At 67.8% G+C, this 55,751-nt stretch carries 58 protein-coding genes and 1 pseudogene (1 of these 59 running past the window's edge); 46 read left to right on the top strand and 13 right to left on the bottom strand.

Going from position 1 to position 55,751, the window contains the following annotated elements:
• The 5 genes in view from ACFWPK_RS11925 to ACFWPK_RS11905 are tightly spaced (at most 8 nt apart) and all read left to right on the top strand, a layout consistent with a single transcriptional unit that may run on beyond the window.
• Window positions 1-670 carry the 3' portion of a class I SAM-dependent methyltransferase gene (locus ACFWPK_RS11925; RefSeq protein WP_378914612.1) on the top strand. 221 nt of this gene lie to the left of the window's left edge, so 670 of the gene's 891 nt are visible here — the last part of the coding sequence; the start codon falls outside the window, past its left edge; its stop codon occupies window positions 668-670.
• The gene (locus ACFWPK_RS11920; RefSeq protein ID WP_378914610.1) at window positions 667-1,926 is read left to right on the top strand and encodes a cytochrome P450; all 1,260 of its coding nucleotides are present in this window, start codon (window positions 667-669) and stop codon (window positions 1,924-1,926) included. The genes ACFWPK_RS11925 and ACFWPK_RS11920 overlap by 4 nt, the downstream gene beginning before the upstream one ends.
• Complete coding sequence (locus ACFWPK_RS11915; protein ID WP_378914608.1) at window positions 1,923-2,660, top strand: thioesterase II family protein; 738 nt, start codon at window positions 1,923-1,925, stop codon at window positions 2,658-2,660. The genes ACFWPK_RS11920 and ACFWPK_RS11915 overlap by 4 nt, the downstream gene beginning before the upstream one ends.
• Before the next feature lie 8 nt (window positions 2,661-2,668).
• Window positions 2,669-4,327 (top strand): fatty acyl-AMP ligase, encoded by a 1,659-nt coding sequence (locus tag ACFWPK_RS11910; protein ID WP_378914606.1) that lies wholly within the window; start codon window positions 2,669-2,671, stop codon window positions 4,325-4,327.
• Window positions 4,324-5,532 (top strand): cytochrome P450, encoded by a 1,209-nt coding sequence (locus ACFWPK_RS11905; protein WP_378914605.1) that lies wholly within the window; start codon window positions 4,324-4,326, stop codon window positions 5,530-5,532. Before ACFWPK_RS11910 ends, ACFWPK_RS11905 begins: the two co-directional genes overlap by 4 nt.
• A 3-nt stretch (window positions 5,533-5,535) precedes the next feature.
• On the opposite strand, the gene ACFWPK_RS11900 is transcribed toward ACFWPK_RS11905, so the two are convergent.
• Complete coding sequence (locus ACFWPK_RS11900; protein WP_378914604.1) at window positions 5,536-6,330, bottom strand: MBL fold metallo-hydrolase; 795 nt, start codon at window positions 6,328-6,330, stop codon at window positions 5,536-5,538.
• 238 nt (window positions 6,331-6,568) lie between these two features.
• Between ACFWPK_RS11900 and ACFWPK_RS11895 the strand changes: the two genes are divergently transcribed.
• The 13 genes from ACFWPK_RS11895 (at window position 6,569) to pdxS (ending at window position 22,555) form a co-directional block, all read left to right on the top strand.
• Window positions 6,569-7,354 (top strand): tyrosine-protein phosphatase, encoded by a 786-nt coding sequence (locus ACFWPK_RS11895; protein ID WP_378914603.1) that lies wholly within the window; start codon window positions 6,569-6,571, stop codon window positions 7,352-7,354.
• Between the two features lie 208 nt (window positions 7,355-7,562).
• Window positions 7,563-9,785, top strand: coding sequence for a SulP family inorganic anion transporter (locus ACFWPK_RS11890; RefSeq protein WP_378914602.1), 2,223 nt, complete (start codon window positions 7,563-7,565; stop codon window positions 9,783-9,785).
• 219 nt (window positions 9,786-10,004) lie between these two features.
• Complete coding sequence (locus tag ACFWPK_RS11885; protein ID WP_378914601.1) at window positions 10,005-12,230, top strand: SulP family inorganic anion transporter; 2,226 nt, start codon at window positions 10,005-10,007, stop codon at window positions 12,228-12,230.
• A gap of 91 nt (window positions 12,231-12,321) precedes the next feature.
• Window positions 12,322-12,813, top strand: coding sequence for a TIGR02611 family protein (locus tag ACFWPK_RS11880; RefSeq protein ID WP_378914600.1), 492 nt, complete (start codon window positions 12,322-12,324; stop codon window positions 12,811-12,813).
• Window positions 12,810-13,481 (top strand): (2Fe-2S)-binding protein, encoded by a 672-nt coding sequence (locus ACFWPK_RS11875; protein WP_378914599.1) that lies wholly within the window; start codon window positions 12,810-12,812, stop codon window positions 13,479-13,481. The genes ACFWPK_RS11880 and ACFWPK_RS11875 overlap by 4 nt, the downstream gene beginning before the upstream one ends.
• Window positions 13,482-13,652: 171 nt before the next feature.
• Window positions 13,653-15,716 carry a threonine--tRNA ligase gene (gene thrS, locus ACFWPK_RS11870; RefSeq protein WP_378914598.1) on the top strand — a complete coding sequence of 688 codons (2,064 nt, stop codon included), beginning with the start codon at window positions 13,653-13,655 and terminating at the stop codon, window positions 15,714-15,716.
• Window positions 15,713-16,267 carry an HIT family protein gene (locus ACFWPK_RS11865; protein ID WP_378914597.1) on the top strand — a complete coding sequence of 185 codons (555 nt, stop codon included), beginning with the start codon at window positions 15,713-15,715 and terminating at the stop codon, window positions 16,265-16,267. The genes thrS and ACFWPK_RS11865 overlap by 4 nt, the downstream gene beginning before the upstream one ends.
• Window positions 16,268-16,271: 4 nt before the next feature.
• On the top strand, window positions 16,272-16,949 hold the full coding sequence (gene pgsA / locus ACFWPK_RS11860) for a phosphatidylinositol phosphate synthase (protein ID WP_378914596.1): 678 nt from the start codon (window positions 16,272-16,274) through the stop codon (window positions 16,947-16,949).
• Window positions 16,946-17,863, top strand: a complete 918-nt coding sequence (locus ACFWPK_RS11855; protein ID WP_378914595.1) for a phosphatidylinositol mannoside acyltransferase — start codon at window positions 16,946-16,948, stop codon at window positions 17,861-17,863. Before pgsA ends, ACFWPK_RS11855 begins: the two co-directional genes overlap by 4 nt.
• Window positions 17,860-18,984, top strand: a complete 1,125-nt coding sequence (locus ACFWPK_RS11850) for a glycosyltransferase family 4 protein (RefSeq protein ID WP_378914594.1) — start codon at window positions 17,860-17,862, stop codon at window positions 18,982-18,984. The genes ACFWPK_RS11855 and ACFWPK_RS11850 overlap by 4 nt, the downstream gene beginning before the upstream one ends.
• On the top strand, window positions 18,984-20,030 hold the full coding sequence (locus ACFWPK_RS11845; protein WP_378914894.1) for an NUDIX domain-containing protein: 1,047 nt from the start codon (window positions 18,984-18,986) through the stop codon (window positions 20,028-20,030). The genes ACFWPK_RS11850 and ACFWPK_RS11845 overlap by 1 nt, the downstream gene beginning before the upstream one ends.
• Before the next feature lie 277 nt (window positions 20,031-20,307).
• Entirely contained in the window at window positions 20,308-21,516 is a 1,209-nt protein-coding gene (locus tag ACFWPK_RS11840; RefSeq protein ID WP_378914593.1) for a Cmx/CmrA family chloramphenicol efflux MFS transporter, read from the top strand.
• A 118-nt stretch (window positions 21,517-21,634) separates the two neighbouring features.
• A complete protein-coding gene (gene pdxS / locus ACFWPK_RS11835; RefSeq protein ID WP_378914592.1) occupies window positions 21,635-22,555 on the top strand; it encodes a pyridoxal 5'-phosphate synthase lyase subunit PdxS in 921 nt (306 codons plus the stop codon).
• A 90-nt stretch (window positions 22,556-22,645) separates the two neighbouring features.
• On the opposite strand, the gene ACFWPK_RS11830 is transcribed toward pdxS, so the two are convergent.
• Window positions 22,646-23,473, bottom strand: coding sequence for an SDR family NAD(P)-dependent oxidoreductase (locus ACFWPK_RS11830; protein WP_378914591.1), 828 nt, complete (start codon window positions 23,471-23,473; stop codon window positions 22,646-22,648).
• A gap of 107 nt (window positions 23,474-23,580) precedes the next feature.
• Here ACFWPK_RS11830 and ACFWPK_RS11825 point away from each other — a divergent pair, with 107 nt between their 5' ends.
• On the top strand, window positions 23,581-24,153 hold the full coding sequence (locus ACFWPK_RS11825) for a TetR family transcriptional regulator (RefSeq protein WP_378914590.1): 573 nt from the start codon (window positions 23,581-23,583) through the stop codon (window positions 24,151-24,153).
• Window positions 24,154-24,287: 134 nt separating this feature from the next.
• Window positions 24,288-24,713, top strand: a complete 426-nt coding sequence (locus ACFWPK_RS11820; RefSeq protein ID WP_378914589.1) for a DUF5360 family protein — start codon at window positions 24,288-24,290, stop codon at window positions 24,711-24,713.
• A 17-nt stretch (window positions 24,714-24,730) separates the two neighbouring features.
• Here the strand turns inward: ACFWPK_RS11820 and ACFWPK_RS11815 are convergent, their stop codons facing one another.
• On the bottom strand, window positions 24,731-25,531 hold the full coding sequence (locus ACFWPK_RS11815; RefSeq protein WP_378914588.1) for a hypothetical protein: 801 nt from the start codon (window positions 25,529-25,531) through the stop codon (window positions 24,731-24,733).
• 155 nt (window positions 25,532-25,686) lie between these two features.
• Here ACFWPK_RS11815 and ACFWPK_RS11810 point away from each other — a divergent pair, with 155 nt between their 5' ends.
• The 3 genes from ACFWPK_RS11810 (at window position 25,687) to ACFWPK_RS11800 (ending at window position 27,960) form a co-directional block, all read left to right on the top strand.
• On the top strand, window positions 25,687-26,421 hold the full coding sequence (locus ACFWPK_RS11810; protein WP_378914587.1) for a sulfite exporter TauE/SafE family protein: 735 nt from the start codon (window positions 25,687-25,689) through the stop codon (window positions 26,419-26,421).
• An 11-nt stretch (window positions 26,422-26,432) separates the two neighbouring features.
• Window positions 26,433-27,284, top strand: a complete 852-nt coding sequence (locus tag ACFWPK_RS11805) for an inositol monophosphatase family protein (protein WP_378914586.1) — start codon at window positions 26,433-26,435, stop codon at window positions 27,282-27,284.
• 175 nt (window positions 27,285-27,459) lie between these two features.
• Window positions 27,460-27,960, top strand: a complete 501-nt coding sequence (locus tag ACFWPK_RS11800; protein ID WP_378914585.1) for a hypothetical protein — start codon at window positions 27,460-27,462, stop codon at window positions 27,958-27,960.
• 74 nt (window positions 27,961-28,034) lie between these two features.
• Here the strand turns inward: ACFWPK_RS11800 and ACFWPK_RS11795 are convergent, their stop codons facing one another.
• Complete coding sequence (locus tag ACFWPK_RS11795) at window positions 28,035-28,643, bottom strand: hypothetical protein (RefSeq protein WP_378914584.1); 609 nt, start codon at window positions 28,641-28,643, stop codon at window positions 28,035-28,037.
• Between the two features lie 79 nt (window positions 28,644-28,722).
• Here ACFWPK_RS11795 and ACFWPK_RS11790 point away from each other — a divergent pair, with 79 nt between their 5' ends.
• Window positions 28,723-29,544: an acyl-CoA thioesterase gene (locus tag ACFWPK_RS11790; protein ID WP_378914583.1), complete on the top strand. Its 822-nt coding sequence runs from the start codon at window positions 28,723-28,725 to the stop codon at window positions 29,542-29,544.
• Between the two features lie 48 nt (window positions 29,545-29,592).
• Here the strand turns inward: ACFWPK_RS11790 and ACFWPK_RS11785 are convergent, their stop codons facing one another.
• Window positions 29,593-31,389 (bottom strand): APC family permease, encoded by a 1,797-nt coding sequence (locus ACFWPK_RS11785; RefSeq protein ID WP_378914582.1) that lies wholly within the window; start codon window positions 31,387-31,389, stop codon window positions 29,593-29,595.
• Window positions 31,390-31,496: 107 nt separating this feature from the next.
• Between ACFWPK_RS11785 and pdxT the strand changes: the two genes are divergently transcribed.
• Window positions 31,497-32,117 (top strand): pyridoxal 5'-phosphate synthase glutaminase subunit PdxT, encoded by a 621-nt coding sequence (gene pdxT / locus ACFWPK_RS11780; RefSeq protein ID WP_378914581.1) that lies wholly within the window; start codon window positions 31,497-31,499, stop codon window positions 32,115-32,117.
• A gap of 93 nt (window positions 32,118-32,210) precedes the next feature.
• A complete protein-coding gene (locus ACFWPK_RS11775) occupies window positions 32,211-32,966 on the top strand; it encodes a YebC/PmpR family DNA-binding transcriptional regulator (protein ID WP_378914580.1) in 756 nt (251 codons plus the stop codon).
• A 59-nt stretch (window positions 32,967-33,025) separates the two neighbouring features.
• Here the strand turns inward: ACFWPK_RS11775 and ACFWPK_RS11770 are convergent, their stop codons facing one another.
• Window positions 33,026-33,526, bottom strand: a complete 501-nt coding sequence (locus ACFWPK_RS11770; protein WP_378914579.1) for an SRPBCC domain-containing protein — start codon at window positions 33,524-33,526, stop codon at window positions 33,026-33,028.
• A gap of 92 nt (window positions 33,527-33,618) precedes the next feature.
• Between ACFWPK_RS11770 and ACFWPK_RS11765 the strand changes: the two genes are divergently transcribed.
• The 6 genes from ACFWPK_RS11765 to ACFWPK_RS11740 all read left to right on the top strand — a co-directional run bounded on the left by ACFWPK_RS11765 (window position 33,619) and on the right by ACFWPK_RS11740 (window position 37,447).
• Window positions 33,619-34,128 carry an O-acetyl-ADP-ribose deacetylase gene (locus ACFWPK_RS11765; RefSeq protein ID WP_378914578.1) on the top strand — a complete coding sequence of 170 codons (510 nt, stop codon included), beginning with the start codon at window positions 33,619-33,621 and terminating at the stop codon, window positions 34,126-34,128.
• 174 nt (window positions 34,129-34,302) lie between these two features.
• Complete coding sequence (locus ACFWPK_RS11760; RefSeq protein WP_378914577.1) at window positions 34,303-34,539, top strand: hypothetical protein; 237 nt, start codon at window positions 34,303-34,305, stop codon at window positions 34,537-34,539.
• An 80-nt stretch (window positions 34,540-34,619) separates the two neighbouring features.
• Window positions 34,620-35,189, top strand: a complete 570-nt coding sequence (ruvC, locus tag ACFWPK_RS11755; protein ID WP_194825156.1) for a crossover junction endodeoxyribonuclease RuvC — start codon at window positions 34,620-34,622, stop codon at window positions 35,187-35,189.
• Window positions 35,186-35,785 carry a Holliday junction branch migration protein RuvA gene (ruvA, locus tag ACFWPK_RS11750; RefSeq protein WP_378914576.1) on the top strand — a complete coding sequence of 200 codons (600 nt, stop codon included), beginning with the start codon at window positions 35,186-35,188 and terminating at the stop codon, window positions 35,783-35,785. The genes ruvC and ruvA overlap by 4 nt, the downstream gene beginning before the upstream one ends.
• A gap of 3 nt (window positions 35,786-35,788) precedes the next feature.
• A complete protein-coding gene (gene ruvB, locus ACFWPK_RS11745; protein ID WP_378914575.1) occupies window positions 35,789-36,880 on the top strand; it encodes a Holliday junction branch migration DNA helicase RuvB in 1,092 nt (363 codons plus the stop codon).
• A 54-nt stretch (window positions 36,881-36,934) separates the two neighbouring features.
• Window positions 36,935-37,447 carry a GtrA family protein gene (locus ACFWPK_RS11740; protein ID WP_378914574.1) on the top strand — a complete coding sequence of 171 codons (513 nt, stop codon included), beginning with the start codon at window positions 36,935-36,937 and terminating at the stop codon, window positions 37,445-37,447.
• A gap of 167 nt (window positions 37,448-37,614) precedes the next feature.
• On the opposite strand, the gene ACFWPK_RS11735 is transcribed toward ACFWPK_RS11740, so the two are convergent.
• Both ACFWPK_RS11735 and ACFWPK_RS11730 read right to left on the bottom strand, forming a co-directional pair.
• Entirely contained in the window at window positions 37,615-38,193 is a 579-nt protein-coding gene (locus ACFWPK_RS11735) for a DivIVA domain-containing protein (RefSeq protein ID WP_378914573.1), read from the bottom strand.
• A 36-nt stretch (window positions 38,194-38,229) separates the two neighbouring features.
• Window positions 38,230-38,859, bottom strand: a complete 630-nt coding sequence (locus ACFWPK_RS11730) for a TetR/AcrR family transcriptional regulator (RefSeq protein ID WP_378914572.1) — start codon at window positions 38,857-38,859, stop codon at window positions 38,230-38,232.
• Between the two features lie 85 nt (window positions 38,860-38,944).
• On the opposite strand from ACFWPK_RS11730, the gene ACFWPK_RS11725 reads away from it, so the two are divergent.
• From ACFWPK_RS11725 to ACFWPK_RS11700, 6 genes are all read left to right on the top strand, one after another.
• Entirely contained in the window at window positions 38,945-40,435 is a 1,491-nt protein-coding gene (locus tag ACFWPK_RS11725) for a flavin-containing monooxygenase (RefSeq protein ID WP_378914571.1), read from the top strand.
• A 142-nt stretch (window positions 40,436-40,577) separates the two neighbouring features.
• Window positions 40,578-40,919 carry a preprotein translocase subunit YajC gene (yajC, locus tag ACFWPK_RS11720; protein WP_378914570.1) on the top strand — a complete coding sequence of 114 codons (342 nt, stop codon included), beginning with the start codon at window positions 40,578-40,580 and terminating at the stop codon, window positions 40,917-40,919.
• A 98-nt stretch (window positions 40,920-41,017) separates the two neighbouring features.
• Window positions 41,018-42,724, top strand: a complete 1,707-nt coding sequence (gene secD / locus ACFWPK_RS11715; protein ID WP_378914569.1) for a protein translocase subunit SecD — start codon at window positions 41,018-41,020, stop codon at window positions 42,722-42,724.
• The gene (gene secF / locus ACFWPK_RS11710) at window positions 42,721-43,899 is read left to right on the top strand and encodes a protein translocase subunit SecF (protein ID WP_378914568.1); all 1,179 of its coding nucleotides are present in this window, start codon (window positions 42,721-42,723) and stop codon (window positions 43,897-43,899) included. The genes secD and secF overlap by 4 nt, the downstream gene beginning before the upstream one ends.
• 25 nt (window positions 43,900-43,924) lie before the next feature.
• On the top strand, window positions 43,925-45,637 hold the full coding sequence (locus tag ACFWPK_RS11705; protein ID WP_378914567.1) for an ABC transporter substrate-binding protein: 1,713 nt from the start codon (window positions 43,925-43,927) through the stop codon (window positions 45,635-45,637).
• Window positions 45,638-45,663: 26 nt separating this feature from the next.
• Window positions 45,664-46,236: an adenine phosphoribosyltransferase gene (locus ACFWPK_RS11700; RefSeq protein WP_378914566.1), complete on the top strand. Its 573-nt coding sequence runs from the start codon at window positions 45,664-45,666 to the stop codon at window positions 46,234-46,236.
• A gap of 7 nt (window positions 46,237-46,243) precedes the next feature.
• Here ACFWPK_RS11700 and ACFWPK_RS11695 read toward each other — a convergent pair whose 3' ends face one another.
• The gene (locus tag ACFWPK_RS11695; RefSeq protein WP_378914565.1) at window positions 46,244-46,855 is read right to left on the bottom strand and encodes a GNAT family N-acetyltransferase; all 612 of its coding nucleotides are present in this window, start codon (window positions 46,853-46,855) and stop codon (window positions 46,244-46,246) included.
• Between the two features lie 234 nt (window positions 46,856-47,089).
• On the opposite strand from ACFWPK_RS11695, the gene ACFWPK_RS11690 reads away from it, so the two are divergent.
• A complete protein-coding gene (locus tag ACFWPK_RS11690) occupies window positions 47,090-48,760 on the top strand; it encodes an ABC-F family ATP-binding cassette domain-containing protein (RefSeq protein ID WP_378914564.1) in 1,671 nt (556 codons plus the stop codon).
• On the opposite strand, the gene ACFWPK_RS11685 is transcribed toward ACFWPK_RS11690, so the two are convergent.
• Window positions 48,678-49,127 carry a nuclear transport factor 2 family protein gene (locus ACFWPK_RS11685; protein ID WP_378914563.1) on the bottom strand — a complete coding sequence of 150 codons (450 nt, stop codon included), beginning with the start codon at window positions 49,125-49,127 and terminating at the stop codon, window positions 48,678-48,680. The genes ACFWPK_RS11690 and ACFWPK_RS11685 overlap by 83 nt on opposite strands.
• 86 nt (window positions 49,128-49,213) lie before the next feature.
• Between ACFWPK_RS11685 and ACFWPK_RS11680 the strand changes: the two genes are divergently transcribed.
• From ACFWPK_RS11680 to ACFWPK_RS11670, 3 genes and pseudogenes are all read left to right on the top strand, one after another.
• The gene (locus ACFWPK_RS11680; RefSeq protein WP_378914562.1) at window positions 49,214-49,735 is read left to right on the top strand and encodes a winged helix-turn-helix transcriptional regulator; all 522 of its coding nucleotides are present in this window, start codon (window positions 49,214-49,216) and stop codon (window positions 49,733-49,735) included.
• 87 nt (window positions 49,736-49,822) lie between these two features.
• Window positions 49,823-50,506 (top strand): annotated as a pseudogene (locus tag ACFWPK_RS11675) (hypothetical protein); the annotation flags it as partial.
• A gap of 43 nt (window positions 50,507-50,549) precedes the next feature.
• Window positions 50,550-51,905: a recombinase family protein gene (locus tag ACFWPK_RS11670; protein WP_378914561.1), complete on the top strand. Its 1,356-nt coding sequence runs from the start codon at window positions 50,550-50,552 to the stop codon at window positions 51,903-51,905.
• Between the two features lie 4 nt (window positions 51,906-51,909).
• Here the strand turns inward: ACFWPK_RS11670 and ACFWPK_RS11665 are convergent, their stop codons facing one another.
• From ACFWPK_RS11665 to ACFWPK_RS11655, 3 genes are all read right to left on the bottom strand, one after another.
• On the bottom strand, window positions 51,910-52,653 hold the full coding sequence (locus ACFWPK_RS11665; protein ID WP_378914560.1) for a hypothetical protein: 744 nt from the start codon (window positions 52,651-52,653) through the stop codon (window positions 51,910-51,912).
• Window positions 52,654-52,700: 47 nt separating this feature from the next.
• Window positions 52,701-53,024: a helix-turn-helix domain-containing protein gene (locus ACFWPK_RS11660; protein WP_378914559.1), complete on the bottom strand. Its 324-nt coding sequence runs from the start codon at window positions 53,022-53,024 to the stop codon at window positions 52,701-52,703.
• 462 nt (window positions 53,025-53,486) lie between these two features.
• Entirely contained in the window at window positions 53,487-54,104 is a 618-nt protein-coding gene (locus ACFWPK_RS11655; RefSeq protein WP_378914558.1) for a multiprotein-bridging factor 1 family protein, read from the bottom strand.
• A 269-nt stretch (window positions 54,105-54,373) separates the two neighbouring features.
• Between ACFWPK_RS11655 and ACFWPK_RS11650 the strand changes: the two genes are divergently transcribed.
• From ACFWPK_RS11650 to ACFWPK_RS11635, 4 genes are all read left to right on the top strand, one after another.
• Window positions 54,374-54,589 carry a helix-turn-helix transcriptional regulator gene (locus ACFWPK_RS11650; protein ID WP_378914557.1) on the top strand — a complete coding sequence of 72 codons (216 nt, stop codon included), beginning with the start codon at window positions 54,374-54,376 and terminating at the stop codon, window positions 54,587-54,589.
• Window positions 54,586-54,744 carry a hypothetical protein gene (locus ACFWPK_RS11645; protein WP_378914556.1) on the top strand — a complete coding sequence of 53 codons (159 nt, stop codon included), beginning with the start codon at window positions 54,586-54,588 and terminating at the stop codon, window positions 54,742-54,744. The genes ACFWPK_RS11650 and ACFWPK_RS11645 overlap by 4 nt, the downstream gene beginning before the upstream one ends.
• On the top strand, window positions 54,741-55,475 hold the full coding sequence (locus tag ACFWPK_RS11640; RefSeq protein WP_378914555.1) for a phage antirepressor: 735 nt from the start codon (window positions 54,741-54,743) through the stop codon (window positions 55,473-55,475). The genes ACFWPK_RS11645 and ACFWPK_RS11640 overlap by 4 nt, the downstream gene beginning before the upstream one ends.
• On the top strand, window positions 55,472-55,751 hold a 280-nt coding region (locus ACFWPK_RS11635; RefSeq protein WP_378914554.1), incomplete at its 3' end, for a hypothetical protein. The genes ACFWPK_RS11640 and ACFWPK_RS11635, both read left to right, overlap by 4 nt.

Below are 55,751 nucleotides of genomic sequence, written 5' to 3'. Positions count from 1 at the left end.
CGGTTGTGGCTGGGGCGCGATCCTCGAGCGGCTGGCACACGCCGGGGTCGCCAGGTCCGTCGGGCTGACGCTGAGCCCCGAGCAGGCCGAGTTCGTGCGATCGCGCGCCTACCCCGGCGTCGAAGTGCGGACCGAGAACTGGCTGCACTACGAGCCGGACACCCGATTCGACGGCATCATCTCGATCGGCGCCTTCGAACACTTCGCTACTCCTGACGATTCGCCGGACGAGAAGATCGGTGTGTACCGGGAGTTCTTCACGCGGTGCCGCGATTGGCTCGAGCCCGACGGCACGCTGTCGCTGCAGACCATCGCCTACGCGAACATGTCGCGCGAACAGGCCAGTGCCTTCATGCAGCAGGAGATCTTCCCCGACGCCGACCTGCCGACCCTGGCCGAGATCACCGCCGCGGCCGAGGGACTGTTCGAGGTGCGCTCGATCAGCAACGGGCGCCTCGACTACGCCTGGACCTGTGAACAGTGGGCGCGCAGGCTGCGGGCCCACCGCGCAGAGGCCACCGAGATCGTCGGCGGCGATGTGGTGGCCCGCTACGAGCGCTACCTCAAGCTGTCGGCGCTCGGTTTCCGGATGGGCAAGATCGGCCTGCTTCGGCTCGTGCTGGTGCCCTACCGCACCGGATTCTTCACCGACCGCGTGCGGTCGGCATGACCACGCATTCGCCCGAACCCGTCGCGGCGACCAGGACACGGGTCCGGTTCAATCCGTTCAGTGCCGAGTTCCGGCACGACCCGTATCCGCTCTACCAGCAGTTGCGCGAGGCCGAACCGGTGCACCGGACGCTGGGCATGTGGGTGCTCACCCGGCATGCCGAAGTCCGTGGGGTGCTGCACGATCGCTCGTTCGGCGCCGGTCTGATTCCCAGTCTGGTGAGCAGACAGGCCGAGCGGCTCGGGCCCTGCAGCGTCGCGCAGATCGAACGGCTCGGGCGGAAGTCGTTGGTGTTCACCGACAATCCCGATCACGCGCGGTTGCGCGGACTGGTGAACCGGGTGTTCACCGCCCGGTCGGTGGAGTCGCTGCGCCCGCTGGTGACCCGGGTCGCCGGCGACCTGATGGAACGGGCCTGGCGCGACGGCGGCATGGACGTGATCGCGGACCTGGCCGCGCCGCTGCCGGTGGCCGTGCTGTGTGAGTGGATGGACCTGCCCGAGCCGTTGCGCGCGCAGGTCGGGCCGTGGACCCACGACATCCGATTCCTGCTCGAACCCGGCATGATGAAAGCCGGGGACTTCGAGCGGGTCTGCGCGGTGGTCGAGGAGTTCGCCGCGGCCATCGATGCCGTGTTGCCCGAGCGGCGAGCCCGGCCCGGCACCGATCTGATCAGCCAGTTGCTCGCCGCGCGGACCGCGGGCGGGGACGTGCTGACCGACGAGGAACTGGTGTTCGTCTGCATCATGTGTTTCGTCGCAGGCAACGAGACCACCAAATCGCTGATCGGCAACGGGACGCTCGCCCTGCTGCGGCACCCCGAGCAGGCCGCGCTGCTGCGCCGCGGGCCGGAATCGGTCGAGGCGGCGGTCACCGAGGCCCTGCGCTACGACCCTCCGCTGCAGTTGACCAAGCGCCTGGCCACCCGTGATATCCAGCTCGACGGTGCGTCGATCTCGGCGGGCGAGCAGATCCTGGTGTGTCTGGGCGCGGCCAACCGCGACCCCGCCGTCTTCGCCAGGCCCGACGAGTTCGACCTGACTCGCACCGGCGGTGGGCATCTCGGATTCGGCCACGGCATGCACGGCTGCCTGGGCGGGCTGCTCGCCGAACTGCAGGCACAGGTCGCCTTCGAGTACCTGTTCGTCCGTTCGGACGACCTGGCACCCCGGTCGGCCGACCTCGAGTGGCAGGACCACAGTTTCATCGTGCGCGGCCTGAAAAGCCTTCCCGTCGATGTGCGGCGGGCACGATGACGGGCACCGGACTGGTCAAATCGTGGTTGCGCAGCGACGCCGCGCCCGCCGAGGTGCGGCTGGTGTGTATCCCGCACGCGGGCGCCGGGGCGTCGTCGTTCAACCGCTGGCCGGAGCTGTTCGGACCCGAGATCGGGGTGGTCCGGGTCCAGCTGCCCGGCCGCGAGGACGTCGCGCAACATCCGCCGCTGCACCGGGTCGGCGAGGCGGTCGGCGAATTGGTCGGCCAGATAACCGAATCGGGCGAAGAGCCGGTAGCGATCTACGGCCACAGCATGGGCGCGCTGATCGCCTATGAACTGGCTCGCGCGCTGACCGTCGCGGGCAGGCCACCGGTCCACCTGTTCGTGTCCGGTCGCCGAGCACCACACCTGGCGGCGAGTCGCGCGGTCCTGCATCGCCTGCCCGACAACGACTTCGCCGACGCGATGGCCGCGATGGGAGCGTGGGGCGCGGCGGGCCGCAGCGCGAGTTTCCTGCGGTACGCGCTGCCGCTGACCCGGGCGGACCTGGAGTTGTCCGAGGAGTACAGCCACCAGCCGCGGCCCCGGCTCGGCTGCCCGATCGCGACGTTCTACGGCACCGAGGACCCGATCGCCGATCCGGACGAGGTGTGGGCGTGGGGCTCGCTCACCGACGGCCCGTTCGCCACACACGAGTTCACCGGTGATCACCTGTTCCACCATCGACATCGCGCGGCTATCGCGGCGATCATGACCGCCGCCCTGACCTGAGGACCGACGTGCTGCTACTTCCCGACATCCTCGCGCGTCGCGCCGTCGACGAGCCGGACCGCATCGCCTACATCTTCCTCGACGACAACGGCGCCGAGCACACCACGACGACCTATCGCGAACTCCACGAACAAGCGATGGCGGTGGCGGGACTGCTGCGCTCGCGGTGCGAACCGGGCGAGCGCGCCCTGCTGGTTTTCCCGCAGTGCGTCGAATTCATCACCGCCTACTTCGGCTGCCTCTACGCGAATATCGTTGCCGTGCCGGTGAATCCGCCGCGTCGCGGCAAGGTCCAGGACGCGACTCGCTCCATCGTCGCCGACTGCGCGCCCACGGCCGTGCTGACGATCGGCGGGCTGGTCGAGACACTGCGACCGGTACTCGAGCCGCTCTGCACCGCACGGCAGTGGCTGGTCGTCGACGAGTTGTCCACGGCGGAAACCTCTTTCACCCCGGTGACCGCCGATCCCGATTCCGTGGCATTTTTGCAGTACACCTCCGGGTCGACCTCCGCGCCCAAGGGTGTCATGGTGACGCATCGGAACCTGGTGGCCAACGAGGAGATGATCCGGCACAGTTTCGGCCACGACCGGGACTCGACCGTGGTCGGCTGGGCGCCCTTCTTCCACGATCAGGGCCTGATCGGCAATGTGCTGCAACCGGTGTACGTCGGCGCGACGACGGTCATGATGTCGCCCACCACCTTCATCCGGCGGCCACTGCGGTGGCTCGAGGCCATCTCGCACTATCGCGCGCACACAAGCGGCGGCCCGAACTTCGCCTTCGACGCGTGTGTCGCGCGCGCCGCGGCCGGGGAACTGCCCGACCTGGACCTGAGCAGCTGGAAGGTCGCCTTCAACGGCGCCGAGCCGATCCGGGCGCAGACCCTGGACCGGTTCGCGAAAACGTTCGCGCCACTGGGGTTCGGCGCCCAGGCGGTGTTCCCGTGCTACGGCCTCGCGGAGGCCACCCTGCTGGTGTCGGCGAGCGGGAAGGGCCGGGGTCCGCGGTTGCTGGATGCCGATATCGACGCGCTCGCCGATCGACGTTATGTCGCGGCCGGGGTGGATCGGGGCCGCACGCTCGTCGGCTCGGGGGTGGTGCTGCCCGGTGAGGACCTGCGCATCGTCGACCCGGCGACGGGCGAGCTGTGCCAGGAAGGTCGGGCCGGCGAGATCTGGGTGGCGGGTGACCATGTCGCCCAGGGCTATTGGGGCCTGCCGGAAGCGACCACCGAGACCTTCCACGCCCGCCGCGCCGACGATCCCGAGCGCACCTACCTGCGCACGGGCGACCTCGGCATGGTCGTCGACGGTGAGCTGTATGTGGTGGGCCGCCTCAAGGACATCATCATCCTGCGTGGCCGCAACTACTACCCGCACGACATCGAGCACACCGTGCAGCGCGCGCACCCGGCGCTGCGACCCGGCAGTGGCGCGGCGTTCGCGGTGCCGGGGCGTGATGGCGAGAAACTGGTCGTCGTCCAGGAGATCAAGCGCGACGCCGACGCGGGCGCCGACGACATCGCGGGCGTCATCAGGGCGGCGGTGATGCAGGAACACGAAATCGCCGTCGCGGACGTGGTGCTGGCCGCGCCGGACACGGTGCAGAAGACGAGCAGCGGAAAGATCATGCGAGCAGCGGCAAGAAAGCGATACCTGGAATGAGCACCGAGACCTTCGTCTTCGACCCCACCGCACCGGGATTCGCCGACGACCCCTATCCGCACTACGCCCAGCTCCGCGCCGCGGGACCCGCGCAAGAACATCCGCTCGGATTCTGGATCATCTCCCGGCACGCCGACGTGGCCGCCCTGCAACGTTCGGCGCACTCCGTCGACGAGCAGCACCTGCGGCATCTGCCCGCGTGGAAGAGCGGCAGCACCGAGGTCCGCAAGGAGAGCCGCGTGATGGGTGGGCTGTCGATGCTGGATCAGGACCCGCCCGACCACACCCGGCTCCGGCGCCTGGTGTCGAAGGCCTTCACGCCCCGGTCCATCGAATCGCTGCAGCCGCGGGTCGAGGAACTGGTCGAGGAGGCGCTGGCCCGCATCGCCGCGGCGGGCACGGCCGATGTCATTGCCGAACTGGCCTTTCCGCTGCCCTTCACCATCATCTCGGAGATGCTCGGCATCCCGGTGGGCGAGCACACCCGGCTGCGCGAGCTCACCGAGATCGTCGTGCTGGTGTTCGAGCCCTTCGCGAGCCCGCAGACCCAGGAACGGATCAGGGCGGCCAACCAGGAACTGTTCGGGATGGTCCGTGAACTGATCCGCTGGAAACGCGCCACCCCCGGCGACGATCTGCTCACCGCGCTGATCAGTGCCGAGGACAACGGCGACATGCTCAACGAGGACGAGCTGATCTCGCAGGTGATGTTCCTCTACATCGCGGGCCACGAGACCACGGTGACCCACCTCGGCAGCGGAATCCTGTCGCTGCTGCGGCATCCCGACCAGGCGCGGCGGCTGCGAACCGAGCCCGACCTCGCGGCCGACGCCGTCGACGAACTGATGCGTTTCGACACCCCGGTGCACCTGATGCGCCGGATCACCCTCGCGCCGTTGCACATCGGTGGCCACGAGATCCCCGCGGGCAGCTGGGTGATCGGCGCCCTGGCCGCCGCCAACCGGGACCCGGAATTCTGGGGCGCGGACGCCGACCGGCTACGCCTGGATCGGCCGAACGCGCACCAGAACGTCTCGCTCGGCGCGGGCATCCACCACTGCCTCGGTGCCGCCCTGGTGCGGATGGAGGCCCGGATCGTGTTCCCGCGCTTCGTGACCCGCTTTCCCGAGGCCGCGGTGGTCGATCAGACGTGGAACGGTCGGATCAACCTGCGCGGCCTCGCGACACTGACCGTCGCGGTGTAGCGCTCAGCGCGGCTGTTCGGCGGGCAGCGAGAACCGCATGCCGGGTGCGCTGAGGTGGACGGGTCCGTCGAATTCGGCGGACACGTCGTCGCGTCGAGCCTGCTGCCACTCCTGCTGTGCCGAACCGAAATGGGTCAGCACCACCGAGCGCGCACCCGCGGCAGCGGCGGCCCGCCCGACCTCGGTGGCCGAAAGGTGGCCGTGCGGTGTGCGATCCGGCTCGACGAGAGTGGACTCGGCCAGAAAGATGTCGACATCGGCGGCGAGCGCGACCAGGTTGTCGTTCCAGCCGGTATCACCGGTGAACGCGATACTGCCCGTGGGGCTTTCGATCCGGACGCCGCAGTCGGGTTCGGTGTGCACCATGGGCACCAGCTCGATGGTGCAGTCGGCGAGTGCGTGGGTCTCGCCGCGCTCGTACTCGATGACCTCGTAGGCCAGGTCGAACGCCCGGTTCAGATCAGGGAAGGTCTTGACCGGGAACAGTGCGGCGAGCTGATCCAGTTTCGCGCGAGCGCCTTTCGGCACGAACAGCTTGATCCGGCGGTCCGGGGCATCGGCCGCTCTGCGCATCGCCTGTTTGCCGATGGGCAGCACGTCGTAGCAGTGATCCAGGTGCAGGTGGCTGATGACCACCGCGTCGAGCAGGCTCGCGTGCAGGTAGTTGCCGAGCATCACCGCGATTCCGGGGCCACAGTCGAGCAGAATTCTCGACTGGCCGGTTTCGACCAGATAGCCCGAACTGGCGGCGCCGTCGGCGGGCATACCCGCTCGATTTCCGACGATTGTCAGGTGCATTCGACGTACCTTTCGACACGGAAAGTTTCCGTGCCCGACGGTATCGATGGGAACTGACCCCCGCCGTTTCGTATCGAACATTCCGATCCGTCCATCGCATTTCCCGATCGAATAAGCGCCGTCGACGCCCTGACCAGGGCAATTGCGCGGAAGGTCGTTGCGGGAGAGTGGATTTCGGAATTCGCGGTGTTCGGCACCGAATACTGTTGATCAACGTTTGCGACCAGGTGCTGTGAAAATGAGAACGGGGTTTGTGATGACCAACGGTGTGAGTTCTTCGATGGGCCGGGAATTGCCGCTGCGCGGTGCGGTGAACGCGCGGGACCTGGGTGGCTTGCGAACGACGGACGGGCGGCAGGTGCGCCGCTTGCGGGTACTGCGGTCGGACCGGCTGACCGAGCTGGACGCAGGCGATGTGTCGTTCCTGCTGACCGAATGCGGACTGCGCACGATCGTCGACCTGCGTGCGCCGGGCGAGATCGTCACGGACGGAACAGGTGCCGTGGTCGACGCCGTGGCCGACTACCGCAACCTGCACGTCTACGGCGCGGACCGGGTGCGCCTCGACCTGACCGAGGTCTCGCCCGACGGGAGCATGTTCGACCGGTACTGCGAATACCTCGAGCACAGCAGCGAGAACATCGCCGCCGTGCTGCGCCTGCTCGCGGCCCCGGGTCAGTTGCCCGCGCTGGTCCACTGCGCCGCGGGCAAGGATCGCACCGGGGTGGTGATCGCGCTGCTGCTGGCCGTCGCCGGGGTGCGCGCGGACGACATCATCGCCGACTACGCCGCCACCACCGCGAACATCGCGGCGCTGCGGGCCCGCAGCGGACGGGAGGTTCGACCGGCCGACGACGCGGCAGATCGGCTCCCCGCCTGGGTCTTCGCCGCCGACGCGAGCACCATGCGCCAGTTCCTGATCCACCTGGACACCGAGCACGGTGGCGCCACCGCGTGGGCGACCCGCGCCGGACTCGACCAGGCGACGCAGCGGCAGTTGGCCGACAGCCTGCTCTGTGACTGAGGTCACAGATCGACGGCGATTTCGTCCCATTCTTCCCAGAACATTTTCTAATGCTTGGGAAGTTCTTTACTATTGACGCGACTCTGTGTCTGGAGTCCGCTCTCTTTCGAGTAGTGCTGCAGATCCGCCGTTCGCTCGCAGCTCAGCATCAATTGCCAGTGCATGTTCGACCGATGAACCGGGAGCCCATCCGCCCCGGCGAAGGAGAATGATGACCGACAATGATCCGGGCACCACCACAGCGACAGCGCGCACGCTGTCACATGCGTCACTGAAATCGGTTCTCCAGCAAGATCTTCCAGCGTCACTCGTGGTGTTTCTCGTCGCGCTGCCGCTGTCGCTCGGGGTCGCCCTTGCCTCCGGCGCGCCTGTCGTCGCCGGGCTCATCGCGGCCGCCGTCGGCGGGGTGGTCGCGGGATTACTCGGCGGCTCGAAGGTTCAGGTCAGTGGGCCGACCGCGAGTCTCGCCGTCGTGGTGGCGGGAGCGGTCCAGCAATTCGGCTGGGCCGCCATGTGTTTCATCACCGTCGGGGCGGGTGTACTGCAGATCCTGTTCGGGCTCAGCCGCGTCGCGCGAGCCGTGCTGGGTATCGCGCCGGTGGTGGTGCACGCGATGCTCGCCGGCATCGGGGTGATCATCGCCCTGCAACAGGTGCACGTGCTGCTGGGCGGAACGACGGTCAGTTCGCCGTGGGCCAGCATCGCAGAGCTGCCGCGTCAGGTGATGTCGGTGCAGAAGGGTGACTTGTTCGTCGGATTGCTGGTGATCGCCGTGCTGATCGGATGGCAGTATCTGCCGCGCCGGGTACGGGTGGTGCCCGGCCCGCTGGTCGCGGTAGTGGCGGCGACGGTGGTCTCACTGGTGCTGCCGATGACAGTGGAACGGGTGCGCCTCGACGGCTCGCTGCTCGACGGGATCGGGTTGCCCGCGTTGCCGCACGGCGGATGGCTGCCGATTGTGCTCACCATGCTCACCGTCGCTCTCATCGCCAGTGTGGAGACGCTGCTCTCGGCCGTCGCGGTCGACAAATTGCGCCCCGACCAGCGCACCGACTTCGACCGTGAACTCCGCGGTCAGGGCGCGGCGAACATGGTCTCGGGCGTGCTGGGTGGTCTGCCGATCGCGGCGGTCATCGTGCGCAGCATCACCAACGCCAACGCGGGCGCCCACAGCAGGGCGGCCACTGTGCTGCACGGTGGCTGGATCCTGGTGTTCGCGGTCGCGCTGGTCGGCCTGGTCCGCCAGATCCCGACGGCGGCGCTGGCCGGGCTGCTGGTGCTGATCGGGGTGCAGTTGGTGAAGCTGGCGCATATCAAACGGGCCCGCCGCACCGGCGACATCTACGTCTACCTGGTCACCGTGATCGCGGTCGTCGCACTGAACCTGTTGCAGGGCATGGTGATCGGGCTCCTCGCCTCGTTCGCCCTGCTGCTGTGGCGGGTCGTGCGGTTCACCATCGCCGCGGCGCCGCGCACCGACGGGACCTGGCTGGTGCGCATCGCGGGCACCTGCACCTTCCTGGCCGCGCCCCGGCTCACGACCGAACTGGCGAAGGTGCCCGCGGGTGTGGACGTGACGGTCGAAATGAGTGTGGACTTTCTCGACCACGCGGCGTGCGAGTTGCTCTCGGACTGGGCCGACGCCCGTGAATCCGGAGGCGGCACAGTCGACTTCGTGGAACTCGGCACCGCGAGGATGGCCCGCACCCACGACGGGCCGCCGGAACACGGGCACGCGCGCAAGGCGGTCGACGAGGCGATTCGGCCGTGGCGGCGCAGCGGCGGCGTCGACCCGATCGCCGCAGGCATAGCGGCCTATCACCGCAAGCACGCGCACCTGATGCGGCCGCACCTGGCCGGGTTGCGACACCGGCCCGATGCCGACACCTTCTTCCTGGCGTGCGCCGACGCCCGCATCGTGCCCAATGTCATCACCAACAGCGGCCCCGGCGACCTGTTCACCGTCCGCAATGTCGGCAATCTGGTGCCGGTCGGTGGCAGCGACGTCTCGGTCGAGGCCGCCCTGATCTACGCGCTGGACAAGCTCGACGTGCGCTCGGTGGTGGTGTGCGGGCACAGCGCCTGCGGTGCGATGGAGGCGTTGTACCGCCAGGTTCAGGCCGGGCCGGGCCTGGACGACTGGCTCGCGCACGCCCAGCCGACCCTGGCCGCGTTCCACGGCGGTCATCCGGTCGCGACGGCGGCCGAGCTCGCGGGCTTCGGCCCGGTCGACCAGCTCGGCATGGTCAATGTCGCCCGGCAGGTGCAGACCCTCATCGACTATCCGGCGATCCGCAGCGCGATGGCCGAACGCGGTGTCGCGGTGACCGGGTTGTTCTTCGACCTGGCGACCGCGCGGGTGATCGAGATCCACGCCGACGGGATCTCGGGGTTCGACGAGGCCCGCAGGATCGCCGCCGAGCCCGTGTAAAGGGGGGTAGGTGTGGGTCACACCACAGACTGCCTGCGGTTATGGCGAGACCCACTGTTTGTGCGGCACACTGGCTTTGCCAATTCTTTACCAATAGGTTGGTTCCACCAGTTCCCGGTTCGCCGATGCACCGGAATCTTCGCTCCACCCCCTTTGCTTCACCACCGCCCTTGTGATGATCGGCCTCGGCCCAGCGCCGGGAGCCGGCGAAGGAGAGTCATGTCTGTCGAGAACGACCATGCCCCGCCCCGTGCGGACAGCCCGTCGAACGAGTCATCCCGCCCCACGTGGCAACAGACGCTGCTGCGTCACGATCTACCCGCTTCCATAGTCGTTTTCCTTGTCGCGCTGCCGCTCTCGCTCGGCATCGCGGTCGCCTCCGGTGCGCCCATCGCCGCCGGCCTCGCCGCCGCCGTGATCGGTGGTGTGGTCGCGGGCCTGCTCGGCGGCTCGGTCCTGCAGGTCAGCGGCCCCGCCGCCGGTCTGACCGTGGTCGTCGCCGAATCCATCGCGCAATTCGGTTGGCGCGTAACCTGTTTCATCGTGGTCGCCGCGGGCGTGCTGCAAATCCTGTTCGGACTCAGCCGGATCGCGCGCGCCGCGCTCGCCGTCGCCCCGGTGGTGGTCCACGCCATGCTCGCCGGTATCGGCATCACCATCGCCCTGCAGCAGGTCCATGTGCTGCTCGGCGGTTCCTCGCACAGCACCGCGCTGCGCAATGTGATCGAACTCCCCGGTCAGCTGCTGTCGCTGCACGGAGGTGACGCGCTCGTCGGCGCCGTGGTGATCGCGGTGATGCTCGGCTGGAAGTACGTCCCACCGAAGCTGCGCGCGGTGCCGGGTCCGCTGGTGGCGGTGCTCGTGGGCACCGTGCTCTCGCTCGGACTGCCCGAGGTCGAGCGGATCGCGCTGAGCGGGTCGGTCTTCGACGCGCTCGGCCTGCCGGAACTGCCGTCGGGCAACTGGTCGGCCGTCGCCATGATGGTGCTCACCATCGCGTTGATCGCCAGCGTGGAGAGCCTGCTCTCGGCCGTCGCGGTCGACAAGATGCACACCGGTCCGCGCACCGGATTCGATCGGGAACTGATCGGCCAGGGCACGGCGAACGTCCTCTCGGGCCTGGCCGGTGGTCTGCCGATCACCGGCGTGATCGTGCGCAGCGCCACCAATGTGCAGGCAGGCGCGCGGACCAGGGCTTCCACTGTGCTGCACGGACTCTGGATCCTGCTGTTCTCGGTCGCGCTGGTCGGCCTGGTGGAACAGATTCCCAAGGCCGCGCTGGCGGGCCTGCTCATCGTCATCGGCATCCAGCTGGTGAAACTGGCCCACATCCGGTTGGCCCGGCGCACCGGTGACCTGCTGGTCTATGTGGTGACCGTGCTCGGCGTGGTGTTCACCAACCTGCTCGAAGGCGTCGTCATCGGGCTCGCGTTGGCGTTCGGATTGCTGCTGTGGCGGGTCGTGCGTGTGCAGGTGACGGCTGCCCCGCTGCCCGATGGGCGCTGGCAGGTCCACATCGACGGTACGTGCACCTTCCTCGCGCTGCCGAAGCTGGCGGGCGAACTGACGAAGGTGCCCGCGGGCGCCGATGTGACGGTCGAGATGACCGTCGACTTCCTCGACCACGCCGCGTTCGAGGCGATCGAGGACTGGCAGCGACAGCAGGAAAGCGGCGGCGGCCGTGTCGATTTCGTCGAAATCGGCAGTGCGCGGATGGCCGACACCCCGGCCGCGCCACCGATCCGCGGATTCGGTCGCGCCGCCATCGACGACATGCTCCGTCCGTGGCGGCACCAGAAGTCCGGCGGCGACGCGGTGACCGCCGGTGTCGCGGCCTTCCATCGCGGCCACGCCCACGTGGTGCGTCCGCACCTGGACGGGCTGCACCACAGTCAGGACCCGGACTCGTTCTTCCTGACCTGCTCGGATTCGCGGATCGTGCCCAATGTGATCACCAACAGCGGGCCCGGCGATCTGTTCACCGTGCGCAATGTGGGCAATCTCGTGCCGGTCAGCGGTGACGATTCCGTCGAAGCGGCACTGAGTTTCGCGCTGGACAGTCTCGCGGTGCGATCGGTGGTGGTGTGCGGGCACTCCTCGTGCGGCGCGATGAAGGCGGTCCACTCCGCGGCCGACACCGCGGGTGGCCTGAGCTCGTGGTTGCGTCACGCCGAGCCGACCTTGCAGCGGTTCCTCGCGGGCCATCCCGTGGCCGCCGCGGCCAGGGCAGCAGGGTACGACGAGGTGGATCAGCTGAGCATGGTCAATGTCGCCGTGCAGCTCGAGACGCTGGGACGCAATCCCGCGGTGCGACGCGCTGTTGCCGAGCGCGGATTGGCGGTGTCGGGGCTGTTCTTCGACATCGCGACATCGCGGGTGCTCGAGGTGACTCTCGACGGAGTCAGCGCGATCGACGATCACGCCGCACTCACCGTCACCGGTTGATGCTCACCTCCGTCGTGCGCGAGGGCGGAGGCAAGCTGCGCGAAGACGCGCGACGCGACTCGGCGGCGGTCGGACTCGTAGGCTGGAATTCATGACCAGCGATCCGACCGCCGCCGAGCGCGTCACCGACGGCCCCGACTCCGCAGACGACGAGTCCGTCACAGACCGGGGCCGGTGGGACGCCTTCAAGGACCGCTGGCGCGCCTTCCGGGAACACGTCGCGCAGCGCCCTACCCTCAACGTCGGCTACCGCATCGCCGTCGGCGTGGTCGGTGGGTTGGTGCTGATCATCGGGATCATCACGATCCCGTACCCCGGACCCGGCTGGGCGCTGGTGTTCGCGGGCTTCGGCATCCTGGCCACCGAGTTCGTCTGGGCCCACCACACGTTGCACTGGGTGCGCGGCAAATACCGGATCGTCATGGACTGGTACACCTCGCGCGGCTGGTTCATCAAGGTGCTCGGCGCGGTGGGCACCTTCGCCCTCGTCATGGTGACGTTGTGGCTGCTCGGTACATATTCGATGGTCGCAGGGTGGATCGGAGTCGATTGGCCATGGTTACGCAGTCCCCTGATGTCGTGAGCACCGTTCCCGGCCACCTACTCACCGACCCCGATTGGGTCGCGGCCCGGATCGACGCGATGAGCCACACCTGGGGCACCGATGTTCCCCGGGTCGCGGGCACCCTGTGGTGGTGCATGGTCGCCTCGACCTTGGTCGAGCAGATCGCCGTCGCCTACGCGGCGGGCACGCCCGCGCCGGTCGCCGCGCTCGGCGAATTCGACTGTGCGGTCCGTCCGGACGGTGGTGTCGAGCACGCGGAATTCCGCCGGGTGCCGGTCGATGCCACCGGGCGCTCGGTGCGCTCGGACGTGGGCGGCGAGACCGGGGCGGCGGCGGCCGAGGAGGTCGCGACCGCCTTGCGTGACACCTTGACCGCGGTGATTTCCCAGGTCGCGGCGGTTTCCGGGGCCGGGGCTCCGTCGCTGTGGGCGGTCGTGGCCGATGCCATCGGCAACCGGGCGCTCGACGCGGGCACCAAGGAGGCCGCGACCCGGCTGGCGGCGGACGTGGGCTCGCGCCTGCCCGCGCCACGGTTCGTCACCGTCGAGGGCCGCACCTTCGTCCGGCGCGCCTCGTGCTGCCTGGTCTACGAGGTGCCCGGCAGGCAGATGTGCACGAGCTGCCCGAAACGTTCGCCTGCCGATCGAGCCGAACAGCTGGCCGCAGTCGCACGCGCCCGGTACTGAATCGGCGACCGGTCGCTCGACGCCGCCGCCAGACGGCTGCGTGTCGGTAACACGCGGTCATAGGTCCATCGACACGGCCCATCGGCGCTGCCGATAGCATGGTGCGGCGCGCAGGTGCCCCTGCGCGAGCCGCCGGACGGACCCGGTATCGACGTCAAGGAGAACATTCCCGTGACCACCTCTGCACCCATCAGTCCCGTCGCTCTCGTTCGGGTGCCGGCCGGGACTACCGCGGGCGCAGCGGTACGGGAAGCGGGCTTGCCCACGAAGGGGCCGGACACGGTCGTCGTCGTGCGTGATATCGAGGGCGCACTCAAGGATCTGTCCTGGATCCCGGACGAAGACGCCGACGTCGAGCCCGTTCCCGCGAACAGTGAAGACGGGCGAAGCGTGATCCGGCACTCGGCCGCGCACGTGCTCGCCCAGGCGGTCCAGCAGGAGTTCCCCGACGCGAAACTCGGGATCGGCCCGCCGATCAAGGACGGCTTCTACTACGACTTCCAGGTCGACAAGCCGTTCACCCCCGAGGATCTGGCCAAGCTGGAATCGCGGATGAAGAAGATCATCAAAGGCGCGCAACGCTTTTCGCGTCGCGTCGTCGAGGTGGACGACGCCCGCGTGGAGTTGGCGAACGAGCCGTTCAAGCTGGAGCTGATCAGCGACAAGTCCGGCATCGACGATCCCGAGATCATGGAGGTCGGCGGCAACGAGCTGACCATCTACGACAACCTCGACCCTCGCACCGGCGAAAAACTGTGGGGCGACCTGTGCCGCGGCCCGCACATTCCCACCACCAAATTCATCCCCGCGTTCAAGCTGACCCGATCCTCGGCCGCCTACTGGCGTGGTGACCAGGACCGCGAGGACCTGCAGCGCGTGTACGGCACCGCGTGGGAATCCACCGAGGCGATGGACGCCTACCTGGACCTGCTGGCCGAGGCCGAGCGCCGCGACCACCGCAAGCTGGGCCTCGAGCTCGACCTGTTCTCCTTCCCCGACGAGCTCGGTTCGGGTCTGCCGGTGTTCCACCCCAAGGGCGGCATCATCCGCAAGGAGATGGAGGAGTACTCGCGTCAGCGCCACATCGACGCGGGCTACGAGTTCGTCAACACCCCGCACATCACCAAGGGCGCGCTGTTCGAGACCTCCGGCCACCTGGACTGGTACCGCGACGGCATGTTCCCCGCGATGCACCTCGACGCCGAGCTCAACGAAGACGGCACCGTGCGCAAGCCCGGCCAGGACTACTACGTCAAGCCGATGAACTGCCCGATGCACAACCTGATCTTCCGTGCGCGCGGCCGCTCCTACCGTGAGCTGCCGCTGCGGATGTTCGAGTTCGGTTCGGTGTACCGCTACGAGAAGTCCGGCGTGGTCCACGGCCTGACCCGGGTGCGCGGCATGACCCAGGACGACGCGCACATCTACTGCACCAAAGAGCAGATGCACGCCGAGCTCACCAGCACCCTCCAGTTCGTCCTCGGCCTGCTGAAGGACTACGGCCTCGACGACTTCTACCTCGAGCTGTCCACCAAGGATCCGAAGAAGTACGTGGGTTCGGACGAGCTCTGGGCCGAGGCCACCGAAACCCTCGAGAAGGTCGCCGAGGCTTCCGGCCTGGATCTGGTGCCCGACCCCGGCGGCGCCGCGTTCTACGGCCCGAAGATCTCCGTGCAGGTCAAGGACGCGCTCGGCCGCACCTGGCAGATGTCGACCGTGCAGCTCGACTTCAACCTGCCCGAGCGCTTCGACCTCGAATACACCGCCTCCGACGGCACCAAGCAGCGTCCGGTGATGATCCACCGCGCCCTGTTCGGCTCGATCGAACGCTTCTTCGGCGTGCTCACCGAGCACTACGCCGGTGCGTTCCCCGCCTGGCTCGCGCCGGTGCAGGTCGTCGGCATCCCGGTGGCGGAAAACTTCGTCCCGCACCTGGATTCGGTGATCGAGCAGTTGCGCGATGCCGGCGTACGGGCCCAGGTGGACCGCAGCGACGACCGGATGCAGAAGAAGATCTTCAACCAGACCGCGCAGAAGGTGCCGTTCATGCTGCTGGCGGGCGCACGCGACGTGGAAGCGGGCGCGGTGAGCTTCCGGTTCCGCGACGGCACCCAGGTCAACGGCGTGCCCGTCGCCGATGCGGTCGCCACGATCACCACCTGGGTCGCCCACCGCGAGAACGCCTCACCCACAGCCGCTGGGTTCGAGGTCGTCTCCGCGGCGGTTGGATCATGAGCGAGAACCTCGCCCCCGACGCCGGCTCGATCGTCGACGCCGGGGCGGGCCAGCCCGACCGCCTCCAGCGGCTGTGGACGCCGTACCGGATGTCCTACATCACCGGCGAGATCAAGCCCAAGGACGCGACCGGGCACCCGTTCACCGATATCCCGAAGATGTCGGACGAAGACGGCCTGATCATCGCGCGCGGCGAGCATGTCTACGCCGTGCTCAACTTGTACCCGTACAACCCAGGGCACATGATGGTGGTGCCTTACCGCCGGGTGGCCGACCTGGAGGACCTCACGGCCGCCGAGAGCGCGGAACTGATGGCCTTCACCCAGCGGGCCATTCGCGTGATGAAGCAGGTCTCGCGGCCTGCCGGATTCAACGTGGGTCTCAATCTCGGTGGTGTGGCCGGTGGTTCGCTCGCCGACCACCTGCACCAGCACATCGTTCCGCGCTGGGGCGGGGATGCGAACTTCATCACCGTGGTCGGAGGGGTGAAGGTGATGCCTCAGTTGTTGCGCGAAACGCGGCAGCTGCTGGCGGAGGCGTGGGAGGAATAAGACCGTGCTCAGCTTCTTCGGCCGCCAGACGTTTGCGAAAGCGACTGCGCCGCTGGGCAAAGCGCTCGTCGGGACCGGGCTCACCCCGGACGCGATGACACTGATCGGCACCACGGCGACGATCGCCGGCGCGGTGACACTGTTCCCCTCCGGACACCTGTTCTGGGGAACGATGGTGATCTGGCTGTTCGTCATGTTCGACATGCTCGACGGGGCGATGGCGCGCGCCCGCGGCGGCGGCACGAAGTACGGCGCGGTCCTCGACGCCACCTGTGACCGGGTGGCCGACGGCGCGATCTTCGGCGGACTCGCTTGGTGGGCGGTCTACCACGAGCACAGCAAGCAACTGTTCGCGCTCACCTTGATCGTCCTGGTCACCTCGCAGGTGATCTCCTACGCCAAGGCGCGTGCCGAGGCCAGTGGCCTGTCCGCCGACGGTGGACTCATCGAACGCCCGGACCGCCTGGTCATCGTGCTGGTCGGCGCCGGGCTCACCGGCATCGGCGGGCACTGGGGCATCGACTGGCTGACCTGGGCCGTGTACGTGGCGATGTGGGTGCTGGCAGTGCTGAGCATCGTGACGGTGTTCCAGCGGGTGCTCGCGGTGCGCAATTCGCCGGGTGCCAGGGTGGTTATTCCACCGGCGCCGCAGCCGGACGCGGCGGAGGGATCGGCCGAGTGAGCCTCAAAGATCGGTTGAGCGACTGGGGCTACGCCGCAGGCTGGGGTCTCGTGCGTTCGGCACCGGAAGGGTTGGTGCGCAAGGTCTTCGACCTCGGCGCCGATCGTGCGGTGAAGGCCGGCGGACCGCAACAGTTGCGCCGTAACCTCGCCCGGGTCCTCGGCGTGCCCGCCGACCAGGTGCCCGACGAGCTGATGCGAGCGAGCATGCGCTCCTACGCCCGCTACTGGCGTGAAGCGTTCCGGCTGCCTTCGATGGACCACAGCGCGATCGACTACTACGTCGACGGTCTGGAGAATGTCGACGCCGCGCTGGAAAACGGCCGCGGTCTCATTCTGGTGCTCCCGCACTCGGGCAACTGGGATATGGCCGGCGTCTGGCTGGTGCAGCACTACGACAACTTCACCACCGTGGCCGAACGACTGAAGCCCGAATCGCTGTTCGAGCGGTTCGTCGCCTACCGCGAGAGCCTCGGTTTCGAGGTGTTCCCGCTGACCGGTGGCGAGCAGCCGCCGTTCGCCGCACTCGCCGAACGACTGCGTCAGAACCGGATCGTGTGCCTGATGGGCGAACGCGACCTCACCGGCAAGGGCGTGCCGGTCGATTTCTTCGGTGAGCGCACCTGGATGCCCGGCGGTGCCGCGAAACTGGCCATCGAGACCGGTGCCGCACTGGTTCCCGTGCACGGCTGGTTCACCGTCGACGACGACGGCACCGAGAACTGGGGCCTGAAAGCCGAACCGGCACTGGATGTTTCCGGTGGGGTGGCGGCCGCGACGCAGGCTCTCGCCGACCGGTTCGCCGCCAATATCGCCGAGCATCCGGCCGATTGGCACATGCTGCAACCGCTCTGGGAGGGCGACCTGTCGCCCGAACGCCTGTCGCGGATGCAGGACACAGGGGGCCGGCGGTGAAGATCGGGATGATCTGCCCGTATTCGTTCGACGTCCCCGGCGGCGTGCAGGCGCATGTGGTCGAGCTCGCCCGGGTGTTCATCGAACGCGGGCACAAGGTGAGCGTGCTCGCCCCGGCCTCCGACGACACACCGCTGCCCGAGTTCGTCGTCTCGGCGGGCCGCGCGGTCGCGATTCCCTACAACGGGTCGGTGGCGCGATTGTCGTTCGGCCCCATGGCCTACACCAGGATCCGCCGCTGGATCGACAGCAACGACTTCGATGTGCTGCACATCCACGAACCCAACGCCCCGAGCCTGTCGATGCTGGCGCTCAAGATCGCCGAGGGGCCGATCGTGGCGACCTTCCACACCTCGACCACGAAGTCGTTGGTGCTCAGCACTTTTCAGGGTGTGCTCCGCCCGTATCACGAGAAGATCAGCGGGCGGATCGCCGTGTCCGAGCTGGCAAGGCGCTGGCAGGTCGAGGCGCTGGGATCCGACGCGGTGGAGATCCCCAACGGTGTCGATGTGTCCGCGTTCGCGCGCGGTGCGCCGCTCGACGGATACCCGCGCGCGGGCCGCACGGTGCTGTTCCTCGGCCGCTACGACGAACCACGCAAGGGCATGGACGTGCTGCTCGGCGCGCTGCCCGCGCTCATCGAACACCATCCCGACGTGGAGATCCTCATCGTCGGGCGCGGTGACGAGGAGCGGCTGCGCCGCGAGGCAGGCGAGCACGCGGGGCATCTGCGGTTCCTCGGACAGGTCTCCGACGCCGAGAAGGCCGCCGCGCTGCGCAGCGCCGATGTGTACGTCGCGCCGAATCTGGGCGGCGAGAGTTTCGGCATCATCCTGATCGAGGCGATGGCCGCGGGGACCCCGGTGGTCGCCAGCGAGCTCGACGCGTTCCGGCGCGTGCTGCGCGACGGGACAGCGGGTCTGCTCACCCCGATCGGTGACTCCGGCGCGCTGGCCACCGCCATCGACACCCTCCTCACCGACGACAAGACGCGCGAACGCCTGGTCAGCACCGCCACCCAGGTGGTCGCGGGTTACGACTGGCCGGTCGTTGCCGAACAGATCCTGCGGGTGTACGAGACCGTCACCGTCGGCGACAACCGGGTGCGGGCCGCCGGATGATCACCTTCTCCGCGACCACCGTCCTCGTTCTCGGGCTGGTCGCCCTGCTCGTCCTCGCTCTGGGCGTGTGGGCCTACTCCACCGCGAACCGCCTGGACAGGCTGCACGTGCGCTCCGATCAATCCTGGCAGGCACTCGATGCCGCACTCGCCCGTCGCGCAGTGGTCGCGCGCGCGGTGGCCATGTCGGAGGCCGGTCCGGTGAGCGCCGATGCACGCAGGGCCGAACGGGCCACGCAGCTCGCCGCGCTGGCCGATCGTGCCGAACGCGCCGACCGCGGTGACCGGGAAACCATCGAGAACCAGCTCTCCGCCGCGCTGTCCCTGGTCGACATCGACCACCTGCGACCCCAGCTGGTGGCCGAACTCGCTGATGCCGAGGCGCGCGTGCTGATCGCGCGCCGCTTCCACAACGACGCCGTGCGCGACACCCTGGCCCTGCGGACCCGCAGACCCGTGCGCATCCTGCACCTGGGCGGCACCGCACCGCTGCCGCACTATTTCGAGATCACCGAACGCGCGACACCCGCCGCCGCCACCGGCCTGGTCGTGCACATCACCCGCACGTCCGCGCGGGTGCTGCTGCTCGACGAGCAGAACCGGGTGCTGCTGCTGCGCGGCCACGACCCGATGATCCCCGAGGTGGCCTTCTGGTTCACCGTCGGCGGCGGGGTGGAACCGGGGGAGAACCTGCGCGACGCCGCGGTCCGCGAGATCTACGAGGAGACCGGTCAGCGCGTTGATCCCGGGTCGCTGCGCGGTCCGCTGTGGCGTCGCGTCGCGGTGTTCCCGTTCAACGGCGAACTCATCCGCTCCGAAGAACTGTTCTTCACCCTGCGCTCGCCGGGTTTCGAATGGCGCCCCGCCGACCTCAACGCCCTGGAACGCCGCACCATCACCGACCACCGCTGGTGCTCGGCCGACGACATCCGCGCACTCGACGACGCGGGCGAGGCCGTCTACCCGTATCACCTCGACGAACTGCTCACCGAGGCCGTGACCGCGGCCGCCGACGACACCAAGCACGTGGTGCGCTCGATCCGCTGAGGCGCACCGCGGATAACCGCGTGCGTTCTCCGCCCTGCCGTTGTTACGGTGAGCGCGTGAATTCTCCGGAGGCGTCCAGAAGGTAGCCGTCCGGCCTGCGGGTCGGGCGGCGTTGTCGTTCCACCATCCATCGGTCCGCGGACCGGTGCGATGTGTCGTTCGCAACGCCGGATGATCGTCGATTCCTCGCGGCCGGGCCATGATTCGCCCGGTGCCGCACCATCTCGGACACCGCGCCCGACGCGTGGTGTCCCGGTATCCGGAGAGTTGATCGAACATGCCCATCGGGGTTTTCGTGCTGGCTGCCGCGGTCTTCGCGCAGGGCACATCGGAATTCATGATGTCGGGGTTGCTGGCGCGGACCGCCACCGACTTCGGCGTCTCGCTCGGCACGGTGGGGTTGCTGACCTCGGTGTACGCGGTCGGCATGGTGCTCGGGGCGCCGACGATGGCGGCCACCGCGGGCCGGTGGCAGCTACGGCGTTCGGCGACAACGTTTCTCGCGCTCTTCTGCGTCACCCATATCGTCGGCGCCGTCACCACGGATTTCGCGGTGCTGGTGGCTACCCGGGCGGTCGCCGCGGTCGCCAATGCCGGCTTCCTGGCGATCGCGCTGGCCGCGTTGCCGCGTCTGGTCGGGCCCGCGCTGGTCGGGCGCGCGACCTCGGTCATCGTGTCCGGGGTGACGGTGGCCTGCATCGCGGGTGTGCCGGCGGGGACTCTGCTCGGGCAGCTGTGGGGTTGGCGATCGGCCTTCTGGGCCGTCGCCGTGGTGAGCGCGGTGGTCCTCGTCCCGGTGGCGTCGATGGTGCCGCGCGACGGTGCGGGGGTGGGAGCATCGGATCGGTCGATGCGGTCCGAGTGGGCGGTGCTCGGCGTGCGCGAGGTGCGGTCGGCCGTGGTCGTCGGGGTGCTGGTCAATGCCGCGACGTTCGCCGCGTTCACCTACCTCGGCACCATGGCCGCCGCGATCGCGGGCACAACCGGGGTCTGGGTCCCGCTGGTGCTGGCGTTGTTCGGGCTCGGCTCGTTCGTCGGTGTGGCGCTCACCGGTCGGTACAGCGACCGCCACGGTCACGCCATCATCACCGTGGGGACGGCTGGACTGGTCGGCGTGTGGGCGCTGGCCGCGATGACCGCGCACACGATGGCCGGGGTCGCGGTCATGACATTGCTCACGGGGGCGGCCGCGTTCGGCGTGGGATCCGCGTTGATCGCGACGATCGTGCGGACCGCCGCGCCCGCCGCGCCGCGTCTGGCCGGGGCGTTGGCCACCACCGCGCTCAATATCGGCGCGGTGCTCGGTCCGGTCGTCGCCGGCCTGGCCGTCGATCGCGCGCACACCCCGGTCGCGGCGCTGTGGTGCGCTGCCGGTGCGGCGGCCGTCGCGGCGGTGATCGTGCTGTTCGATTGGCCCGGTAGCGCACACGGTCGGGGCCTGGGCACGGTGAGTGACAGGCCATCGGAGGAGGCCAGCGGTGGGTGATGGACGCATCGCCGCTGGTCGTGACAAGGCCAGTGGTGCTCAACTGGCTATGAAGGCCGAATTCGGGCAGTTCTAGAATCGACGGTGACACCACCCCCGAGCGACTTGATTGGCGCCCATGACACAGGAGACATTCGTGACTACGCCTGAGACCACCAACACCGTCGGCACCGCCCGCGTGAAGCGCGGCATGGCCGAGATGCTCAAGGGTGGCGTGATCATGGATGTGGTCAACGCCGAGCAGGCCAAGATCGCCGAAGACGCAGGCGCCGTGGCCGTGATGGCGCTCGAGCGGGTGCCCGCCGACATTCGCGCCCAGGGCGGCGTGTCCCGGATGAGCGACCCGGACATGATCGACGGCATCATCTCCGCGGTCTCCATCCCCGTGATGGCCAAGGCCCGCATCGGCCACTTCGTCGAGGCGCAGATCCTGCAGAGCCTCGGCGTGGACTACATCGACGAGTCCGAGGTCCTCACCCCCGCCGACTACGCCAACCACATCGACAAGTGGAACTTCACCATCCCCTTCGTCTGTGGCGCCACCAACCTGGGTGAGGCGCTGCGTCGCATCACCGAGGGCGCGGCCATGATCCGCTCCAAGGGCGAGGCAGGCACCGGCGACGTGTCCAACGCGACCACCCACATGCGCACCATCCGCGGCGAGATCCGTCGCCTGACCTCGCTGTCCGAAGACGAGCTCTTCGTGGCCGCGAAGGAACTGCAGGCCCCGTACGAGCTGGTCCGCGAGGTCGCCCAGACCGGCAAGCTGCCGGTCGTCATGTTCACCGCCGGTGGCATCGCCACCCCGGCCGACGCCGCCATGATGATGCAGCTCGGCGCCGAGGGCGTGTTCGTCGGCTCGGGCATCTTCAAGTCCGGCAACCCCGAGCAGCGCGCCGCCGCCATCGTGAAGGCCACCACCTTCTACGACGACCCGGACGTGCTCGCCAAGGTCTCGCGTGGCCTTGGCGAGGCCATGGTCGGCATCAACGTCGAAGACATCCCGCAGCCGCACCGTCTCGCCGAGCGCGGCTGGTGATCGTGGGCCCGATTCCGTTCGGGCACTGAAACATTCGCCTCGGCGGGCGTCGTGATCACGACGCCCGCCGAGGCGTTTTCGGGCGACGACTCAGCGCTCGAGGAGTTCGGTGGTGAGGGCGTCGAGACGGATCGCGTTGTCCAGGTCGAAGTCCTCGCGCGTCAAGGGGAGTCGGGTCCGGCGCCGGAAGGCGGTCACCGGATCCACCGGTGGCTCGTCGAGTAGCCGGGCGATCGGCGGGACGGCCTGGTCGACCGATCGGCCGAAGACGAGTCCGGCGGCCTTGGTCAGGATTCGCTGGGGCGTGGGCAGTGGATCGGCCATCGCGGTGCGCACCATCAGTGGGTTGTAGAGCACGTAGCGGGTGCGTGCGTTCGGATGGCGGCGAGGGAAATCGACGCCGAGCAGGTCGTTGGCGCGCGAGGCCTGCATGGCGGCGCGGGTGCCGGTGTAGGTCCGGCGCAGGGTCGGGTCGTCCCAGTGGATTCGGCCGGGGAAACCGCCGGGACCGCAGATGTTCATGATGACCGGGGCGTTCGCGCGTTCCAGCACGTCGACCAGACCGTGTCCGAGGACGAATCGGCTCAGATAATGCAGCGCGAAGGTGAACTCGACGCCGTCTTCGGTGATCTCGCGCCGCGGTCGGAAGCGCTGGGCGCCGAAGACGAGGCCGTCGACGGTGTCGGCCAGGGCGGTGGCACCGTCAAGGGCGTCCCGCATTCCCGTCAGGGTGCTCAGGTCGGCTCGCAGGAACACCGCCCGCTCGCCCGCGCCGATCGCGGCGGCCTCCCGGACGAACGCCTCGCCTTTGGTAGTGCCGCTGGCGATCGCGACCACCCGGTCACCGCGTCGCAGAAAATGTAGGCCGAGCCCCTTGCCCATGCCGTCGGTGCCGCCGGTGATGACATACGTGCGCATCGAATCCCGTTCTCCTCGAATCGCTCTGGACTGTGTCATCGGCCGATATCTCGAGGCTAGAAACAGTGAGGTCATCAAGTCAACATCTCATGACTTAGCATGACTTCATGGAACCGAAGCCCGAACCACGTCGCCGCGACCGTGCGGCCACCCGCGCCGCGCTGCTCGATGCCGCGCGAATCCGTTTCGCGGCACAGGGTTTCGATGGCACCGGACTACGCGAGATCGCGGCGCAGGTCGGCGTCGATCCGGCTCTGGTCTCGCGCTACTTCGGCTCCAAGAAGCAGCTCTACGCCGAGGCGATGCGCATGGAGATCCCGACCGGCGTCGCCGCCGATCCGCACCGCCCGGTGGTCAGCATCGCCGACGCCCTGCTCCACGACGTCGTGTACCAGGACTGGTCGCAATACGGCGGCGAACACCCGCTCCTGGCCATGCTCCGATCAGCAGGCCACAGCGACGTACGCGATCAGCTACGCGCCCAACTCTGCGACGACTACCTGCGCGAATTCACCGACCGGCTCGACGGCCCCGACACGGAACTACGCGCGGAACTGATCGGCGCCCTGCTGATCGGCCTCGGCGTCCTGCGATCGGTGATCGGCACGCCCGCCGTGAGCGCGGCACCGTTCGACCGAACCCGCGTACTCGCGGCCCGCATGGTGAACGCACTGACCTGAGTGTGGCCTCCGGGCTCGGTGCCACCCTGGGGGTGAACGCGCGGAGTGTCGATCCGTTCGATGATAGGGTCGCGCCGAACAGCTTGTAATCGATTGCAGCTCAGGCAAATTCCTGTCAGAAGTGGGGTGGCTTCGTGAGCCTGAAGGTCGCAAAGATCCTGCTGCTGATCACCGACGCATTGCTGATGCTGTACTGGGTGGCGGTAGCGGTCGACGCGATTCCGAAGGAGTCGGCCTTCCGTGACTACTCCGATCCCATGATGCAGGCATGGAATTGGTCCTTCTTCCCACTCGATCTCGCCGCCGCGGTATTCGGGTTCGTTGGGGTCTACCTGGTCAGTCGCCGTCATCGGCTCGGCTGGGTGGTCCTCACCATCGGGCTCACACTGACCTTCTGTGCCGGGTTCATGGCGATCTCGTTCTGGGCCTACTACGGAGATTTCAACGCGATCTGGTGGATCTCCAATGCGGCGCTGATGGTCGTTCCGGCCATCGTCTTCACCATTCTCGTTGTCGACCGCACCGCAGGTACCGAGGTCGGCTCCGGACCAGGTCGGTGACGATGCGGCCGGGTGCCCTACGGCTGGCCCGCCGCGCCTTCGGTGTCGGTGGTGAGGGCGTCGGCGAAGTTCTCGGCGTAGCCGAGGATGAGCTGGCGCTGGGTGGGCAGGAGGACGGCTAGTTCGTGCCAGGCGATGGCGGTGGGGGAGCCGTAGAGGTGGGTGAGGTCGGTGACCAGGGCCGCTGCTTGTTCGGGGGTGGGCGGTGTGGGGCGGGCGAAGGCGAGCAGGGAGGCACCGATGGCGATGTGGCGGTAGCCGTGGGTGGTCATGCGGCGGATGACGGTGTGGTTGTCGTAGGTGCTCCAGTCGTCGGCGAAGTACCCGTTGGGGATGCCGGCGATGGCGAGGTCGTCGCGGTCCACCGGGACGCGCTGGATCAGCACGACGTCGTCGACCACGCGGTCGGGGGAGCGGTTGGCGGCGACGAGTGCGGTGAGTTCGTCCTCGGAGGCATTGCGGGTGTCGCGCAACGATTCCCAGGGCACGCGGGTGGACAGGTTGTCGAGCAGCGCGGCGATCCGGGAGACCGTGGCGTTCTCGGCGTGGTGGGTGGCAGCGGGGTCGTCCGGGGCGTGGGGGTCGTGGCTGTCGGCTTCCACGAGCCCGAGGGTGGCGTGCATGCTCGTGTACGCGCACTGGCCGAGATCGTCGAGCGTGCAGAGGATCCGCGCGTCGGGATGATCCATCCGGACGAGCTCTAACGCGTCGAGCAGCTGGGCGAAGGTGGTGACGTCGTCGAGGCGGGCAACGGTGTTGGAGTCCAGCCGGTTACGTCGAACGGGTGGTTCGCCCGGCTCGAAAGTCGTCATCTGCACGGTGACATCCTGGCACGGCCCTCGGCGCGTCGTCGCGATCCCGCGGGCGGTGTTCGATGTGGGCCCCGGATGGCCCGCGTCCAGCGGCCGCGCGCACGCCCGTGCGGTGGATGCCCGGGAATTGCTGCCAACTGGTCATACCGTACAGTCGGTCCGTGACCGCGCTCGACTTGTCCTTGCTGGTCGTCGCGGGATTCTTTACCGGCTTGATCGGTTTCGTCACCGGGATGGCCTCGATCGTCTCCTATCCGGCGCTGCTGGCAGCCGGTCTGCCGCCCGTCGCGGCCAATGTCACCAATACGGTCGCCATGGTCGCCGTCGGTGTCGGGGCGACCGCGAATTCCGGACGTGAACTCATCGGGCGCGGGGCCACTCTGGTGCGCTGGGCGGTGCTGTCGGCCGTGGGCGGACTGCTCGGCGCCCTCGCCCTGCTGGTCGCGCCGGACGGCGCGTTCGAGGTGGTCGTGCCGTTCCTGGTGGCCATGGCGTCGATCGCGCTGCTGGTGCAACCACTGGTCCGCCGCCATGTCGGCGAGCTCAGCGCCCCCTGGATCGTGCCGGTCGGCATCCTGCTCACATCAGTGTACGGCGGGTATTTCGGCGCGGGCGCCGGCGTGATCTACCTGTCGATGATGCTGCTGTGTACCTCCGAATCCATCTGGAGCGCATCGATTCTCAAGAGCTTCCTGCTCGGCATCGCGAACCTGGTCGCCGCGATCGGGTTCGCGGCCTTCGGACCGGTGCACTGGGGTGCTGCGCTGGCGCTGGGCCTGGGTGCGCTGGCGGGTGGCTGGTGTGGCCCGCCGGTGGTGAAAGTGATCCCACCGAGCGTGCTGCGGGTGACGGTCGGGATCGGCGGACTCGGTCTCGCCGTATACCTGGCCCGTTAGGCGTACCGCCTATGCGCGGTTGCGGACCGCTGGTTCTCCTGCCGGGGTGCGGCACGGTCCGTAGCCTGGAAACGGTGCACCACTCAGATAGTGAAATCGCAATCCACGCAACAGAAGTCGCTTCGGAAGTGATTCGGTCGGCATTCCACGCTCCGCTCACTCACTACGCCAAACAGGGCGACGATTTCGCCACGCAGGCCGATATCGCGGCCGAGAAAGCCATCCTCGATGTCCTCGCGGCCGCGTGTCCCGGCGACCGGTTCGTCGCCGAGGAATCGGGAACCACCGGTTCCGCCCGTAGCGATCGGACCTGGTTCATCGATCCACTCTGTGGCACAAGGAATTTCGCTGTCGACACCGCGTTCGTCGCGGTCAATGTCGCCCTGCGCGACGGCGATACCGTGCAGGTGGCGGCGACCGCCGACCCGTTCGCCCGCGAAGTGTTCTGGACCGCGGGGGAGGGTGCGTTCCGGCGCGCAGGGGGCGGCGACGAGCCGTTGCGCCCGCAGGCCGGAAGTCACCTGGTCGATGTCGATCTCGATCACCCGTTCCCGTGGTCGAGCCCGGCGCGACTGTTCGACGCCGAGGGCTTCGCGGGCCAGTTCCACGGACGGGTGTTGTCGACCTCGCTGGCCCTTGTCTGGGTCGCGGCCGGACGGCGCGCCGCCTACATCACCGGCGGCGATATCCGTGACAGTGTGCATTTCAGCAGCGCGATCGCGGTGTGCCAGGCGGCGGGCTGCGTGGTCACCGGCCTCGCCGGGCAGCCACTGCACACCGCGCCGCACGGGCTGATCGCGGCAGCGGACGCGCCGACGCATGCCCGACTAGTCGAGGCGGTGGCCGGTCTGCGTTCCGGGTAATGCTGGGGTGCATCACAATCCGGTGTATCTCACAGACCCACGTTGTCTGTGTCTCAGAGTTTCCTCAACATCACTGGGTAGCGTCCTGGCCGTGGCATCGAGGCCTGCGCTGTGTGGCGCCGATCCGTGCCGTCGCCCAGAGGGCGAGATTCCGACCCGACGTAAGGACGAGTGGATGAAGTTTCGTAGGACCGGACGAGTCGCGATCGCAGGACTGGCTGTGGTCGCTGCCCTCGGCCTGAGTGCGTGCAGTGACGACAAGGGTGACAAGCCCGCCGCCAAAACCACCACCACCAGCGCCAGCGCTCAGGGTTCGGCGGCCGCGAACCTGCCCGCCGTGCCGACGGTCGAGCAGCTCAACACCCAGCTCACCACCGCGCTGGATCCGTCGGTCCCCAACGACCAGAAGCTGGACTTCGTGCAGGGCATCGAGGCCGATCCCGAGCTGCCGAACCGCCTGGCGCAAGCCGTTCAGACCAACAATGTCCAGGTGCAGGTCACCGAGGTGACCTCCTTCGGTGACAGCGTCAACGCGAAGGCCAACTTCACCGTCAACGGCCAGACCAATGTCGTCGACGTGCCGTTCGTGGCCGAAGAGGGCAAGTGGAAGGTCCAGAAGTCGTGGGCATGCGGCATGCTGACCAACCTCGGTCAGACCTCGGTCGCCTGCGCCTGATCGTCCTCGCTCGAGCCCCGTTCGGAATTTCCGGACGGGGCTTTCGCGTCTGCGCCGCCTCGGTTTCCGCGATGTCAGCCGCGCAGTGCCGCCCGATCGGGATGATCCCAGCGGACGGTCCAGGTCGCTTCCTCTGGATGTTCTGCCGTGTGATCGCGCACAGCGGGCAGCGTCCATCGCTGCTCGGCGGGCGTACGGCGCAGCGCCGCTTGCGCACTCAGCTCCAAGCGGATCGCGAGATCGAAATCCAGACCGCGACCCAGCAGCATCGGCCCCGCGAGCACCAGCACCAGATCGGCCTGCGCCGCGCGAATCGCCGCCCGTGCGGACCTGTCCCGCTCCTCGTCCCACAGCGCGGGCAACCAGCGCCCTTCGGTCCGCATCGCGTCCACGATCTCGCGCCGCACCGCCTCGTAGTCGAACCACGCTGTGCGATAAGACCATTCGTCATCGCGTCCGTATTCCATGCGTAGCGACGCGGGTCGCACGTAGTCGTGCATCGACACCACCGCCGCCGATCGGCCCCGATCCGAGAGCGTCTCCACGATCCGGCGGCCGAGCTCGACGGGCTCGGCGGCATCGGCACCGTCGACCGCGAGCACCCGCCGCCCCGGCAGCTCGACGAGCTCGTCGGCGACGAGCCGGGCGAGGGCGGCGGGCGAGGTGGGAGTGAACGTGGGCACCGGACCATCTCAGCAAATTTCGGGCCGCCGTGCGGAGCCGGACATACCGCCCGGTCGGCGAGGCGATAATCTCGAGCGCATGGCGACAATCGAAGAGGCGCTCGCGATCGAGCGGCTGGAGCGCGACATCTTCCGTGGTGCTTCCACGGAGTCTCAGCTACCGCGCACCTTCGGCGGTCAGGTGGCCGGGCAGGCGCTGGTCTCGGCGGTTCGCACCGTCGACCCCAGCTTCCAGGTGCATTCCCTGCACGGCTACTTCCTGCGACCGGGCAACCCGGAGGAACCCACCGTCTACCTGGTCGAGCGCATCCGCGACGGCCGGTCCTTCTGCACGAGGCGGGTCACCGGCGTGCAGGACGGGCAGGCGATATTCACGATGTCGGCCTCGTTCCATCACGGTGACGAAGGGCCGGAGCACCAGGACGTGATGCCCTCGGTCGACGGCCCCGACGAACTGCCCGACGCCAGCGTGACCATGACCCCGGAGCGGTTGTGGGCCATGCGCGAATGGGAGCACTGGGACATCCGCACGGTGCCGCAGGAACAGGTCGTCGCGCGCGACGGCGCCGTCTCCCCGCAGCAGGTGTGGTTCCGGTACCGGCACGAGCTGCCCGACGACCCGATGTTCCACGTCTGCACGCTGGCCTACATGAGCGACATGACGCTGCTCGGCTCGTCGAAGGTGACCCACCCCGACGAACCGACCCAGAACGCGTCCCTCGACCACGCCATGTGGTTCCTGCGCCCGTTCCGCGCCGACGAATGGCTGCTCTACGACCAGTCCTCGCCGTCGGCCGGCTTCGGTCGCGCGCTGACCGGCGGCAAGATCTGGGACCGCGAGGGCAATCTGGTCGCCGCGGTCGTCCAGGAAGGTCTGATCCGCACGCCGCGCCACAAGTAGCACGGGTGGTGATCCGGTGCGGGTGGCCGCCGCACCGGATCGCCACGACTAGGGAACCTGCACGCGCAGGTGGCACACCACGGTGTCGCTCATCCGGCGCAGTACCCGTTCGAGTTCGTCGCTGCGGTGGCTCGGCAGCACCCGATCCCACCCGTTCGGTGGATCGATCTCGGCGATCACCACGACCTTGCGCCGACTTCCGAAATTGTCGCGGACATAGCGGGCGACCGGTCCACCGACGGTGGCGTCGCTGTCCTCGAGCAGGACGAGGCGCACCTCGGGATGCCAGACATCCCATGCTTTCGTGAACGCCGTCGTCGATTCACCCGGCAGGCAGACGTGCACGGCGGTGACGTCCTCGCCGATCGACATGGCGGCCGAGAGCGCTTCGCGACTGAGTTCGCAGACTTCCGCGATCGGCACGATGATCGCGGTCCCGGTCGGGCGTGGCTGCGCGGGCACCGCACCGGTGCCGCGCGAACCACCGATCCTGGTGTAGGCGTTGCGAATCCGTTCCATGCCGAGCATCAGCAGCGGCAGCACGAGCACGATCAGCCAGGCACCCTCGGTGAACTTCATCGCGGTGGTGACCACGGCCGCGACGAAGGTCAGCAGCGCGCCGAAGCCGTTGAGCGCGATTCGCCAGCGCCAGCCGTCGGCGCGGGTCAGCCACCAGTGCCGGACCATGCCGGTCTGGGCGATGGTGAACCCGACGAACACGCCGATCGCGAACAGCGGGACGAGCGCGTTCATGCTGCCCGCGGCAGCCACCACCAGCACCGCGGCACTGATCCCGAGCGTCAGCACGCCGTATCGGTAGACCCGGCGCGGGGTGGCGACGGAGAACCGGTGCGGCAGGCAGTTGTCGTCGGCGAGCAGTCTGGTGAGCGTCGGCAGCCCGCCGTAGGAGGTGTTCGCCGCCAGCGCGAGCAGGATGACGGTGGCGAATTGCACCACGTAGTAGCCGATGCCGTGGCCGAGCGCGGCCTCGGTGAGCTGCGAGAGCACGGTGGTGCCCTCGATCGGCTGCAACGAGAACTTCTCGATCAGGACGGCCAGGCCGATCAGCATCGTGCCGAGCAGCAGGCCCAAGGCGACTTCGGCACGCTGGGCGCGCCGCACGCGCGGCTGCTCGAAGCTGGGCACCGCGTTCGCGATCGCCTCGACACCGGTCAGCGCGGCGCAGCCACTGGAGAACGCCTTGAGCAGCAGCAGGACACCCACGGTGTGGATATCGCTGACCGCCGCCGTGCCCGCGGTGACGGCGGCTGGTTCCGAACGCAGCAGCCCGCCGATGATCACCACGAAGATGCCGCCGACGAACACCGCGGTGGGCAGCATGAACGCCTTCGCGCTCTCGGTGATGCCGAGCAGATTGAGCGCGGTGATACCGACCAGCACGGCCAGGCAGATCCACACCGTGTACCCGTGCAGCGCGGGGAACGCCGAGGTCAGCGCGGCGACGCCGGCCGCGATCGAGACCGCGACATTGAGCACGTAGTCGACGATGAGCGAGGCCGCGGCGAGCAGGCTGGTCCGATCGCCGAGGTGCTTCTTGGCGACCGCGTAGGCGCCGCCGCCGTTGGGGAACGCGGCGATCACCTGCCGATAGGACGCGATGAGCACGGCGAGCAGGACCGCGATGGCGAGGGTCACCGGCAGGGTCATGCCGAGTCCGAGCCCGCCCGCGGTGGCCAGGACCAAGACGATGGCTTCCGGTCCGTAGGACACCGAGGCCATCGCGTCGAGGGACAGTCCGGCCAGGCCGGTGGGAACGGTCAGTCCGCGGCGCTCCGGGACGATCTGCGCAGGTCCTGGGGACTTGCGTGGCAGCAGTGCAATCACATATTGCAGTGTCGACCCGTTCCGCGCGGATGCACCCACCGTTGACGGAACCTTGACGGCACGGCGTGAGCGGGCCCACATCGCCGGGGCTCGTAAGCTCAACGGCTGTGAATGCAACCTCGACCGCCTCCCGGCCGACCATCGGTGTCCTCGCGCTGCAGGGTGACGTGCGCGAACACGTTGCCGCGCTGGCGCACTGCGGGGCCGAGCCGGTGCTGGTGCGGCGTGAGTCGGAGTTGGCGGCCGTCGACGGGCTCGTGCTGCCCGGTGGTGAGTCGACCGCGATTTCCAAGCTGCTGCAAGCGTTCGACTTGCTCGAACCGTTGCGGGCGCGGTTGCGCGACGGGCTGCCCGCGTTCGGTTCCTGCGCGGGCATGATCCTGCTCGCCTCGGAGGTCCTCGACACCAGGGCCGACGCCCAGCACCTGTCCGGCATCGATATGACGGTGCGGCGCAACGCGTTCGGTCGTCAGGTCGACTCCTTCGAGACCGACCTGGACTTCACCGGCCTCGACACGCCCGTGCGCGCGGTGTTCATCCGCGCGCCGTGGGTGGAACGGGTCGGGGACGGTGTCGAGGTGCTGGCGCGGGTGCCGCACGGTCCCGCGCAGGGGCGCATCGTCGCCGCCAGGCAGGGCAATGTGGTGGCTACCTCGTTCCATCCCGAGGTGACCGGCGATCTGCGGGTGCACGAACTGTTCGTCGACCTGGTGCGTATCGCGCGGTGAATGCCCGCGTCGGCGGGCGTCGCGCGCGGTGAGTAGGCTGGATCGAGCTTGTCCGCCCGGGCAGACGCGCAACCGACTTGAAGGAAGTAGGGCATGAGCGGCCACTCCAAATGGGCCACCACCAAGCACAAGAAGGCGGGAATCGACGCCAAGCGCGGCAAACTCTTCGCCAAGCTGATCAAGAACATCGAGGTGGCGGCCCGCACTGGTGGTAGTGACCCTGCGGGCAATCCGACGCTGTTCGACGCCATCCAGAAGGCGAAGAAGACATCGGTCCCCAATGACAACATCGAGCGCGCCCGCAAGCGCGGCGGTGGTGAAGAGGCCGGCGGCGCCGACTGGCAGACGATCATGTACGAGGGCTACGGGCCCAACGGTGTCGCCGTGCTGATCGAGTGCCTCACCGACAACCGCAACCGCGCCGCGGGCGAGGTCCGCCTCGCGATGACCCGCAACGGCGGCAACATGGCCGATCCCGGTTCGGTGTCGTACCTGTTCGCCCGCAAGGGCGTGGTGACCCTCGAGAAGAACGGCCTGTCCGAGGACGACGTCCTCGAGACGGTCCTCGACGCGGGCGCCGAGGATGTCAACGACCACGGCGACGTCTTCGAGATCATCTCCGAGCCCGGCGATCTGGTCGCGGTGCGTTCGGCTCTGCAGGCCGCGAACATCGACTACGACTCCGCCGAATCCGGTTTCCAGGCGTCGGTGTCGGTCGCTGTCGACGCCGAGGGCGCTCGCAAGGTGTTCAAACTGGTCGACGCGCTGGAAGACAGCGACGATGTGCAGAACGTGTACACCAATGTCGACATCTCCGACGAGGTCGCGGCGGAACTCGACGACGAGTAGGTTCCCCGCTCGTTGAACCGCCCCGGCCGTGAATTCGGCTGGGGCGGTTCACGTTTCGGCTAGGACGCCCGCTGCTGGTAGTAGTTCGACATCGACGGGTAGTAGTCGGCGAAATCCGGGCGTTCGGTGTGCGTGCACGCGGCGACGAACATGTCCGCGTAGTACTCCCAGCCCGGACCGATCTGCGGGATCTCCGCCAGCTGGTATTCGGACGTCAGATGGTGGACCAGGCGCAGCTCGGTGGCCGCGCCGGTATCGAGCAAGGTCACCTCCAGGCGCCACACGCCGATCTGGTCGGTCGAGGAGATGCCGAGGTGGATCGGTGGGGTGCAGTCGTCGATGTGCATCGGCGTCCACGGTTCACCCTCCTCGAACCGCATCTGCACCCGGATGGTGTTGCCGGTCCCCGCGTCGCCCTCCCAGGTGCCGTACCACCCTGATGTCAGATGCGGATCGGTCAACCGTGCCCACACCTCCTCGATCGGCAACCCCAGCGACCGGGTGATCACCAGATCCCGCCCGTCGGGCGTCGGCACGATGTCACCGGTGGGTATGGCCATGTGTGGTACTCCTCGCCTCGGACGGACCGACCATGCCGGACTTCCTCGACCGTACCCGTGGTCGAAGTCCACCCCCCGGCACAATGAGGATCATGACGCGAATCGATGCGGTCCGTGGCGACATCACCGAACAGCAGGTGGACGCGGTGGTCAACGCCGCGAACTCCTCGCTGCTCGGCGGCGGTGGCGTCGACGGCGCGATCCACCGCAAAGGCGGCCCGCAGATCCTGTCCGAATGTCGCGACCTGCGCGCCTCCCAGTACGGCAAAGGCCTGCGGACCGGGCAGGCGGTGGCGACCACCGCGGGCCGGTTGCCCGCGCACTGGGTGATCCACACGGTCGGCCCCGTGTGGTCGGCCACCGAGGACCGCTCCGAGCTCCTCGCCTCGTGCTACCGCGAATCCCTGCGCGTGGCAGACGAATTGGGTGCGGCGACAGTCGCGTTCCCGGCGATCTCCACCGGCATCTTCGGCTGGCCGATGGACGATGGCGCGCGGATCGCGGTCGAGACCGTACGCGCGGCCGAAACAGCGGTGACGCAGGTGCGGTTCGTCCTGTTCGACGACCGGGCATTCGAGGCCTTCACCGCCGCGCTCGGGTAGCGCCGGCTCGGCGGACGGCGACGAATGTGTCGTACCCCGGTGGCACACTCGCGGCATGACGGAAACCAGTGTGCCGTTTCGGGTTCGGATCCCGATCCGAGTGTCCGATCTCGATCCGCAACTGCATGTCACCGGCTCGGCGTATCAGCAGTTCGCCGACCACGCGCGGTTCGCGTGCGTGACCGAGGCCGGGGTCTCGGTGCCGGACCTACTCGCGGCGGGGGGCAGGGCAAGACCTATCGGGTGGAGCACACCCTCACCAGGGAAGACGGTGAGGTCGCTGCGACGGTGTCGTATGTGAGCGGTCTGCTCGACCTGCGCGCGCGCAAGTTGGTCGCGGATCCGGCGCGGGTCTGGGCTGAGCACGCACGCGATCCCGCGCTACTCGGGCTGGCGCCGCGACCGGCGTGAGTGTCGTGTCGCTGGTCGGCCGGAACGTGGGGATGCTCTAGACTTTCGAACAACTGTTCGTGTCTTCGAAGGGGTGGCCGGTGCGGGTGATGGGCGTCGATCCGGGTCTTACCCGGTGCGGGCTCAGCATGGTCGACAGCGGGCCGGGCCGGAAGGTGGTCGCCCTCGATGTGGGGGTGGTGCGGACGCCGCCGGACGCCGAGCTGGCATTGCGGTTGATGGCTGTCGCCGATGCCGCCGAGGAGTGGATGGATACCCATCGGCCCGAAGCTGTCGCGATCGAGCGGGTTTTCGCGCAGCACAATGTGCGGACCGCGATGGGCACAGCACAGGCCGGTGGGGTGATCGCGCTGGCCGCCGCGCGGCGCGGGATCCGGGTGGCGTTCCATACGCCCAGCGAGGTGAAAGCCGCTGTCACCGGCAACGGTACGGCGGACAAAGCACAGGTCACCGCCATGGTGACGCGGATCCTCGGGTTGCAGGTCGCGCCGAAACCCGCCGATGCCGCCGACGCGCTCGCGCTGGCCATCTGTCATTGTTGGCGGGCGCCGCTGATGGACCGGATGGCGGCCGCGCAGGCACAGGCGGAGGAGGTCCGCCGCCGCTACGAACAACGGCTCGCCGAACAACGGAAGGTGGTGCGCGGGTGATCGCGTCGGTACGCGGTGAGGTACTCGAGATCGCGCTCGATCACGTGGTGATCGAGGCCGCGGGCGTCGGGTACCGCCTCAATGCCACCCCGGCCACTCTCGCCGGGCTCACCCGCGGCGAACAGACCCGCCTCTACACGGCGATGATCGTGCGCGAGGACTCGATGACCCTGTTCGGGTTCGCCGACACCGAAGCACGCGAACTGTTCGGGCTGCTGCAGACCGTCTCCGGCGTCGGCCCCCGCCTGGCGATGGCGGTGCTCGCAGTGCTCGAACCCGAAGCACTGCGAAAAGCGCTGGCCGAGAGCAATGTCGCCGCCCTGACCCGGGTCCCCGGCATCGGCAAGCGCGGCGCCGAGCGGATGGTCGTCGAACTGCGCGACAAGGTGAACCAGGTGGCTGTGCCCACCGGTCCGCCCGGCGCGGAAACACCGAGTACCCCTGTGCGCGAACAGGTTTCCGAAGCGCTCATCGGCCTCGGGTTCCCCGCGAAGCAGGCCGAACAGGCCGTCGACACCGTCCTGGCCGACCAGCCGACCGCCACCACCTCGGTGGCCTTGCGCGCGGCGCTCGGCCTGCTCGGCAAGAACAGGTAGACCGTGTACGACGACGACGACATCGACGAGACCGACGAATCCGACCTCACCGCCCGGTACCTCAGCACCGACGGCGAAGCCGAAACCGGCCTGCGTCCCACCTCGCTCGACGAGTTCATCGGCCAGCCCCGCGTGCGCGAACAGCTCGCCCTCGTCCTGCGCGGCGCGAGCCTGCGCGGCGCCACCCCCGACCACGTCCTGTTGTCGGGACCGCCCGGCCTCGGTAAGACCAGCATGGCGATGATCATCGCGGGCGAACTCGGCACCGCCCTGCGCATCACCTCGGGTCCGGCACTGGAACGCGCGGGCGACCTCGCCGCCATGCTGTCCAACCTGGTCGAGGGCGATGTCCTGTTCATCGACGAGATCCACCGGATGGCCCGCCCGGCCGAGGAGATGCTGTACCTGGCGATGGAGGACTTCCGCGTCGACGTGGTGGTCGGCAAGGGCCCCGGCGCGACCTCGATCCCCCTCGACATCGCCCCGTTCACCCTGGTCGGCGCGACCACCCGCTCGGGCGCGCTCACCGGCCCGCTGCGCGACCGCTTCGGCTTCACCGGCCACATGGACTTCTACGACCCCGCCGAACTGCTGCAGATCCTCACCCGCTCGGCCCGCATCCTCGGCGTGCAGATCGACCACGACGCCGCCGCCGAAGTCGCCGGACGCTCCCGAGGTACTCCGCGGATCGCCAACCGGCTACTGCGCCGCGTCCGCGACTACGCCGAGGTGAGGGCGGACGGCATCATCACCCACCCGATCGCGATGGCGGCGCTCGAGGTCTACGACGTCGACGCGCTGGGCCTGGACCGGCTCGACCGCGCCGTCCTCGGCGCGCTCGTCCGTGGATTCGGTGGGGGACCGGTGGGCGTATCGACCCTGGCCGTCGCCGTCGGCGAGGAAGCGGCCACCGTGGAAGAGGTCTGCGAACCGTTCCTGGTGCGCGCCGGACTCGTCGCCCGCACACCCCGCGGCCGGGTCGCGACGGCGGGCGCCTGGGAGCATCTGGGCCTGGTACCACCGCCCGATCTGGTGATCGGCGCCATCGAAGTGCGTGGGCGCGAACCGCAGCCGAGCGCCGATCGCTTCGACTGAGATACCTCTGCTCCAGGCGGGCACCACACCGCGACGTCGTCTACTGTCGATTCGGTGGCAGTCCTAGAGGTGGTGCAACGACTCCCCGAGCCGTTGCGTTCCCTGCTGATGAAGCATCGGGAACTTCTGAAATTCGCCGTGGTCGGAGCGATCACCTGGTTCATCGATACCGGGGTCGTGTACGCGGTGAAACTGACCGTGCTCGGCGACAAGCCGCTCACCGCGCGCCTGCTCGGCGCGCTGATCGCGACCATCGCCTCCTACATCCTCAATCGCGAGTGGTCGTTCCGCGCACGCGGCGGCAGGCAGCGCAGTCACGAAGCCGCCCTGTTCTTCACGGTCAGCGCACTGGGCATCGCGGTCACCATGATCCCGCAGGCGGTGTCGCTCTACGCGCTGAATCTGCGTGTGCCGCATGTGGATCCGACGGTGCAGATGGTCGCGAACTTCGTCTCGGGTCAGATCCTGGGCGTCCTGCTGGCCATGGCGTTCCGCTTCTGGGCCTTCCGCCGCTACGTCTTCCCCGACGACCTGCGCGAAGCCGAACTCCACAGCATTCAGGGCTGAATCATTGGCGGCTGGCGCCGCGGGTTTTCGGCCTGGGAACCTTGATCTTCCCTCCCGCCGGGTACTCCTTCGTCGCACCCTCTGGTCAGTCCAGATCAAGGCGGCCGAAAACTGGCGGCTGACGCCGCCATTATTTGTCTACTGGGGCCGCAGGCGGCCGAGGACTGTCAGTGCCGGCGTTCGGGGTGTTCCAGGGCCGTGATCACCAGGTCGATGAAGGCGTCCACTTCTTCGCGGGCATAGCCACGGGTGCCGAGTCGGGTGTCGGTGAAGCGGACGCCGCGCACGTCGGAGGTGGTGAGGCTGCCGGGGCCGTTGTGGGCCAGGGTCGCCGCGACCAAATCGAGGAAGGCGTCGACCTCTTCCTCGTGATAGCCGCGCCTGCCGACGGCGGACTGGGTGAAACGCATGCGGTGCACGTCGTCGGGGGTGAGCATCTGGGCGACGTCGTCGCCCGCCCGCGCCGCGGGCACGGGAGCACCGCCCTTCTGACGATGTTCGAGCTCGGTCCGCACCCGGTCGAGGAAGTCGTCGACCTGGTCGGCCTGATACCCGCGACCGCCGAAACGCGGTGCGCCGAAGTGCACGTGACGGATGTCGTCGGCGGTGAGCGCGCCCAGCCCGTCGAGGGTGGCCGACACCCGTTCCAGAAAGGCGTCGACCTCGTCGGCGTGGTAGCCGCGATGCCCCAGCGTCGGCATGGCGAAGTGGGTGCGGCTCACATCGTCGGGCGTCACAGCGGTCATTGTCTCAGGATTGCCCTTCTATCCCACGGCTTTTCGCTATCGGGCAGCGGCGCGCACGCCATCGATGAACAGCCGCCGCACCGCGTGACTGTACACCGACATCGATGCCGGATCAGGCGTTCGCATGCCCGCGACGAGCCCGGCGACGATCATGCCGAGTGCCGCCTTGGCGGTACTGGCGGTGTCGATATCGGCGCGAAGGTAACCGACACGCATGCCGTGCTCGAGGTAGCGCGTCATGAGGATCTCGGTGGCGTCGATCAGGCCGTACACCCGTTCGGTGAGTTCGTCGTCGATGCCGGTGGCGTGGAACAGCAGCAGATGCGCCGTGCGGGGATCGTCGAGCAGGACGCGGTTGAGTGAATCGCCGATCCGGTCGATCAGCGCGGCATATTCCTCGATGGTGGCCGCGCTCTCGGGCTCGATGTCATCGTCGAGCGCGCCGAAGATGCGCCCGCTCACCTCGTCGATGACATGGTCGATGATGTCGCGCTTGTTCGCGAAATAGCGGTAGAAGGTGCCGTGCCCGATGCCGAGGCGCGTGGCGATATCGGCGATCCCGGTGGCGTGGTAGCCCTTCTCGGCGAAGCAGTCGAACGCGGTATCGACTATCTCCCTGCGCAATTCGGCTTTGCGCTGGTCGATTCGCGAGGGTGGCTTCGTCACATTGACGATGTTACTGTCGATGTAACCGGAATGACACATCATTCCGGTGATTCGGCATTCTCATAGCTCATTGTGGAGGTTCGACGTGGTACCTCAGTTCGACGCGATCGTGGTCGGAGCGGGTTTCGGTGGCATCGGTGCGGGCATCGAACTCGACCGGCTCGGATTGCGCGATTTCGTCATCCTGGAACGGGAAGACGACCTGGGCGGCACCTGGCATGTGAACAGGTATCCGGGTCTGGCGGTCGACATCGCGTCGGTGACCTACTCCTATTCCTTCGAGCCGAACCCGCGCTGGACCCGGCTGTTCGCACCCGGCGCCGAGCTGAAGAAATACGCCGAGCACGTGGCCGACAAATACGATCTGCGCAGGCGGATGCGGTTCGGAACCGTTGTCGACGGTGCGCGCTGGGACGCGGAGAACCAGCAGTGGGTGGTTTCGATCGCCGGCGGTGAGACGCTCACCGCGCGCTATCTGCTCGCGGCGACGGGGTTCCTGTCCCAGCCCTACACTCCGCCGTTCCCCGGCATCGAGTCCTTCGCAGGCAAGATCATCCACACCACCGACTGGGACGCCGATTACGACCTGACCGGCCGTAAGGCCGCCATCATCGGCACCGGCGCCACCGCGGTGCAGTTGGTGCCGGAGGTCGCGAAGAAGGTCGACGCACTCACCGTGTTCCAGCGGACCCCGATCTGGGTGGTGCCCAAGGTCGACGCCCCGATTCCGGGGGTGGTGCGGGAACTGTTCGACAGAGTTCCGCTCACGCAGAAGGCGGCCCGGCTGGTCAACACCGGCATGCTCGAGGCGCTGATGGTCGTCGGCGTGCTGCATTACAAGCAGGCCAAACCACTGAACCGGGCGGCCGCCGCGCTGGCAAAGGCGCACCTGTTCGCGCAGGTGCGTGATCCGGAGACCAGGCACAAGCTCACCCCGCACTACGACTTCGGCTGCAAGCGCCCGACGTTTTCCAATCAGTACTTCAAGACGTTCAACCAACCGCACGTACGGCTGGAAACGAACTCGATCGACCATGTGGAACCCGACGGCATCGTCACCGCCGACGGCCACAAGACCGAGATCGACACCCTGCTGCTCGCCACCGGCTTCAATCTCTGGGACGTGAACTTCCCGGCCATCGAGATCGTCGGTCGCGACGGCGTGAACCTCGGAAAGTTCTGGCGCGACAACCGTTTTCAGGCCTACGAGGGCATCACCGTGCCCAAGTTCCCGAACTTCCTCAGCCTCAACAGCCCCTACTCCTACAGCGGGCTGTCGTACTTCACCACCATCGAAGCCCAGATGAAGCACATGGGCCGGTTGTTCACCGAACTGTTCCGCCGCGGCGAGCAGACCTTCGAGGTCACCGAAGAGGCCAACGCGGAGTTCCTCGACCGGATGACCGGCAAGCTGGGTTCCTCGGTGTTCTACGGCGGCGACTGCGCCACCGCGCGCAGCTACTACTTCAACCAGCACGGTGAGGCGGCGCTGCTGCGCCCGACCAGTACCGCCGCCGCGCACCGCGAGGCCGTCACCTTCCCGCTCGACGATTACCGCTACGGCCCCGTCGCCTGAGCGCCCTCGGCCCCGGTTCGCGCATTGCGGACCGGGGCCGTTTCACGCGCGCGTCGGTGTCCGGTGTGTCGCCGCGGCGGGGAACTGGCAGACTGTCAGGCGTACTTGCACGTCCACCACTGACTAGGGACTGACTTCGACGATGGACTTCCTGTTTCCGCTGCTGATCCTGGCCCTGCTCGTGCCGATGTTCTTCGGAATCCGCAAACAGAAGCGGGAGGCCGAGAAGGTCTCGACGATGCAGGAGGCCTTGAAGGTCGGCGACGCTGTCGTCACCACCTCGGGTCTGTACGGCACCGTCGTAGACCTCGACGAGAACACTGTCGACCTGGAGATCGCCGAGGATGTGGTCACCACGTGGCTGCGCCAGGCGATCCGTGAGGTGCGTGCCGAGGAGCCGACGGTCGAGGAGACCCCCGAGGTCACCGACGCTCCTGCCGAGGAAGCCGTGGAACAGACCGAGACCCGGCTGACCAAGGACTGACCAGTCTCTTTTCCCGCCCGGGCGCGCACTGCGTTCCGGGCCGGGCACCGTTGTGCCCACCGATCCAGCCTCGACTTCCGCCTAGGAGATGACCTGCTGTGCCACCTTCCCAAGGATCGGCGCATCCGTTCCGGCTGCTCGGCGTCTACGCCGCGCTGCTGGCCGTGATCTACGCGCTGGTGTTCTTCACCGGTGACCATTCCCCGTCGGCCAAGCTCGGCATCGACCTGCAGGGCGGTACCCGCGTCACGTTGACCGCGCGTACCCCCGACGGCAACAAGCCGAGCCAGGAGAGCCTGAAGAAGGCGCAGGAGATCATCGAGAACCGTGTCAACGGTCTCGGCGTCTCCGGCTCCGAGGTGGTCATCGACGGTGACAACCTGGTCATCACGGTGCCCGGCGAGGACAGCCAGCAGGCACGCGCGCTGGCCACCACCGCCAAGCTCTACATCCGCCCGGTGCTGTTCGCGACCGAGCCGCAGGCAGGCGGGGCGGCTCCGCCCGCGACCGGCACCGCTCCACCAGGTGGCACCGCACCCCCGGCGGCGACGGACACTCCGGCGCCCGCGCCCGGTGAGTCGCCCGCGCCCACCGGCGAGGCACCGACCACCCCGGCACCGCAGTCGCGGGTGTTCCCCGCACAGGCACCGCCGACTCCGACGCCCACGCCGCCGCCCGGTGGTCTTACCCACCAGCAGCAGCAGGCCAAGGAGATCGCCGACGCCAAGGCGCTGCGCCAGAGCACCGATCAGCAGGTTCAGCAGGTCGCCGTGGCGGCCATGGACTGCACCAAGCCCGATCCGCTGGCCGGTAACGACGACCCGACCCTGCCGCTGGTCACCTGCTCGCAGGACGGCACCGAGGTGTTCCTGCTCGGCCCGAGCCGCATCGACGGCCAGGAGATCGCCGACGCGACCTCCGCCCTGAACTCGCAGCAGGCTCGCCATGAGGTGAACCTCGAGTTCAAGTCCGCCGGTGCCGACGCCTGGTCGAAGCTGACCGGTGAGTACGTCAACAAGCGGGTCGCCTTCGTGCTCGACTCGAAGGTCGTCAGCGCGCCGCAGGTGCAGCAGGGCCCGCAGCTGGGTGGCCGCACCTCGATTTCGGGTAGCTTCACCGCCGACAGCGCGTCCGAGCTGGCCAACACACTGAAGTACGGTTCGCTGCCGCTGTCGTTCCAGACCTCGGAAGCGGAGACGGTCTCGGCGACGCTCGGTCTGTCCTCGCTGAAGGCGGGTCTGCTCGCCGGTGCCATCGGCCTGATCGCGGTGCTGCTCTACTGCCTGCTCGTGTACCGGATGCTCGGTCTGCTGGCCGGATTCTCGCTGATCGCGGCCGGTGTCGCGGTCTACGGCATCATCGTGCTGCTCGGGCGGTGGATCGGCTTCACCCTCGACCTCGCCGGTATCGCCGGTCTGATCATCGGTATCGGTCTGACAGCGGACTCGTTCGTGGTGTTCTTCGAACGCATCAAGGACGAGATGCGCGAGGGCCGCAGCTTCCGGTCGGCCGTGCCGCGCGGTTGGGCACGAGCGCAGCGCACCAACCTGTCCGGTAAGACGGTCAGCTTGATCGCCTCGGTCGTGCTGTACCTGCTCGCCGCTGGTCAGGTGAAGGGCTTCGCCTTCACCCTTGGTATCACCACTGTCCTCGACGTGATCGTGCTCTACCTGGTCACCGCACCGCTGATGATGCTCGCCGCACGCTCGCCGTTCTGGGCGAAGCCGTCGGTGAACGGTCTCGGCTCGGTCCAGCAGATCGCCAGGGAACGCGGCCAGGCCCGGCCGAAGGAGATGTCACGATGAGCAACGACAACCCCACCGAGGAATCGGTGAACCTGGACTCCTACGAGCCCGCGCAGGGCCCGAAGCACGGGTTCTTCGAACGTCTCTACACCGGCACCGGCGGCTTCCCGATCGTCAGCAGGCGCAGGTTCTTCTACACGCTGTCGGCGGTGCTGCTGCTGATCTCGCTGCTCAGCATCGCGGTGCGCGGCTTCACCCTCGGAATCGACTTCGAGGGTGGCTCGCGCATCCAGATCCCCGCGGCCGACAACGTCAGCACTCAGCAGGTGGAAGACGTCTACGCCGAGACGCTGGGCCATGGGCCGGTCTCGGTGCAGAAGGTCGGCTCCGGGGCCTCGGCCACCATCCAGGTGCGCTCGGAGACCCTCGACCTGACCCAGACCGAACAGGTCCAGTCCGCGCTCTTCGACGCATTCCAGCCCAAGGACTCGTCCGGCCAGGTGAGCCGCAACGCCATCAGCATCGCCGAGATCAGCGAGACCTGGGGCGGGCAGATCACCCAGAAGGCGCTGATCGCGCTGGCGGTGTTCGTGCTGTTGACGATGATCTACATCGCCATCCGCTTCGAACGAGACATGTCGATCGCGGCGATCGTTTCGCTGTTCTTCAACCTGGTCGTGACGGCGGGTATCTACTCGCTGGTCGGGTTCGAGGTGACACCGGCCGCGGTGATCGGCTTGCTCACGATTCTGGGCTACGTGCTCTACGACAACGTGGTGGTCTTCGACAAGGTCGAGGAGAACACCCGCGGCGTACTGCACCTGAACAAACGCACCTATGCCGAACAGGCCAACCTGGCGGCCAACCAGACCCTGATGCGCTCGATCAGCACCACGGTCATCGGCATCCTGCCGATCATCGGCATGCTGGTGATCGCGGTCTGGCTGCTCGGTGTCGGCACGCTCAAGGACCTCGCACTGGTGCAGCTGGTCGGCATGATCGTCGGCGCCTACTCCTCGATCTTCCTCGCCGTGCCGGTGCTGGTCTCGATCAAGGAACGCTGGGGTCCGGTGGCCGCACACACCAAGAAGGTCCTGGACAAGCGGGCCGGGGTCGGCGCGGGCGTCCGGGTTCCGGTGGGCGCGTCGGCGGCCCGTGGTCCGCGACCGACCGACAGCGGCGCGCCGCGGCCGGGTACGCGTCCGAGCGGAAAGCGTCAGAAGAGAAGGCACTGACGACCGACAAGCAGGGGGTCTCATCATGCGACGCAGCACGATTCGACTGATCACCGGGCTCGCCACGGCGGCCGTGACCACCTCCGTGGTGGCAGGCTGCTCGGCGAAGAACCAGGTGCCCTCCATCGGGTACGCGGTCGACGCCGCGGTCGCCAGCTACAACGGCGCGAGCACGCTCGGTGCCAGTAGCGGTGCCACCGCGGTGTTCGGCCGCGTGCTGACCGGGTTCTTCTACACCGGACCCGATGGTCAGCAGGTGGCCGACACCGATTTCGGTACGGCCAAGGAAGTGCCCGGCGAGACCCAGACGGTGCAGTACCGGCTCAACCCGGACGGGGTGTACTCCGACGGGGTGAAGACCTCCTGCGACGATCTGGTGCTGGCGTGGTCGGCGCGCTCGGGCCAGTTCACCCGCCCCGGCGATCGCGGGCCCGTCTCGTTGTTCGACGCGGCGAGCACCGCGGGCTACGACGAGATCGAACGGATCGACTGTCAGCCGGGATCCAAGGACGCCACCGTGGTGTTCCGGCCGGGCAAGCACTACCTGCCGTGGCGGACGCTGTTCACCGCGGCCGAGGTGATGCCCGCGCACGTGGTGGCGCAGGCGGTCGGTGTGCCGAATGTGGTGAACGCCCTGCAGACCGGCGACGGTGCGGCGATCGGCCGGATCGCCGATTTCTGGAACACCGGCTGGACCGTGAAGGCCGGGGCGCTCGACCTGACGAAGTTCCCGTCCTCGGGGCCGTACCGGATCGAATCCTTCAGCGCGAAGGACGGTTTGGTGCTGGTCGCCAATGAGAAGTGGTGGGGTGACGCGCCCGAGACCAAGCGGATCGTGGTGTGGCCCAAGGGCACCGACTTCGCCGCCAAGGCGAAGGAGAACGCGCTCGGGGTCGTCGATCTCGGTGCCGGGTCGGTCGCGGATCTGAAGCTCGACGGTTTCGACGAGCAGACGGTCGCGAGTCGCGGCGCCGAACAGCTCGTGCTCGCCACCGGTGGGGTGTTCTCGCGGGTGGAGGTGCGCCGGGCGTTCGCGCAGTGTGTGCCGCGGCAGGCGCTGTTCGACACCCTCGGCAAGGCGGGGGAGCCGCCGAAGCACGGGCTCGGTGCCGGTGTTCTCAATGCCCGTGTGGTGCAGCAGGATTCGCTGTACTACCCGGCGGTGATCGGGGGCGCCGATCGGTATCGCGGCGCCGACATCCCCGCCGCCACCGCGACCTTGGCCTCCTCCGGCACCGCGCAACCGACGGTGCGGATCGGTTATCAGGGGCCGGACGCGCGTCGCGCGCAGACCGTGGCGATGATCGCCGAGTCCTGCCGTGGGGCGGGAATCACCGTGGTCGACGCGGGTGCGCCGGACTTCACGCCGTTCAGGCTTCCCGAGGGTGCGGTCGACGCGGTACTCGGCGGAACCGGTGCGGTGCCGGGGCCCTCGGGGTCGAGTGCGGGTGTTGTCGCGTTCGCCGCGTTGCGGGCCGGTAGCGGCCTCGATTTCGGTGGCTTTGCTAATGGTCGCTACGATGCGATCACCGATCAGCTTGCGGGCGAGGCCAACTCGACCGCGACGCTGAACCTGCTGACCGAGGCCGAGAACCTGCTGTGGGCGCAGCTACCGAGCATTCCGTTGTTCGCGACGCCGCGCATCATCGCCTTCGGCAACGGCATGCAGAACGGGATCGCCGGGCCGACACAGGCCGGTACCGGGTGGAATATGGATCGCTGGGTGTTGCAGCGATGAGAAGTGCAGACGTGAGAGGCGAGGGTATGAGCAAGCACGCGGTGGTCGAGTCCGACGATCAGGCCAGTGAGCGGACCGCCGAGGCGGCCGAGGCGGTCACCCGGCTGACCCGCTGGCACGACGACTTCCCCACGCCGGGTGTGCGTTTCGCCGATCTCACCCCGGTCTTCGCCGACGCCGCCGGCTTCCGCGCGGTCATCGACTGCTTCGCCGGCATCGCCCCCGACGCCGACCTCGTGGCCGGTGTCGACGCGCGTGGCTTCCTGCTCGGCGCGGGCGTCGCGGCGACCCTCGGCACCGGTGTGCTCGCCATCCGCAAGGGCGGCAAGCTCCCGCCGCCGGTCGTCTCGCGCGAGTACGAGCTCGAATACGGTTCCGCCGCACTGGAAATCCCCGCCGACGGTGTCGCCCTCGAGGGCAAGCGGATCCTGCTGCTCGACGACGTCCTCGCCACCGGCGGCACCCTCGCCGCCGCGGCCGCCCTGTTCAAGGAGGTCGGCGCCGAGGTGGTCGCCGCCGCGGTGGTGATGGAACTCGAGTTCCTGAAGGGGCGCGAGCACCAGGGCGATTACCCGGTGACCTCGATCGTCAAGATCTGACCCGACCTCAGCGTGCCGCGCGCAGCATCGGCCAGATCGGCGGGCCGCCCGGGAGTTGGAGTTCGCCTGTCACGGTGAAGCCGAAGCGTTCGTAGTACGGAACGTTGACCGGGTTGCTGGATTCGAGATAGGCGAGCGCGCCTTCGGCGTCGACGCGCTCGAGCCGGGAGTGCAGCAGGGCGTGGCCGAAGCCACCACCTCTGGCAGCTGGGGCGGTGCCGATCATGCCCAGGTACCAGTGCGGTTCGGTGGGGTGGTTCTTCTTCAGCAGGTCGCCGACCTGTTTTCCCAAGAGAGTGCGGCGGCCGAAGGCGCGCCAGATGCCGGGCAATGTGCGAAGTTCGGTGATCGTCGACGTCCGAGCCCGGTGCGGCGGGGTCCACAGGGCCGCGCCGCCCACCGTGCCGTCCGGGCGTAGCGCCAGGTCGGAGGCACCGCCGGGGATGAAGATGTGGCGCGCCATGGTGGCGAAAAATCGCGGCAGACCGGCTGCTCGCCGGTGCGGGTCCGGCTGGATCCAGCTCATCACCGGATCGTGCTGGAAGGCCTCGGCCAGCGTCCGCGCCGCCGCGTCGACGTCGCCCTGACCGGCTGTCCGCACCACAATCGTCTCCGACATCGCACTCCTCGGCTAGTGGGCTGTGCTGGCATGCTCGCCCCGAATCCAGACTAGCCTCGACATGAGCGGGCTCACAGGTCCAGGAAATGGGGTGGCGCGCCGGGGTGCCGGGGTGTTATCAATGAAGAGTCTTGTTCCCGGCGATCGGAGTCACGCGTTGATTTCTTGAGGTAGCGCTCTCGGACGGTCCGCATTCTGCGCACCGTGTATCCGTCGCACCTCCAGGGGATCCGCATGACCTCTCTTTCTTTTTCCGATCTCACCTTTCACTGGCCGGATGGCACCGCTGTCTTCGACGGGCTCGATGCTGTCGTCGGACCAGGGCAGATCGGTCTGGTCGGCAGCAACGGCGCCGGAAAATCCACATTGTTGCGGCTGGTTGCCGGTGAACTGAAGCCGGTGCGTGGGTCGATCTCGGTGCCGGGCAGCCTCGGGTACCTGCGTCAGGACCTGGGTATGCGCACCGGTCAGCGGGTCGACGCCGTGCTCGGCATCGCCGAGGTGCGCGAGGCACTGCACCGCATCGAAAGCGGTACCGGCGAGCCCGTGGACTTCGACACCGTCGGCATGGCCTGGCAGGTCGAGGACGAGGCCGTCGCCCTGCTGGGCAAGCTCGGGCTCGACTACGTCGCCGAGTCGGTCGAGGACCTGGACCGCACCCTGGACACCCTGTCGGGCGGGGAGACCGTGCTGCTCGGCCTGGTCGCCGAACTGTTGCGCGAACCCGATGTGCTGCTGCTCGACGAACCGACCAACAACCTCGACGCGGTCGCCCGCGGGCGGCTCTACGAGGTGATCCGGCAGTTCGCGGGCACCGTGATCGTGGTCAGCCACGATCGCGAACTGCTCGACCGGATGGACGGCATCGCCGAACTGCGTGCGGGTGAAATCCGTTCCTTCGGCGGTGGTTTCAGCGAGTACGAGCGGATCATCGAGGCCGAGCAAGCGGCGGCGCGCGCCGCCGTGCGTGACGCGCGCAGCGATGTGCGCAAGCAGGCGCGCGAACTCGTCGACGCGCGAACGAAACTGGACCGGCGGGCACGCTTCGCGCAGAAGATGCAGGACAACAAGCGGGTGCCGAAAATCGTCGCGGGACTGCGCAAGAACGCCGCCGAGGTCTCGGCGGGCAAACTGCGCAACTCCCACATCGACAAACTCGACTCCGCCCGCGAAACCCTCGACCACGCCGAGGAATTGGTGCGCGCGGACCGGGAGATCCGCGTCGAGCTCCCCGGTACCCGGCTGTATCCGGGTCAGGACGTGCTCGACCTGGAGCAGGTCGAACTGGCCAACGGGCCGGTGGTCGACCTGCGCGTGAGCGGACCGGAGCGGATCGCGTTGACCGGGCGGAACGGAGCGGGCAAAACCACCCTGTTGCGCCGGATCGTCGCGCAGGGACCGAAGGTGGCGTGGCGGTTGCTGCCGCAGCGCCTCGACGTCTTCGACGAAACGCGAACGGTGTTCGACAACGTCGCCGCCGCCGCGCCGCACGCGACACCGGAACAGATCCGCGGTCAGCTCGCACGGTTCCTGTTCCGCGGTGCCGACGCCGACATCGCCGCCGCCGCGCTCTCGGGCGGCGAGCGATTGCGCGCCGCCCTGGCGACCCTGCTGCTCGCCGAGCCTGCTCCGAAACTGCTGATGCTCGACGAACCGACCAACAACCTCGACCTGCCCAGCCTCGCCCACCTCACCCAGGCGCTGGCGAGTTTCGAGGGCGCGCTGATCGTGGTGAGCCACGACGAGCGCTTCCTCGACGACATCGGGGTCACCCGCAGGCTCGAGCTCACCCCGGACGGCCTGGTCGAAGACGGCCGGGTGCCTATCGCGCAGGACGTGCGGCCCGGCGAACCGCTCCCGGATAGCGCAGCAGATTCGGGCCCAACCACACCGCTACCGCGGTGAGCGCGAGCCAAGGCCGCAGATGTGGGCGCAACCGCCGGATGCGGCCGTCGGGACCGAGGTCGAGCACCATGGCCTCGGTCATCCGAAAGGGACCGAACCTGGCTTCGCCCAGCAGGACTCGGGTATCGCCGGTGCCGAGGCTGTCGGTCCACCGCAGATCGCTGACCGCTCGATAGACGAGGGTGAGCAAAGGGGCGAGGTCGGTTCGGCCGCGGAATACGAGCCGCCCCGACACCGGCGAGATGAGTTCGGCGTCCTCGGTCAGGGTGTCGAGCAAGGCGGTGATGTCGTTGTCGGTGGTCGCGCGCCGGAATCGGGCGACCGAATCGGTGGACACCGGATCGGTGCGGGCATCGGACATGGGCATGACACCTTCCTTCATGACGAATACTTCAGGCGTATCCCGACCGTAACCAGCTGACTTGCAAAAAGCAATGGACTATCCTCGGTGCCATGGCAAAAGTGGACCTCGCCGAAATCGCGTGCTCGATCGCCCGCACCGTCGGCATCGTGGGCGAGCGGTGGACGCCCCTGATCCTGCGCGACCTGTTCCTCGGCATCACCCGCTTCGAGGACCTGCGTCGCGACCTCGGCATCGCGTCCAATGTGCTGACCGACCGCCTTCGCGCTCTCTGTGACAACGAGATCGTGGAAACCCGCGTGTACCAGGAGAACCCGACGCGAACCGAGTATGTGCTCACCGACCGCGGTCGAGACCTCTACCCGATCCTGACCATGCTGCTGGCCTGGGGTGATCGCTGGCTGGCCGGCGACGATGGGCCACCGCTGTCGGTGGTTCACCGCGACTGCGGCCAGGTGACGGAGGGCGTCGTCGTTTGTGGAGCATGCGCCGCGCCGCTCACCTCGGACAACGTCACGTGGCATGCCGGTCCCGGTGGTAAATCTGGTCCCGGTGTCGCTCTCGTCGCTACACGCTTGGCCCCGCTGTCGGACGGCATTCCCCCTCGCGGATGACCTCGGCCGAATCTGCCGCAGCGCCTTGACGATCGATGTTTTGGTGGAATAGACTAAAACAAGAGAACGCGCGAGGGAGTGGTTCGGATGGGGTACGGGAACTGGGATGACACCGCCTACCGGGCAGGGAAGACGTACCGCGCGCGCCAAGGGGTCGATGATTTCGGATACACGGCCGAGATGCGGGCGAAGCCGTACGACACGTGGTGCGCGCATCCACTGCTCGATCCGTTCGGGGTCGGCAAGCGCGAGTGCCGGGACTCGGCCGAGCACGGGAATTCACTGCCGGTGGCCGTGCTGTTCGATGTGACCGGATCGATGGGGCGGGTGCCGCGCATCATGCAGGACAAGCTCGGGAAACTGCACGGGCTGCTGAAGAACAAGGGGTACGCGCAGGATCCGCAGGTCCTGTTCGGCGCGATCGGCGACGCCGATACCGATCGGGTGCCGTTGCAGGTCGGGCAGTTCGAATCCGACAACCGGATGGACGAACAGCTGCGGGCGATCCTGCTCGAAGGCGGCGGTGGCGGGCAGAAGTCCGAAAGCTATGAACTGGCCGCCTATTTCATCGCCGAGCACGTCGCGACGGACGCCTGGGACAAGCGCGGTAAGAAGGGGTATCTGTTCCTGATCGGCGACGAATTGAACAAGCCTCGCCTGGCCGCGCGGCACATCCGAGCGGTTGTCGGCGACCATGTGCGCCGCGATGTGTTCGTCGAGTCGATCTATCGCGAACTCGAGCAGCGCTGGCACGTGTACTACATCCTGCCACTAGTGAACACTTAACCACATGCCATCCGGTAGCGTGTGATGAATGCGCGCAGCCGTGTACCTCCGCCAGTCCCTCGACCGTTCGGGCAACATGCTGGCAATCAGTCGACAGCGTGACGACTGCCTGAAGCTGTGCGCCGAACGTGGCTGGGAGCCAGTCGAATACGTGGACAACGACATCTCGGCTACCCGATCGAAGAAGCGCCCCGACTACGATCGCATGCTCAAGCACGTCGCCTCCGGAGAGATCAGAGCGATCGTCTCCTGGGACCTCGACCGACTGTATCGCCGCCCCATCGAGCTCGAGCACCTGATCGACATCGCAGACAAGAACGGACTCCTCCTCGCCACCATCACTGGCGACGCCGACTTGTCCACCGACAACGGCCGCCTGTTCGCCCGAATCAAGGGAGCCGTCGCCAAGGCCGAGACCGAGCGCGCTGGTGCCCGCCGTCGCGCGATGGCCAAGCAGCGCGCAGAGGCGGGCGAGAACTGGAGCCCGCGCCGGTCATTCGGATACACGCAGGAGATGGAGCCGCACCCCGAAGAGGCTCGGCTCGTTGTCTCCGCCTATGCCGCGATCATCGCCGGGCACTCGTGCCGCTCGATCGCTACGGCGTGGAACCGTGCCGGGGTAACGACCACCCTCGGTAATCAGTGGACCGGCCCGAACGTCTCGAAGATGCTGCAGCGGCCCCGCTATGCGGCATTGCGCACCTACCAGGGGAAGGTGATCGGCCCGGCGAATTGGCCGGAGCTGGTGCCGCGCGATGTGTGGGAGGCCGCGCAGACGGTGTTCCGTGACCCGTCCCGCCTGTCGAACAAGGGCCCGCGGGTGCGCAAGCATCTGCTCACGTCGGTGGCCGGATGCGGGAAGTGCAACACCGAGGGGGCGGCCATCGCAGGGAAGTCGCCGAAGAAGCTGCCGATCTACACATGCCGCGAATGCCATGGGGTCGTGCGTAGTCAGAGCGAGGTCGACGAGTTCGTTGTCGACACGGTCGTCGGTCGCCTCTCGCGTGAGGATGCGCGCGAGCTGCTGGTCGACGACGAGCGCCCCGACATTGCGGAGCTGCGGTCCGAGGCGGCGGTGCTGCGGGCGCGGATCAAGGCGCTCGCTGCGATGTACGGGCGTGGCGAGATCGATGACGAGCAGTTGACCCTCGGCACGAAGACGGCAAAGGGACTGCTGCAGGCGGTGGAGTCCAAGATGTCGAACGCCCTGCGGGCGAAGATGTTCGAGGGCGTGATCGGTGCCGACGACGTGCGCGCGGCCTTCGACGAATTGGACCTCGGCCGGAGACGTGCCATCGTTCAAGCGCTGATGCGGATCACGATCCTGCCTACGGTCAAAGGCCGGGAGTTCCACAGCGAGCACATTCAGATCGAGTGGCTGTGACCGTTCAGCACCGGAGCCCCCTGGCTGGCCACGGAATGCCGAGAAGGCCGGCCACGGTGATCCCGATCAGTCCGGGCACGGTCCACCACTGGCCGTAAGCGGTGAGCCACGCGGTCATCTCGGCGTGGTCGACGATGAGGCGGGACAGGATGTAGGCGGCGACGATCGCGCTGCTCATCCCCGCCGCGACCATCGCAGCGAGTTGTCCATGGAGGCCGTGCCCGTGGATCCCCGCGATGGCCGCGGCCGTTACGAGCAGTGCGGTCACGACGATTACTGACCAGAAGATCGCCATGTAGATCTGCCCGGCGATGTCGCCGATCTCCGAAGCATCGACTGCTGGAATGGCGCGGGCTTCCGAGATTCGCGACAGGACAATCAGTGCCACGGCTATCACGCCGCCAACGATCAGTGCGGCCCGTCGCGAGTCGAATGTTCCGGTGCTCGCGAAGGTCTCGATGAGGGTGTTCAGGGATTGTCCGGCGAAGAGAGCGCAGGCGGCAATCAGGTAGAGCGACTTCAGCAAGTCGCTCATGTTCTCGCCCAGGATATTCGCGAGCAGTGGGTCCAGCATGTGGTCGCCGACCTCGGTGATCCCGATCAACGTCGCGCCGATCACTGCGGCAATGGCCGCGGTGAACCTGGGAAAGTCGATGACGTCCGACATTTCGGCGTGGTACCTCAGTCGGGCGAGCACGACCAGGGATGATGCCGTGAGCAGCGCGCAGATCGATAGCAGAGGGAACACTTCGCGAGCGTATCGAGTACCTGTGACAGCCGCTGACAAATTGCAGGTCAGGTGCGACGCTTGGGATTCAGAGACCGGCGCCAGGTTTCGGCGGCTCGCTCTGCGTGCGTAGGGATCTCACCGTGCTGGATCAGCTTCCACGCCTCTGCCCGCAGTGAACCGGGATTGACGCCGAGCACCATTTCGATGACGTCCAGCTCAGGAGCGGTAACTTCGCGCTCGCCCAGTTCGATACGCCGAAATGTGTTGGTCGTCAGTCCGACTTCGCTTGCGAATTTTGATTGGACGGGCCAGCGCGGTGTCCGGGCTCGGTCGATTACGGTGCCGTAGGCAATCCGCAGCTGTCTTCGGAGTTCTTTGAATTCGCTCACTGCACACCAGGTTTCGAAATACTTGGCCCGCTGGCAATCCGACAGCGACCATACGGCAAACTTGGGTTTGCTGAATTGTGATGTTTAACATTTTCCAGATCTGGAAAATGGGGTTTGCCAGACGCTAGCCTGACGTCTAGAAGTTTCGTTAGGAAAGTCGCAGTCGGGGAAGATGCCAGGGGGCAGTAGCGTGAACGACGCCGGAGATTCCGACTATCGGGTGGCCAACGTAATTGGCATCGTTGAGCGGAAGCCGGTAGGCCGATTAGTGATTGCACCTGACGGCCTCCTCGAGATCGGCGCGCTGGTGCTGCGCGGTGGTCGTGTGTACATGCTCCCGTGGTGTGGCGTCTCAGACGCACATTTGACCATTCTTCGCAGTGAGGCTGAGCTAGCTGCGGTACATGGGGCGAGTCGCGACTGGCTCCATACGTGCGGTTCGTCGGTGACCTTCGTGCAGGTTCAGTCCTCGGCGTCGAGCATGTCGATGACTGCCTGCGCCTCGTCGGCTGTCGGTCGCCGCAGGGTTGCCCGGCGATTCCACGCCATCGCGTAGTCGTCCTCGTCGTCCCAGTCCGAGAAGCGGGCGCGACCGAGCTCGTCGATCAAGTCCTGCACGCGGGCGATGTCCTCGGCCGGCAACCGGGTCAGGCGCTCGGCCGCGACGGCGATGTTCGCGGCACGCAGTTGTTCACGCGCTCCGCCAAGAGCCGCCGGAACCTGCGTGATGGGGACGTCAGTCGCCTCGTCTGTCGGCGACCCCTCGGTCATCGTGATCGTCATCGCGCGCAGCGCCTGATCCCAGCCGTGGCGCTCAGCCCGGGCTAGCAGCAGGAGTGATTGCCCCGGCTCGTCCGCCAGATACTCGAATGCTCCAAGTGGCATTCCAAGGGCGCGCTCCAATTTGGCCCGGCTTGTCTGCCGCGGCCAGCTGTCCCCTGACTCAAGACTCGCCAACGTTCGGATGTTGACCCCGGCTTTGCGTGCGAGCCCGGCGGCGGTCAGCTCAAGGTCGAGGCGGCGGCGTTGCGCTATAGCCCCGATCCTGCGCTGAGTTGCATCGTCTTCGCGCTCTGTCATGCACTCATGATGTGGGAACACGTAGGAACATGGCAAGTCCCGACACGTGGGCGTTGACCTGCAATTTCAGTAGCAACCATTCGCAATATTGCGTCGCTTCATGTTCCCTCAATGGCTGACATGCGGTTATCTGCCCGCCGAACTGCGATCTCAACATGCAAGACATGCAAGACGGTCTTGCATGTTCCGTATTCATAACCTATGGTCGAGTCATGCCAGACCAGTCATCGGGGACGGACTCATCGGCCCCAGATTCCGAGCAGAAGCGAGTGGGGGAGACCCTGCGAACAATCCGCGAACTTCGTGGCGCGACGCCGCTTCAGATGGCGAAGGCGCTGGGAGTTTCGCGGCAGTACATCTACAACATCGAGTCGGGCCGCAAGCCTCTGACGTATGTGCTGCTTGCGAAGGCAGCCACGTTCCTGGATGTCAGCCAGCTGTCGATCATGCGATCTGACCTCACCGACCAGGTGGGTGCGGCATGACCGCCCGCCTGACCGAGCTCGAGCGGGAGCGCGCTGCCCATATCGCGGCACTGGTCGCCAAGGCGCCGCCGCTGACCGCCGCCCAGGCGCACATCATCCGCACGGCATTCGCCGGTACGTCGATCACGCACAAGAGCCAGGGGAACGCAGCATGAGCACCGACCTGATGCCCTTCACCTACGAGGGTGCGACCGTGCGCACCGTCGTGATCGACGGCGAACCCTGGTTCGTCCTCGCCGATCTGTGTGCGGTCCTCGAGATTCGCAACGGGCGCGATGTCGCCGCCCGCCTGGCCGACGATCAGAAGGGTGTCGCTCAGATCGACACCCTCGGCGGGCGTCAGCAGATGACGATCGTCAACGAGCCCGGCATGTACGAGGTCGTCATCCGCTCCGACAAGGCGGGTGCCGTCATGTTCCGTCGGTGGATCACCGGAGAGGTACTGCCCGCGATCCGCAAGACCGGCGGCTACTCCAGTACGCCAGCGCTGACAGACGACGAGCTGATCCACCAGGCGCTCACTGTGTCCGCGCGCCGCGTGGCCGAACTGACCGAGAAGGTCGCCGAGCTGGCGCCGAAGGCGGCTATGGCCGACGACTTCCTCACCGCTTCCGGCGGCGCCCGGCTGGTGCGCGAGGTCGCGAAGTTGCTGGGCATGAAGGAGAAGGACCTTCGCCGGTTCCTCCTCGACGAGGGCCTCGTATTCGCCAAGCACGCCCCGTGCGGTGCGGTCCAGTACGACCACTACGCCCAGTTCGGCCACCACTTCCAGGCGACGGAGCACGTGGTCAACCACACGTGGGGGTCGTGCACCCACTACACGCTGATGATCCTGCCGCGCGGCATCGAGCTGATCGAGAAGCGCCGGTCGGCGGTGACGGCATGACCACCGTCCTCGGCTACGGCCTTCTCGCCGTAGGCCTCTGGTGCCTCGCGGCCGCCGCGATCTGCTGGCTCTTCGCCCGCATCGTGCGTGGCCTGTCCAAGTACCCCCGCCCGGCGCACCCCCCTGCCGCCGACGCGGGTCGGGTGCGTCCCGCCGGTGCAGCCCGCGGTCATCACGCCGTGACGAGCGCCCGACGGGACGTGCCCCGAACCTCCTCGCGTCTGGTGCTCGTGCAGCCCAGCCGCGGGGTTGGCCCTGCCGATACCACCTCGGCAG

It is taken from the genome of Nocardia sp. NPDC058519, from assembly GCF_042719755.1.
Lineage (GTDB): Bacteria > Actinomycetota > Actinomycetes > Mycobacteriales > Mycobacteriaceae > Nocardia.
Note: the sequence above shows the minus strand (reverse complement) of the source record. Positions and strands in the feature narration are given on the sequence as shown.

What these genes read in the sequence shown, in the direction of transcription:
- ACFWPK_RS11920 (WP_378914610.1), top strand. Translation starts at nt 667, where the DNA reads ATGACCACGCATTCGCCCGAACCCGTCGCGGCGACCAGGACACGGGTC.
- ACFWPK_RS11915 (WP_378914608.1), top strand. Translation starts at nt 1,923, where the DNA reads ATGACGGGCACCGGACTGGTCAAATCGTGGTTGCGCAGCGACGCCGCG.
- ACFWPK_RS11905 (WP_378914605.1), top strand. Translation starts at nt 4,324, where the DNA reads ATGAGCACCGAGACCTTCGTCTTCGACCCCACCGCACCGGGATTCGCC.
- ACFWPK_RS11900 (WP_378914604.1), bottom strand. Translation starts at nt 6,330, where the DNA reads ATGCACCTGACAATCGTCGGAAATCGAGCGGGTATGCCCGCCGACGGC.
- ACFWPK_RS11895 (WP_378914603.1), top strand. Translation starts at nt 6,569, where the DNA reads ATGAGAACGGGGTTTGTGATGACCAACGGTGTGAGTTCTTCGATGGGC.
- ACFWPK_RS11890 (WP_378914602.1), top strand. Translation starts at nt 7,563, where the DNA reads ATGATGACCGACAATGATCCGGGCACCACCACAGCGACAGCGCGCACG.
- ACFWPK_RS11885 (WP_378914601.1), top strand. Translation starts at nt 10,005, where the DNA reads ATGTCTGTCGAGAACGACCATGCCCCGCCCCGTGCGGACAGCCCGTCG.
- ACFWPK_RS11880 (WP_378914600.1), top strand. Translation starts at nt 12,322, where the DNA reads ATGACCAGCGATCCGACCGCCGCCGAGCGCGTCACCGACGGCCCCGAC.
- ACFWPK_RS11865 (WP_378914597.1), top strand. Translation starts at nt 15,713, where the DNA reads ATGAGCGAGAACCTCGCCCCCGACGCCGGCTCGATCGTCGACGCCGGG.
- ACFWPK_RS11840 (WP_378914593.1), top strand. Translation starts at nt 20,308, where the DNA reads ATGCCCATCGGGGTTTTCGTGCTGGCTGCCGCGGTCTTCGCGCAGGGC.
- pdxS (WP_378914592.1), top strand. Translation starts at nt 21,635, where the DNA reads ATGACACAGGAGACATTCGTGACTACGCCTGAGACCACCAACACCGTC.
- ACFWPK_RS11830 (WP_378914591.1), bottom strand. Translation starts at nt 23,473, where the DNA reads ATGCGCACGTATGTCATCACCGGCGGCACCGACGGCATGGGCAAGGGG.
- ACFWPK_RS11825 (WP_378914590.1), top strand. Translation starts at nt 23,581, where the DNA reads ATGGAACCGAAGCCCGAACCACGTCGCCGCGACCGTGCGGCCACCCGC.
- ACFWPK_RS11805 (WP_378914586.1), top strand. Translation starts at nt 26,433, where the DNA reads ATGCGCGGTTGCGGACCGCTGGTTCTCCTGCCGGGGTGCGGCACGGTC.
- ACFWPK_RS11800 (WP_378914585.1), top strand. Translation starts at nt 27,460, where the DNA reads ATGAAGTTTCGTAGGACCGGACGAGTCGCGATCGCAGGACTGGCTGTG.
- ACFWPK_RS11790 (WP_378914583.1), top strand. Translation starts at nt 28,723, where the DNA reads ATGGCGACAATCGAAGAGGCGCTCGCGATCGAGCGGCTGGAGCGCGAC.
- ACFWPK_RS11775 (WP_378914580.1), top strand. Translation starts at nt 32,211, where the DNA reads ATGAGCGGCCACTCCAAATGGGCCACCACCAAGCACAAGAAGGCGGGA.
- ACFWPK_RS11770 (WP_378914579.1), bottom strand. Translation starts at nt 33,526, where the DNA reads ATGGCCATACCCACCGGTGACATCGTGCCGACGCCCGACGGGCGGGAT.
- ACFWPK_RS11765 (WP_378914578.1), top strand. Translation starts at nt 33,619, where the DNA reads ATGACGCGAATCGATGCGGTCCGTGGCGACATCACCGAACAGCAGGTG.
- ACFWPK_RS11735 (WP_378914573.1), bottom strand. Translation starts at nt 38,193, where the DNA reads ATGACCGCTGTGACGCCCGACGATGTGAGCCGCACCCACTTCGCCATG.
- yajC (WP_378914570.1), top strand. Translation starts at nt 40,578, where the DNA reads ATGGACTTCCTGTTTCCGCTGCTGATCCTGGCCCTGCTCGTGCCGATG.
- secF (WP_378914568.1), top strand. Translation starts at nt 42,721, where the DNA reads ATGAGCAACGACAACCCCACCGAGGAATCGGTGAACCTGGACTCCTAC.
- ACFWPK_RS11705 (WP_378914567.1), top strand. Translation starts at nt 43,925, where the DNA reads ATGCGACGCAGCACGATTCGACTGATCACCGGGCTCGCCACGGCGGCC.
- ACFWPK_RS11700 (WP_378914566.1), top strand. Translation starts at nt 45,664, where the DNA reads ATGAGCAAGCACGCGGTGGTCGAGTCCGACGATCAGGCCAGTGAGCGG.
- ACFWPK_RS11695 (WP_378914565.1), bottom strand. Translation starts at nt 46,855, where the DNA reads ATGTCGGAGACGATTGTGGTGCGGACAGCCGGTCAGGGCGACGTCGAC.
- ACFWPK_RS11690 (WP_378914564.1), top strand. Translation starts at nt 47,090, where the DNA reads ATGACCTCTCTTTCTTTTTCCGATCTCACCTTTCACTGGCCGGATGGC.
- ACFWPK_RS11685 (WP_378914563.1), bottom strand. Translation starts at nt 49,127, where the DNA reads ATGCCCATGTCCGATGCCCGCACCGATCCGGTGTCCACCGATTCGGTC.
- ACFWPK_RS11680 (WP_378914562.1), top strand. Translation starts at nt 49,214, where the DNA reads ATGGCAAAAGTGGACCTCGCCGAAATCGCGTGCTCGATCGCCCGCACC.
- ACFWPK_RS11670 (WP_378914561.1), top strand. Translation starts at nt 50,550, where the DNA reads ATGCGCGCAGCCGTGTACCTCCGCCAGTCCCTCGACCGTTCGGGCAAC.
- ACFWPK_RS11655 (WP_378914558.1), bottom strand. Translation starts at nt 54,104, where the DNA reads ATGACAGAGCGCGAAGACGATGCAACTCAGCGCAGGATCGGGGCTATA.
- ACFWPK_RS11645 (WP_378914556.1), top strand. Translation starts at nt 54,586, where the DNA reads ATGACCGCCCGCCTGACCGAGCTCGAGCGGGAGCGCGCTGCCCATATC.
- ACFWPK_RS11640 (WP_378914555.1), top strand. Translation starts at nt 54,741, where the DNA reads ATGAGCACCGACCTGATGCCCTTCACCTACGAGGGTGCGACCGTGCGC.